Annotated in this window: 52 protein-coding genes and 1 rRNA gene (1 of these 53 running past the window's edge); 24 read left to right on the top strand and 29 right to left on the bottom strand. The window is 68.1% G+C overall.

All coding sequences use genetic code 11. The annotated features are described in order from the left end of the window. The first annotated feature begins 107 nt into the window (after window positions 1–107). A 5S ribosomal RNA gene (gene rrf / locus BM198_RS02580) occupies window positions 108–223 on the top strand. 245 nt (window positions 224–468) lie between these two features. On the opposite strand, the gene queD is transcribed toward rrf, so the two are convergent. Both queD and norR read right to left on the bottom strand, forming a co-directional pair. Further along, window positions 469–825: a 6-carboxytetrahydropterin synthase QueD gene (gene queD / locus BM198_RS02585; RefSeq protein ID WP_044408942.1), complete on the bottom strand. Its 357-nt coding sequence runs from the start codon at window positions 823–825 to the stop codon at window positions 469–471. A gap of 88 nt (window positions 826–913) precedes the next feature. Further along, entirely contained in the window at window positions 914–2470 is a 1557-nt protein-coding gene (gene norR / locus BM198_RS02590; protein WP_074967568.1) for a nitric oxide reductase transcriptional regulator NorR, read from the bottom strand. Between the two features lie 148 nt (window positions 2471–2618). On the opposite strand from norR, the gene hmpA reads away from it, so the two are divergent. Genes hmpA through BM198_RS02605 form a run of 3 tightly spaced genes read left to right on the top strand, consistent with a single transcriptional unit; the run spans window position 2619 to window position 5271 of the window. Next, window positions 2619–3800, top strand: coding sequence for an NO-inducible flavohemoprotein (gene hmpA, locus BM198_RS02595; RefSeq protein ID WP_074967570.1), 1182 nt, complete (start codon window positions 2619–2621; stop codon window positions 3798–3800). 48 nt (window positions 3801–3848) lie between these two features. After that, window positions 3849–4094 (top strand): hypothetical protein, encoded by a 246-nt coding sequence (locus BM198_RS02600; protein WP_044408950.1) that lies wholly within the window; start codon window positions 3849–3851, stop codon window positions 4092–4094. After that, window positions 4081–5271, top strand: a complete 1191-nt coding sequence (locus tag BM198_RS02605) for an NnrS family protein (RefSeq protein WP_074967572.1) — start codon at window positions 4081–4083, stop codon at window positions 5269–5271. The genes BM198_RS02600 and BM198_RS02605 overlap by 14 nt, the downstream gene beginning before the upstream one ends. Window positions 5272–5281: 10 nt before the next feature. Here the strand turns inward: BM198_RS02605 and BM198_RS02610 are convergent, their stop codons facing one another. From BM198_RS02610 to BM198_RS02620, 3 genes are read right to left on the bottom strand one after another with little or no spacing between them, the layout of a single operon-like run. Beyond that, complete coding sequence (locus BM198_RS02610; RefSeq protein ID WP_244165663.1) at window positions 5282–5539, bottom strand: DUF5329 family protein; 258 nt, start codon at window positions 5537–5539, stop codon at window positions 5282–5284. Next, window positions 5499–6425 (bottom strand): hypothetical protein, encoded by a 927-nt coding sequence (locus BM198_RS02615; protein WP_044408956.1) that lies wholly within the window; start codon window positions 6423–6425, stop codon window positions 5499–5501. Before BM198_RS02615 ends, BM198_RS02610 begins: the two co-directional genes overlap by 41 nt. Window positions 6426–6450: 25 nt before the next feature. Further along, on the bottom strand, window positions 6451–7530 hold the full coding sequence (locus BM198_RS02620) for a hypothetical protein (protein WP_074967574.1): 1080 nt from the start codon (window positions 7528–7530) through the stop codon (window positions 6451–6453). Window positions 7531–7731: 201 nt separating this feature from the next. Here BM198_RS02620 and BM198_RS02625 point away from each other — a divergent pair, with 201 nt between their 5' ends. The 5 genes from BM198_RS02625 (at window position 7732) to BM198_RS02645 (ending at window position 10880) form a co-directional block, all read left to right on the top strand. Further along, window positions 7732–8040: a PepSY domain-containing protein gene (locus BM198_RS02625; RefSeq protein ID WP_074967576.1), complete on the top strand. Its 309-nt coding sequence runs from the start codon at window positions 7732–7734 to the stop codon at window positions 8038–8040. Further along, on the top strand, window positions 8040–8354 hold the full coding sequence (locus BM198_RS02630; RefSeq protein WP_044408964.1) for a PepSY domain-containing protein: 315 nt from the start codon (window positions 8040–8042) through the stop codon (window positions 8352–8354). Before BM198_RS02625 ends, BM198_RS02630 begins: the two co-directional genes overlap by 1 nt. Further along, on the top strand, window positions 8354–9022 hold the full coding sequence (locus BM198_RS02635; RefSeq protein ID WP_044408967.1) for a response regulator transcription factor: 669 nt from the start codon (window positions 8354–8356) through the stop codon (window positions 9020–9022). Before BM198_RS02630 ends, BM198_RS02635 begins: the two co-directional genes overlap by 1 nt. Then, on the top strand, window positions 9019–10338 hold the full coding sequence (locus BM198_RS02640; protein ID WP_074967578.1) for a sensor histidine kinase: 1320 nt from the start codon (window positions 9019–9021) through the stop codon (window positions 10336–10338). Before BM198_RS02635 ends, BM198_RS02640 begins: the two co-directional genes overlap by 4 nt. 65 nt (window positions 10339–10403) lie before the next feature. After that, entirely contained in the window at window positions 10404–10880 is a 477-nt protein-coding gene (locus BM198_RS02645) for a DUF3429 domain-containing protein (RefSeq protein WP_044408976.1), read from the top strand. On the opposite strand, the gene BM198_RS02650 is transcribed toward BM198_RS02645, so the two are convergent. The 3 genes from BM198_RS02650 to BM198_RS02660 form a co-directional block, all read right to left on the bottom strand. After that, window positions 10860–11384 (bottom strand): AAA family ATPase, encoded by a 525-nt coding sequence (locus BM198_RS02650; RefSeq protein WP_074967580.1) that lies wholly within the window; start codon window positions 11382–11384, stop codon window positions 10860–10862. The two genes, BM198_RS02645 and BM198_RS02650, sit on opposite strands and share 21 nt — an antisense overlap. After that, on the bottom strand, window positions 11381–11944 hold the full coding sequence (pnuC, locus tag BM198_RS02655) for a nicotinamide riboside transporter PnuC (RefSeq protein ID WP_044408981.1): 564 nt from the start codon (window positions 11942–11944) through the stop codon (window positions 11381–11383). Before pnuC ends, BM198_RS02650 begins: the two co-directional genes overlap by 4 nt. 82 nt (window positions 11945–12026) lie before the next feature. Continuing rightward, the gene (locus BM198_RS02660; RefSeq protein WP_074967582.1) at window positions 12027–13658 is read right to left on the bottom strand and encodes a methyl-accepting chemotaxis protein; all 1632 of its coding nucleotides are present in this window, start codon (window positions 13656–13658) and stop codon (window positions 12027–12029) included. A 234-nt stretch (window positions 13659–13892) separates the two neighbouring features. Here BM198_RS02660 and BM198_RS02665 point away from each other — a divergent pair, with 234 nt between their 5' ends. Both BM198_RS02665 and BM198_RS02670 read left to right on the top strand, forming a co-directional pair. After that, the gene (locus BM198_RS02665) at window positions 13893–14723 is read left to right on the top strand and encodes an undecaprenyl-diphosphate phosphatase (protein ID WP_074967584.1); all 831 of its coding nucleotides are present in this window, start codon (window positions 13893–13895) and stop codon (window positions 14721–14723) included. An 89-nt stretch (window positions 14724–14812) separates the two neighbouring features. Further along, on the top strand, window positions 14813–15778 hold the full coding sequence (locus BM198_RS02670) for an alpha/beta fold hydrolase (RefSeq protein ID WP_074967586.1): 966 nt from the start codon (window positions 14813–14815) through the stop codon (window positions 15776–15778). On the opposite strand, the gene BM198_RS02675 is transcribed toward BM198_RS02670, so the two are convergent. From BM198_RS02675 to BM198_RS02690, 4 genes are all read right to left on the bottom strand, one after another. Then, complete coding sequence (locus tag BM198_RS02675; RefSeq protein ID WP_074967588.1) at window positions 15769–16077, bottom strand: DUF2834 domain-containing protein; 309 nt, start codon at window positions 16075–16077, stop codon at window positions 15769–15771. The two genes, BM198_RS02670 and BM198_RS02675, sit on opposite strands and share 10 nt — an antisense overlap. 86 nt (window positions 16078–16163) lie before the next feature. After that, a complete protein-coding gene (locus BM198_RS02680; RefSeq protein WP_074967590.1) occupies window positions 16164–16511 on the bottom strand; it encodes an MmcQ/YjbR family DNA-binding protein in 348 nt (115 codons plus the stop codon). A gap of 18 nt (window positions 16512–16529) precedes the next feature. Next, entirely contained in the window at window positions 16530–17717 is a 1188-nt protein-coding gene (locus BM198_RS02685; RefSeq protein ID WP_074967592.1) for an MFS transporter, read from the bottom strand. Between the two features lie 82 nt (window positions 17718–17799). Then, on the bottom strand, window positions 17800–18708 hold the full coding sequence (locus BM198_RS02690; RefSeq protein WP_074967594.1) for a LysR substrate-binding domain-containing protein: 909 nt from the start codon (window positions 18706–18708) through the stop codon (window positions 17800–17802). A 272-nt stretch (window positions 18709–18980) separates the two neighbouring features. Here BM198_RS02690 and BM198_RS02695 point away from each other — a divergent pair, with 272 nt between their 5' ends. The 3 genes from BM198_RS02695 (at window position 18981) to BM198_RS02705 (ending at window position 22499) form a co-directional block, all read left to right on the top strand. Next, a complete protein-coding gene (locus BM198_RS02695) occupies window positions 18981–19994 on the top strand; it encodes an alpha/beta hydrolase family protein (RefSeq protein WP_074968024.1) in 1014 nt (337 codons plus the stop codon). Window positions 19995–20115: 121 nt separating this feature from the next. Then, window positions 20116–20724, top strand: coding sequence for an FMN-dependent NADH-azoreductase (locus tag BM198_RS02700; protein WP_074967596.1), 609 nt, complete (start codon window positions 20116–20118; stop codon window positions 20722–20724). Between the two features lie 185 nt (window positions 20725–20909). Continuing rightward, the gene (locus BM198_RS02705) at window positions 20910–22499 is read left to right on the top strand and encodes an ABC-F family ATPase (RefSeq protein WP_044409009.1); all 1590 of its coding nucleotides are present in this window, start codon (window positions 20910–20912) and stop codon (window positions 22497–22499) included. A gap of 63 nt (window positions 22500–22562) precedes the next feature. Here the strand turns inward: BM198_RS02705 and BM198_RS02710 are convergent, their stop codons facing one another. Next, complete coding sequence (locus BM198_RS02710) at window positions 22563–23570, bottom strand: sodium-dependent bicarbonate transport family permease (protein WP_074967598.1); 1008 nt, start codon at window positions 23568–23570, stop codon at window positions 22563–22565. Window positions 23571–23666: 96 nt separating this feature from the next. Between BM198_RS02710 and BM198_RS02715 the strand changes: the two genes are divergently transcribed. Both BM198_RS02715 and BM198_RS02720 read left to right on the top strand, forming a co-directional pair. After that, window positions 23667–24581, top strand: a complete 915-nt coding sequence (locus tag BM198_RS02715; RefSeq protein WP_044409016.1) for a LysR family transcriptional regulator — start codon at window positions 23667–23669, stop codon at window positions 24579–24581. Between the two features lie 161 nt (window positions 24582–24742). Beyond that, the gene (locus tag BM198_RS02720) at window positions 24743–26254 is read left to right on the top strand and encodes a GGDEF domain-containing protein (RefSeq protein ID WP_074967600.1); all 1512 of its coding nucleotides are present in this window, start codon (window positions 24743–24745) and stop codon (window positions 26252–26254) included. 14 nt (window positions 26255–26268) lie between these two features. Here BM198_RS02720 and BM198_RS02725 read toward each other — a convergent pair whose 3' ends face one another. After that, the gene (locus BM198_RS02725; protein ID WP_083422306.1) at window positions 26269–29193 is read right to left on the bottom strand and encodes a TonB-dependent receptor; all 2925 of its coding nucleotides are present in this window, start codon (window positions 29191–29193) and stop codon (window positions 26269–26271) included. A gap of 177 nt (window positions 29194–29370) precedes the next feature. Between BM198_RS02725 and BM198_RS02730 the strand changes: the two genes are divergently transcribed. Together BM198_RS02730 and BM198_RS02735 are read left to right on the top strand one after the other, a co-directional pair. Next, entirely contained in the window at window positions 29371–29910 is a 540-nt protein-coding gene (locus BM198_RS02730; protein WP_074967602.1) for a sigma-70 family RNA polymerase sigma factor, read from the top strand. Continuing rightward, window positions 29903–30868 (top strand): FecR domain-containing protein, encoded by a 966-nt coding sequence (locus BM198_RS02735; RefSeq protein ID WP_074967603.1) that lies wholly within the window; start codon window positions 29903–29905, stop codon window positions 30866–30868. The genes BM198_RS02730 and BM198_RS02735 overlap by 8 nt, the downstream gene beginning before the upstream one ends. Window positions 30869–30877: 9 nt before the next feature. Here BM198_RS02735 and BM198_RS02740 read toward each other — a convergent pair whose 3' ends face one another. The 6 genes from BM198_RS02740 to BM198_RS02765 all read right to left on the bottom strand — a co-directional run bounded on the left by BM198_RS02740 (window position 30878) and on the right by BM198_RS02765 (window position 36401). Next, complete coding sequence (locus BM198_RS02740; RefSeq protein WP_074967605.1) at window positions 30878–31687, bottom strand: ChbG/HpnK family deacetylase; 810 nt, start codon at window positions 31685–31687, stop codon at window positions 30878–30880. After that, complete coding sequence (locus BM198_RS02745; protein WP_044409036.1) at window positions 31684–32073, bottom strand: GtrA family protein; 390 nt, start codon at window positions 32071–32073, stop codon at window positions 31684–31686. Before BM198_RS02745 ends, BM198_RS02740 begins: the two co-directional genes overlap by 4 nt. Next, window positions 32070–33071, bottom strand: coding sequence for a glycosyltransferase family 2 protein (locus BM198_RS02750; protein WP_074967607.1), 1002 nt, complete (start codon window positions 33069–33071; stop codon window positions 32070–32072). Before BM198_RS02750 ends, BM198_RS02745 begins: the two co-directional genes overlap by 4 nt. Further along, window positions 33064–34557 carry an ArnT family glycosyltransferase gene (locus BM198_RS02755; RefSeq protein ID WP_074967609.1) on the bottom strand — a complete coding sequence of 498 codons (1494 nt, stop codon included), beginning with the start codon at window positions 34555–34557 and terminating at the stop codon, window positions 33064–33066. The genes BM198_RS02750 and BM198_RS02755 overlap by 8 nt, the downstream gene beginning before the upstream one ends. A 142-nt stretch (window positions 34558–34699) precedes the next feature. After that, entirely contained in the window at window positions 34700–36004 is a 1305-nt protein-coding gene (locus BM198_RS30605; RefSeq protein WP_044409045.1) for a methyl-accepting chemotaxis protein, read from the bottom strand. Between the two features lie 118 nt (window positions 36005–36122). Next, complete coding sequence (locus BM198_RS02765) at window positions 36123–36401, bottom strand: peptidylprolyl isomerase (protein WP_044409048.1); 279 nt, start codon at window positions 36399–36401, stop codon at window positions 36123–36125. A 143-nt stretch (window positions 36402–36544) separates the two neighbouring features. Between BM198_RS02765 and BM198_RS02770 the strand changes: the two genes are divergently transcribed. Then, complete coding sequence (locus tag BM198_RS02770) at window positions 36545–37759, top strand: PilT/PilU family type 4a pilus ATPase (protein ID WP_174244726.1); 1215 nt, start codon at window positions 36545–36547, stop codon at window positions 37757–37759. 28 nt (window positions 37760–37787) lie between these two features. Here the strand turns inward: BM198_RS02770 and BM198_RS02775 are convergent, their stop codons facing one another. The 3 genes from BM198_RS02775 to BM198_RS02785 all read right to left on the bottom strand — a co-directional run bounded on the left by BM198_RS02775 (window position 37788) and on the right by BM198_RS02785 (window position 40105). Continuing rightward, window positions 37788–38522, bottom strand: a complete 735-nt coding sequence (locus BM198_RS02775) for a substrate-binding periplasmic protein (RefSeq protein ID WP_244165664.1) — start codon at window positions 38520–38522, stop codon at window positions 37788–37790. 85 nt (window positions 38523–38607) lie between these two features. Next, window positions 38608–39417 (bottom strand): alpha/beta fold hydrolase, encoded by an 810-nt coding sequence (locus tag BM198_RS02780; RefSeq protein ID WP_083422308.1) that lies wholly within the window; start codon window positions 39415–39417, stop codon window positions 38608–38610. Further along, the gene (locus BM198_RS02785) at window positions 39314–40105 is read right to left on the bottom strand and encodes a crotonase/enoyl-CoA hydratase family protein (RefSeq protein ID WP_074967613.1); all 792 of its coding nucleotides are present in this window, start codon (window positions 40103–40105) and stop codon (window positions 39314–39316) included. Before BM198_RS02785 ends, BM198_RS02780 begins: the two co-directional genes overlap by 104 nt. 351 nt (window positions 40106–40456) lie before the next feature. Between BM198_RS02785 and BM198_RS02790 the strand changes: the two genes are divergently transcribed. Then, window positions 40457–42133, top strand: coding sequence for a DEAD/DEAH box helicase (locus BM198_RS02790; RefSeq protein WP_044409057.1), 1677 nt, complete (start codon window positions 40457–40459; stop codon window positions 42131–42133). Between the two features lie 67 nt (window positions 42134–42200). Here BM198_RS02790 and guaD read toward each other — a convergent pair whose 3' ends face one another. From guaD to BM198_RS02815, 6 genes are all read right to left on the bottom strand, one after another. Further along, complete coding sequence (gene guaD, locus BM198_RS02795; RefSeq protein ID WP_074967615.1) at window positions 42201–43502, bottom strand: guanine deaminase; 1302 nt, start codon at window positions 43500–43502, stop codon at window positions 42201–42203. Window positions 43503–43604: 102 nt separating this feature from the next. Then, entirely contained in the window at window positions 43605–44453 is an 849-nt protein-coding gene (gene xdhC, locus BM198_RS02800; RefSeq protein WP_074967617.1) for a xanthine dehydrogenase accessory protein XdhC, read from the bottom strand. Then, window positions 44450–44587 (bottom strand): hypothetical protein, encoded by a 138-nt coding sequence (locus tag BM198_RS30075; protein WP_160158591.1) that lies wholly within the window; start codon window positions 44585–44587, stop codon window positions 44450–44452. Before BM198_RS30075 ends, xdhC begins: the two co-directional genes overlap by 4 nt. A 20-nt stretch (window positions 44588–44607) precedes the next feature. Continuing rightward, on the bottom strand, window positions 44608–47001 hold the full coding sequence (gene xdhB, locus BM198_RS02805; RefSeq protein ID WP_074967619.1) for a xanthine dehydrogenase molybdopterin binding subunit: 2394 nt from the start codon (window positions 46999–47001) through the stop codon (window positions 44608–44610). Then, window positions 46994–48448: a xanthine dehydrogenase small subunit gene (gene xdhA / locus BM198_RS02810; RefSeq protein WP_074967621.1), complete on the bottom strand. Its 1455-nt coding sequence runs from the start codon at window positions 48446–48448 to the stop codon at window positions 46994–46996. Before xdhA ends, xdhB begins: the two co-directional genes overlap by 8 nt. Window positions 48449–48672: 224 nt before the next feature. Further along, window positions 48673–49809, bottom strand: a complete 1137-nt coding sequence (locus BM198_RS02815; RefSeq protein ID WP_044412809.1) for an alkane 1-monooxygenase — start codon at window positions 49807–49809, stop codon at window positions 48673–48675. Between the two features lie 259 nt (window positions 49810–50068). Here BM198_RS02815 and BM198_RS02820 point away from each other — a divergent pair, with 259 nt between their 5' ends. The 4 genes from BM198_RS02820 to ligA all read left to right on the top strand — a co-directional run. Then, on the top strand, window positions 50069–50728 hold the full coding sequence (locus BM198_RS02820; protein ID WP_074967623.1) for a GntR family transcriptional regulator: 660 nt from the start codon (window positions 50069–50071) through the stop codon (window positions 50726–50728). 24 nt (window positions 50729–50752) lie between these two features. Continuing rightward, window positions 50753–54241 (top strand): chromosome segregation protein SMC, encoded by a 3489-nt coding sequence (gene smc / locus BM198_RS02825; RefSeq protein WP_074967625.1) that lies wholly within the window; start codon window positions 50753–50755, stop codon window positions 54239–54241. 212 nt (window positions 54242–54453) lie between these two features. Then, window positions 54454–55263, top strand: a complete 810-nt coding sequence (gene zipA / locus BM198_RS02830) for a cell division protein ZipA (protein WP_074967626.1) — start codon at window positions 54454–54456, stop codon at window positions 55261–55263. Between the two features lie 70 nt (window positions 55264–55333). Continuing rightward, window positions 55334–56330, top strand: the beginning of a protein-coding gene (gene ligA / locus BM198_RS02835; RefSeq protein ID WP_074967628.1) for an NAD-dependent DNA ligase LigA. It continues 1376 nt past the right edge of the window; only the first 997 of its 2373 coding nucleotides appear in the window; it begins with the start codon at window positions 55334–55336; its stop codon lies off the right edge, out of view.

Raw genomic sequence — 56330 nt, forward strand, 5'->3', positions numbered from 1 at the left:
TCTGGTGTTGTTGGTGAAGTCGACAAACCGAAAATTCGATTGAACCGCAAAGTACTGTCACATACCCGAATTCGGGTGAGCGTCTCGACGATCACCCTAAAGAATTGCTTGACGACCATAGAGCGTTGGAACCACCTGATCCCATCCCGAACTCAGTAGTGAAACGATGCATCGCCGATGGTAGTGTGGGGTTTCCCCATGTGAGAGTAGGTCATCGTCAAGCACCTATACCAAACCCCCGATCATCGAAAGGTGATCGGGGGTTTGACTTTGCGCGAAAGAAAAATCCAACTCGGTCATTCGAGTCTGCGAGCTTTCCGCTGAGTCTTGTTCGTCCCTGTGAAAGGCTACCCGTCAAAGCTGCGTGTCGGTCTTCCGCTGCTATCCGTCGACCGCTCACCTCCTGGCGTTCGCCATTTCGCAGACACAAAAAAGCCGCCTATTGGCGGCTTTCGCTGGGGTGGCGAGTTAATCCCCCCGGTATTCGCAACCGCTTGTGCACGTCTCGTGTATGCGTACTCGGCTCAGTTCCGGGATCAGCGGCTTGACCTGCTGCCAGATCCACTTGGCCAGCACTTCACTGGTGGGGTTTTCCAGACCGGGGATGTCGTTCAGGTAGTTGTGGTCCAACTGCTCATAGATGGGCCTGAACAGTGCCTTGATCTCCGAGAAGTCCCGAATCCAGCCGGTATGGGGGTCAACGTCCCCTTCGATATACAGGGCGACTCGGAACGAATGGCCATGAAGACGACCGCACTTGTGCCCGGCCGGTACGTGGGGGAGGCGGTGGGCTGCCTCGAAGATGAATTCCTTGAAGATTTCCAACTGCTGCGCCCTGGCTGAAAGGGATTTCGGGGGCGCGAGTGTATCAGGTGCGCTGTGTGTTTTCGTGCCGTCCGGCGCTAGCCTGGCTTCAGCGAAGGCCCAGGCGCTTCGCCAGGCGCAGAAGGTTGGCGCGATCCAGTCCCAGATCGCGTGCCGCAGCTGCCCAGTTGCCCTGATGATGCTGCAGCCCCATCTCGATCAGGCGTCGCTGGTAATCATCGACGGCTTCCCTCAGGTCACGGACCTCACTAGCACCTGCTTCGGTTGCACCGGATGTCGCAATCACGCCCTCCTGGAGCATAGGCAGCGCCAGGTAGGAGGCGTCGATCGTCAGGATACGTGGTCGCTGGGGGCGTACAGCAGCCAGCGCCTTGAGTCCCGCCCTACCGATCAGGTGCTCCAGCTCCCGCACGTTCCCTGGCCAGTCATAGCGGAGAAGGGCGGCCTGTGCGTCTGCCGCCAGGCGCAGGCTGCGTAGCCCGAGCTGGGCCCGGTTGCGTTCGAGGAAGAAGCCCGCCAGCAGCAGTACATCCCGCCCACGCTCCCGCAATGGCGGGACCAGCAGCGGATACACGCTCAGCCGGTGGTACAGATCGGCGCGAAAACGGCCTTGCCTGACCTCCTCGGCCAAGTCCCGGTTGGTGGCTGCGATGACCCGTACATCCACCCGGTGCTCCCGATCCGAACCGACGCGCTGCAGTTGCCCGCTCTGCAGCACCCGCAGGAGCTTCGCCTGGACGGCCATGGGCAGCTCGCCCACTTCATCGAGGAACAGCGTTCCCCCGTCGGCCAGCTCGAACTTGCCTCGACGATCATTCACCGCGCCCGAGAACGCCCCACGTACGTGACCGAACAGCTCGCTCTCCACCAGCGTGTCCGGGAGCGCCGCGCAGTTCAGGCTGACCATCGGCATCCCGGGCCGGGGCGAGCGGGCATGGATCGCCTGGGCCACCAGCTCCTTGCCAACCCCCGTTTCCCCGGTCACCAGCACCGTCAGCTCGCTGTTCGCCACCGTTGCGATCTCCGCCAGCAGCGCCTTGTGCGCAGCACTCTGGCCGATCAGTTCACGAGGCGCCGGCTCGCCGGCGGCCTGGCGGTAAGCATCTGCCCGTTGCCGTTCGTCCTGTGCGCGACGCTCCAGATCATGCATGCGCTCCGCAGCCTTCACCGTGGCGGAAGCCAGGCTGGCGAATTGTTCCAGTGTCTGCAGGTCCTGCTGCGAAAAGCGCGATGGATCCAGGGCGTCCAGCGTCAGCAAACCCCATGGGCGCTCATCGAGGTAGAGCGGGCACCCCAGGCAGTCATGCACCTCCAGGTGCGCGTGATGGCCCTCCACCAATCCGTCGTAGGGATCGGGCAGGTCGCAGTCTGCAGGAAAGTGCGTGGGGGATCGCTGTTCCAGCAAGGCCGCGAGACGGGGGTGATCGGCCACGCGGAAGCGCCTGCCCAGGGTGTCGACGCTCAGCCCATCCACTGCCAGCGGCATCAGGTGTTCATCCTCCAGGCGAAGAAGTGCCGTGGCATCGCACGGCAGCAACCCGCGGAGGGCTTCCAGCAAGCGACGATAGCGCTCGCGTTCGGGCAGGTCGCGGGAGAGGTCGCTGACCAGGGGAAGCAAGGTCTGCAGCAAGGAGGGCGCAGTCATAATGACTCCATTCGTGTCGTTAAGACATGGTGCCAAGTGTAGTCAAATTAACCCGAATAAATACAACTCACTGAATATAAAGGGAAAATTTTCTGGCACGAAAACTGGAATAGCCAAGGTGAACCATCACACCACAAGGGAAACCCCCATGCTGTCCAGCCAAGCCCGTGCAATCGTCACTTCCACCATCCCGCTGCTGGAAACCGGCGGAGAAGCGCTGACCACCCACTTCTACCGCATCATGCTGACCGAGTATCCCGAGGTCCGCCCACTCTTCAACCAGGCTCACCAGGCCAGTGGCGACCAGGCGCGTGCCCTGGCCAACGGCATCCTCATGTATGCCCGCCACCTCGATCGCCTCGACGCCCTGGGACCGATGGTCGGGCGCATCGTCGCCAAGCACGTTGCTCTGCAGATCCTGCCTGAGCACTACCCCATCGTCGGCGCCTGCCTGCTGCGGGCGATTCGCGAGGTGCTGGGCGAGGAGATTGCCACCGACGAGGTGATCGCCGCCTGGGCCGACGCCTACCAGCAGCTTTCCAGCCTGCTAATCGCTGCCGAGGAAGAGGTGTACGCCGCCAACGCCGAATCCGAAGGCGGGTGGCGGGGTGGTCGTCGCTTTGTGGTCCGGCAGAAGGTGGTGGAGAGCGAAGAGATCACCTCGTTCTACCTGGCTCCCGCCGATGGCGGCCCCGTCCAGGCGTTCATCCCCGGGCAGTTCATCGGCCTGCGGTTGGACATCGATGGGCAGGAGGTGCGCCGCAACTATTCCCTGTCCGCCGCACCCAATGGCCGCGACTACCGCATCAGCGTCAAGCGTGAGCCGAACGGCAAGGTTTCCAACCACCTGCACGACCGGGTCGGGGAGGGCGACGCCCTCGAACTGTTCGCCCCCGCCGGCGACTTCATCCTGCGCCCTGGCCGCAAGCCCCTGGTGCTGATCAGCGCCGGCGTCGGTATCACCCCCGCCCTGACCATGCTCGAAGCCGCCCACGGAAGCGGTCGACCGATCCACTTCATCCACTGCGCCCGCAATGCATCCGTGCAGGCTTTCCGCCCCTGGCTGGAAGAGATGGCCGCGCGCACGCCCAACCTGCGACTCCACACCTGCCTCAGCGAACCGAACGCCGGTGACCGGGCCGACGCCACCGGCCTGCTGAGCCGCGATCAACTCGCCCAGTGGCTGCCCGCCTCCCGTGATGTCGAGGCGTACTTCCTCGGTCCCAAGCCCTTCATGGCCATGGTCAAGAAACACCTCGCCGCATTGGGCGTGCCGGCCGCACAGTGCCACTACGAGTTCTTCGGTCCGGCTGCCGAACTGGATGCCTGAACCGCCGCCCGGCACCCCGGTGCCGGGCCTTTCCTGGAGGAGTTCGCCATGCGCCCTGTCCCTTGCCGTTGCCCCTTGCTGAGCCTGGCCCACCGCCTGCTGGCTGCCGGCCTCGCGCTGCTGCTGGTCGGCGTCGTTGGCGCCTATGGGCTGGATCGTTACCTCGCGCTGCCCGCCCAGGTGCTGGCCCATGGACTGGTCATCCTGGGTCCCACGCTGATCAAGGTCGGCTATGTCATCCGCCTTACCGCCCTGCAGCGGCTGCATCGGGAGGCCTGCCATGCAACTGCGTGACCGTCGCCGCGAACTGGCCATTGCACCGCTCTGGCGCCTGGGGTTCCGCCCCTTCTTCCTGGCGGGCAGTGCCTTTGCGTTGCTCGCGGTAGCGGCCTGGCTGGGCGTGCTGAGCGGGCTGCTTCAGGGGTGGCAGCCCACCGGAGGCTGGCTCGCCTGGCATCGTCACGAGATGCCCTTTGGCTTCGCCGTGGCAATCATTGCCGGTTTCCTGCTCACCGCCGTGCAGAACTGGACCGGCCAGCCGGGCCTTGCCGGCCGCCCCCTGGTCGGCCTGTTCGTGGTGTGGCTGCTGGCGCGCCTGGCCTGGCTGGCCGGTGTGCCCCTGGTGATGGCGGCGCCCCTGCAACTGGTCTTCCTGCCCTTGCTGGCCTGGGTGATCGGCCGTCGCCTGTGGCGGGTGCGACAGCGCAACAACTACCCGGTGGTGCTGATGCTTCTGCTGTTGGCAGTGGCCGATGGGCTCGTGGTGCTGGACATGCTCGCGGGCAACGACGCCTGGCAGCGCCAGGGTGTGCAGGGTGCGCTCTGGCTGGTGGCCGCGCTGATGAGCTTGATCGGCGGGCGGGTGATCCCGTTCTTCACCCAGCGCGGGCTTGGCCTGCCCAGCCAGGTCAAGGCCTGGCCCTGGCTGGAGTGGGGCACCCTGGGGCTATCGCTGGGCGTGGCGCTGTCGACGCTCATGGGCGCCGCCAACCGGCCTGTTCCGTTCCTGGCGCTGCCGTTCGCCGTGCTCGGGGCGGGGCACCTGCTGCGTCTGGTGCGCTGGTATCACCGGGGCATCTGGCGGGTGCCACTGCTCTGGTCACTGCACCTGGCATTCGCCTGGCTGGTGGTGGCGCCGTTCGGCCTGGCGGCCTGGCACCTGGGTTGGCTGGCGGGCAGCAGTCCGGCCCTCCACGCCCTGGCGGTGGGGGCCATGGGTGGGTTGATCCTGGGGATGCTGGCGAGGGTCAGCCTGGGGCACACCGGGCGCGCGCTGGTGGCACCAGCGGCGATGGGCTGGGCCTTCGGCCTGCTCAACCTGGGGGCGGTGCTGCGAGTCTTCGGCATCGGGATTTGGCCACTGGCCAGCCTGCTGCTGGCCGGGGCCTGCTGGATCCTGGCCTTCGCCCTGTTCCTCGGGCACTACGGGCCGATGTTCTGGCGGGCCCGGGTGGATGGCCAGCCGGGCTGAAGGCAGGGATTCAGGGACGGGCGGCGCGCAGGCGGGTCAGTTCCTGTTTCAGCCAGTCCGCGGAGAGCTGCTCCTGGCCGGCGCAGCTTACCTTGTAGGGCTTGCCGCTCATGCTGCTTTCCGTGGCGGCCCGGGCGATGAAGTCCTCGGCGTTGTCCACCAGGCCCTTGTTTTCCAGGTAGTCCAGCTTCTTCTGCAGGTGCTGCCGTGCCTCGGCGGCGGGGTATTCACTGCCGTTGCGGATGAACAGGCAGCCACTGCTCTCCACGAACCCCAGCAGGGCGTTGATCTCCTGCTGGCTCCGCGCGTCCAGCTGGGCCTGGCTCGGGGTGGTCGCAAGCAGCAAGCAGCTGGCGCAGATGGCCCGCCAGGTAACGGTGGAAGCGCGCATCGTTCCAATACTCCATGTGGCTCAAAGGGGTGTGGCGTTTGTACCAGGGGCCGACCGGCAGGGCGACGTCCTCCGTCACGACTTCGGCATAGTTCTGCAGCGGTCGCAGCGGATAGCCCAGCGGATCGGCCGGCGCATACACGTTCAGCCAGCGCGCAGCGTGCTCAAGGCCCGCCGGCAGGCAATGGCCGGGAAAGCGGATCGGCCGCACCGGGTCGTAGGCGAAGGTGAAGAGCGGGATGTTGCAGCCGAAGGTCACCAGGCCCGCCAGGGTTTCCAGCGCGAGGAAGGGATCGCGCGGGCAACTGGGCGTGGTGTTCAGCTTCTGCTGGTCCCAGACGAAGTTGGAGAAGATGTGCCCGCCCAGCGAGTGGGCCAGCACCACCAGTGGCGTGGTCGGTGCCACCTTGGCCCGCAGGGCGGTGAGGCCGTTGCGCAGGCACTGGTGCACTTCTTCATAGGTGGTGTCGTAGGCCTGGCTCACCTTGCGGTAGCCGCTGGCATCACCGAGGAACAGCGTCACTGCTTCGCGCAGCCAGCGCCAGGTCACCGGTTCGTGCTCCAGGCGGTCGAGGTAAGCCCGCTCGCGGCGATCCAGCACGCTGGCCCAGTACAGGCTCTGGAAGGCGATGGCGTCGGCCTCCACACCCAGCTCCCGGCGCAACCCGCCGATAAGACCCTGGGCATAGCTGTACTGACCCTCGGCATCGCGCTGGTCGGGCTGGCTGCCAATGCCATGCAGGATGGCGACGGCGAGTTTCATGAATCCTTCCTTGGAACAGATGGGGTCAGAGGGGCAGCAGGCGCTCGGCGAGGCGGCCGCTGTCGGCCAGTTCGAGGAACTCGTCGCCCAGCCGCTGGCTTTCCGCCATGGCCTTGCGCCAATAGCGCTCGCGGCCGTCGTCGTCGCCCAGGTAGCGGGTGAAGTCCTTGCGGTCCGGCAGCTTGCCGTGGGGCAGGGTGGCCAGGTAGTCCCTCGACGGTGCCAGCAGCAGCACGTCCTGCAGGCGCTCGGCATCGCCACGGCGCCAGGGCAGGCCCTTGTCGAACCAGCCGGGGATGACCTTGTCGGTGAAGTGCGGGTAGAGCACCACCCCGTCGCCCTGGTAGGGCAGGTCCAGGTGGTAGTCCAGCAGGCCGCCGTCGCGGTAGGTGCCGGGGCCGACGCCGGGGATGTCGCGCACCCCCTCCATCACCATGGGAATGGAGCCGGAGGCCAGCAGCGCATGGCGCAGGTTTGCGCCGTCCAGGGGCAGGCAGCGCGAGGGGAAGTCATTCAGCGGCGCCAGCGGCGGTGCCAGGCGGCTGTCATGCAGGATCACCCGCTCGAAGTGGCGTGCCAGGCGCGGGCGGCCCAGCAGGTTGGCGCCGATCACCGAAGACAATCCCAGGCCCAGTGCCCCCCGACGGTCGTGGGCGAGCAGGCCGTGGCTCTTCACCACGACCACGTTCAGGCGGTAATGCGGGTTGCTCAGCACCTGCTGGTCCTGGCCGTCGAGCAACTGGTCCAGCATCGCCGTGCAGCGGCGGCTCACGTCCGCCATGCTCACGCCCTTGGGGAAGCGCTGCGAGGTGTACAGCTCGCCGAGGCGACGAAGGCCTTCCGCGGCGTCCGGCAGGCAGGCACTGGCGAAGCGCCAGGAGCCGATCGAGGCGCCGATCAGCGAGCGCTCCTGGGGCGCACGGGGCAGCCATTCGCCGAACAGCGCCAGATCCAGGCCCTGGATGCCCAGCGCCTTCGGCCCGCCCGCCGCGCCCGGGAGGATCTTCACATCCGCCGGTTGCAGGCCACGCTCGCGGATACGGGCCAGGGCCCGCTTGCCGGCGCGCAGGGTAAGGGCGGGCGACTTGATGTGAATGGCGCTCATGGGGGCCTCCGAAAAAAGCGAGGCAGCGATTATAGTGGCCCGCGCCTGCGGACCAAGTGCTTTCAGCGCGTGAATGATGCCTCCGCCTGTAGCACGATGCCGCCCCGGCAGCGGGGAGCCCGGCGAATTCAGCTTGAATTAATGGCGACTGGCTACAGTGGACCCATCTCAAGACAGCGACCCCCACAAGGAGAAGCCACGATGAAAACCCTTACCGCTCTGTTCGCCACTGCCGTTCTCGCCACCACCTCCAGCCTCGCCCTGGCCCGCGACCTGGGTCCGGACGAAGCGCTCCGTCTGCGTGACGCCGGCACCATCCAGTCCTTCGAGAAGCTCAACGCCGCCGCCCTGGCTCAGCACCCCGGTGGCACCATCCACGAGACCGAACTGGAAGAAGAGTACGGCCGCTACGTCTACCAGGTGGAACTGCGTGACGCCAAGGGCGTGCAGTGGGACCTGGAGCTGGACGCCACCAACGGCCAGGTTCTGAAGAACCACCAGGACGACTGATGCGCCTGATCATTCGCTACAGCGGCATCGTCGCCCTGGTCCTGGCCACCTGCACCCTGCAGGCCATGGCCCGCGACCTGGACCAGGACGAAGCCCTCAAGCTCCGCGAGCGAGGGGTGATCATGCCCCTCGAACAACTCCTCGACCGCGCCCTGGGGCTCTACCCCGGGGCGCGCCTGCTGGAAGCGGAGCTGGAGGAAGAGGACGATATCTACGTGTACGAAGTGGAACTGCTGACCACCGATGGCGTGGTCCGCGAGCTGGAACTGGATGCCCGCGACGGTCGCATCCTGAAGGACGAGGAAGACGACTGATGCGCCTGTTGTTGGTGGAGGACCATGTCCCCCTGGCCGATGAACTCCTGGCTGGCCTGACCCGCCAGGGCTATGCCGTGGACTGGCTGGCCGACGGCCGCGACGCCGCCTACCAGGGCGCCAGCGAACCCTACGACCTGATCGTGCTGGACCTCGGCCTGCCGGGCCGCCCCGGCCTCGAAGTGCTGCAGGAGTGGCGCGCCAATGGCCTCGCCACCCCCGTGCTGGTGCTCACCGCGCGGGACTCCTGGGCCGAGCGCATCGAAGGCCTCAAGGCCGGTGCCGATGACTACCTGACCAAGCCGTTCCACCCCGAGGAACTGGCCCTGCGCATCCAGTCCCTCCTTCGCCGCGCCAAGGGCCTGGCCAACCAGCCGCACCTGGAGGCCGCAGGCCTGCAACTGGACGAAGCCCGCCAGTGCGTGCTGCGTGACGGCGAAGAGGTGACCCTGACCGCCGCCGAGTTCCGCCTGCTGCGCTACTTCATGCTCCACCCCGGACAGCTGCTCTCCAAGAGCCACCTGGCCGAGCACCTCTACGACGGCGAGACCGAGCGCGACTCCAACGTCATCGAAGTCCACGTCAACCACCTGCGCCGCAAGCTCGGCCGCAGCGTCATCGAGACCCGGCGTGGCCAGGGCTACCGCTTCACCGGAGTCACCGGGTGAGGTCCATCCAGCGCCAGCTTTCCCTCGGCCTGGTCGCCCTGCTGCTGGTGGTCGGGCTGCCCCTGGCCCAACTCAGCCTGTGGTTGTTCGACGACGGCCTGCGCCGTTACCTGGAGAACAACCTGCGCAGCGAAGCGGAAGGCCTGCTCGCCGCCCTGGTGCGCGGTCCCAATGGTATCCAGCTGGACGAGCAGAAGCTCAACCCCGCCCACCAGCAGCCCTTCTCCGGGCGCTACTTCGTGATCCGCATCGACGACCGCCCCTGGCGCTCCCGCTCGCTCTGGGACAGCGAGCTGCAACTGCCCGAGCGCGCCGGCCTGGCCGCCGACCTGCTGCCCGGCCCCCGCGAGCAGCGCCTGCTCACCTACCGGGGCGACTACCGGCGCTTTGGCCGCCAGGTGGTCATCGTCGTCGCCCAGGACTACACCCCCGTGCTGGAAGACTTCCGTCGCGTGCAATGGACCGGCGTCGCCCTTGGCCTGGCCGCGCTGCTGCTGATCCTCGGGCTGCAGCGCTACACCGTCCGCCGCGCCCTGCAGCCCCTGGAGCGGGTGCGGCAGCAGATCGCCCAGTTGCAGCAGGGCCAGCGCAGCGACCTGGACACCCGGGTGCCCCAGGAGCTGGAGCCGCTGGTGGGCCAGGTCAACCACCTGCTGGCCCACACCGAAGACACCCTGCGCCGCTCGCGCAATGCCCTGGGCAACCTTGGCCACGCCCTGAAGACCCCGCTTGCCGTGCTGGTCAACCTGCAGAACCGGGAGGAGCTGCGCGAGCATCCCGAACTGCGCGCCACCCTCACCGAGCAGCTGGAGCAGATCCAGCAACGCCTCGCCCGCGAACTAGGACGCGCCCGGCTGGCCGGCGATGTGCTGCCCGGCGCGCACTTCGATTGCGACGCGGAGCTGCCGACCCTGTTCAACACCCTGGCCATGATCCACGACAGCGCACTCGACCTCGACTGGAGCGTCGAGCCCGGCCTGCGCCTGCCCTGGGACCGGGAAGACCTGCTGGAACTGCTGGGCAACCTGCTGGACAACGCCTGCAAGTGGGCCGAGACCCAGGTCCTGCTGGGCATTGCCCGAGAGGGCGACGGCTACCGGCTGTGCATCGACGACGACGGCCCCGGCATCGCCGAGGACCAGCGCCAGGCCGTGCTCGAGCGCGGCACCCGCCTCGACGAACAGGTGGCCGGGCATGGGCTCGGCCTGGGCATCGTGCGTGACATCATCGACGCCTGGGGCGGCCGCCTCGCCCTGGACAGCAGCCCCCTCGGCGGCCTGCGGGTGCGCATCGACCTGCCCGCGCCTCGCCGTTGACGGCACGCAGTGCGGTTGGTATCAGGCCTGTCTAGTCTGTAGGCAACCCAACAAGGACCCGCCCCATGCATGCATTCGATGCTCCCCATCCGCCGCAACTGGCCCGGCTGCTCGGTTTTGCCGGGCTGGTGCCCTTCGTCACGGGCGCACTCGGCATCTGGCTGACCCCGATCGGCTGGCGCCCCCTGGTGCTGGCGGCGTTGCTGGACTACGCCGCCGTCATCCTCGCGTTCATGGGGGCCATTCACTGGGGGCTGGCCATGCGTGCCGGCCAGGAGGACACCCGCGCGCGCCTGCAGCTGGGCTTCTCGGTGATTCCCGCATTGTTCGGTTGGGTCGCCATCTCCGCCGGGCTGCCCGCCGGCCTTGCGGTGGCCGTGTTCATTCCGGCCTTCATCGGCCTTTACCTGGCCGACCTGCGTGCCGTGCGCCTGGGCCTGGCACCGGGCTGGTACCCGGCGCTGCGCCGTCCGCTGACCATCGGCGTGGTCACCAGCCTGCTGGTGGCCTGGGGCGGCCTGCTACTCGGCCAGCCAGGCTGACACCGTGGTCAGCGCCGCCTCGCGGCGCTCGGCCCAATCCCCCTCAAGCACCACGTAGCGCTGCCCCCGGGCCTTCAGCCACGCCTCGCTGGCGTGGAAGAACGCCAGGCGCTCGGCCAGTGCCGGCTGGCAGCGCTGCCCATCGCCCACCCAGGGCACGCCTTCCGGGCTCAGCAGCAGATGCAGGTCGTAGCGGCGCTCGTCCAGGGCCGTCTCCAGCCAGGCCGGGCAGTCGCCGAACAGCGTGCGGCTCCAGAGGATGTTGCTCAGCAGGTGGGTATCCAGCACCAGCAGCGCCGGGCGCTCGGCCCGTGCCGCGTCCTCGCGCTGCAACTGCCCCCGGGCGATCAGGGGAATGTCGGCGTAGCAGGTGTCGCGCTGCTGCTCGTCGATGAACTCGCGCACGTACTCGCCCACCACCCGGCCGCCGAAGCGTGCGGCGATCTCGCCGGCCAACCAGCTCTTGCCGCTGGACTCGGGGCCGGCCAGTACCAGCACCTTCATGCCGAGGCCGCCAGGGGTTGGCGCCACTGCCGCCAGCCGTGCACCGCCAGCAGGGTGAACAGCGCATAGAGCGCGGCGGTGAGGTAGAGCCCCTTGTAGGTGAACAGCCCGACGAAGATCACATCCACCACGATCCACAGCGCCCAGCACTCCAGGCGCTTCTGCGCCATCCACACCTGGGCCACCAGGCTGAACCCGGTCAGCGCCGCGTCCAGCCAGGGGGCGGCGGCATCGGTGTGGGTGGCCATCACGTAGCCCAGCGCCAGGCTGCCGGCGGCCCCCAGGCCCAGGCCCGTCGCCAGCTGCGCCGGCGCCAGGCGGCTGACCTCGCGGCCGTCATGGCGGGCGCCGCCCCGGGTCCATTGCCACCAGCCGTAGCCTTGCAGCACGGCGTAGATGCCCTGCAGCAGCATGTCGGAATAGAGCTTCACCTCGAAGAAGATCCAGACGTAGATCAGCACCATCACCAGGCCGATGGGCCAGCACCAGATGTTCTGCCGGGCGGTGAGCCAGACGGCCAGCACGCCGAGCGCGGCGGCGAAGAGTTCAAGCGGTGACACGGGCGACCCTCGTTCGATGGAGGGGCGATTGTAGCGGCTCCCACCTGCCGCGCCAGCGGCGGCAGGTGGGGCAGGGGAGGGCTCAGATGCGGAACTGGCGCAGCAGGTGGCCGAGGCGTTCGGCCAGCTCGTTCAGCTGGTGGCTGGCGCTGCGGGTCTGCTCGGCGGCCATGGCCGTGTCGTGGGCCAGGCTGGCGGCCTGAGTGACGTTCTGGTTGACGTCCTCCACCACGTGGGACTGCTCCAGGGTGGCGCTGGCGATGGAGGCATTGAGGCCCGTGAGGTTGCGCAGCGACTGGCCGATCTGCCCCAGGCTCTCGCCGGCCTGGCTGGCGCGTTCCACCGTGGCCTGGGTGGCCCGGCTGCTCTCGTCGATGACCTTCACCGCCGCCTCGGAGTTGGCCTGCAGGCGCTCGATCATGCTCTGGATCTCCGCCGTGGATTTCTGCGTCCGCTGGGCCAGCAGGCGCACCTCGTCGGCCACCACGGCGAAGCCACGGCCCTGCTCCCCGGCACGGGCGGCCTCGATGGCTGCGTTGAGCGCCAGCAGGTTGGTCTGCTCGGCGATGGAGCGGATCACCTCCAGCACGCTGCCGATCTGCGAACTTTCCGCTGCCAGGGAACGGATCACCTCCACCGCCTGGCCGATGGTGCTCGCCAGGTCGCTGATCTGCTGGATGCTGGCATCGATGCTGGTCTGGGCCAGGCGCGCCTGGTCCTCGGCGGTGCGCACCTCCTCGGCGGCGTGTTCGGCGTTCTTGGCCACGTCCTGCACGCCGTAGGTCACCTGGTTGATGGCGGTGGCGACCAGTTCCATGCGCTGGGACTGCTGCTCGCTGTGGGCGTGGCCGTCCTGGGCGATCCCGCCCAGGGCGCTGGCCGACTGGTCCAGCGCACCGGCGGCCTCCAGGGACTGGCGGATCACCCCGCGCAGCTTGCCGGTGAAGGCGTTGAAGTGGCTGGCCAGCGCGGTCACTTCATCCCGGCCGTGGGTGTCCAGCTGGCTGGTGAGGTCCCCCTCGCCGCTGGCGATGTCGGCCATGGCACCCACCACGTCCTTCAACGGGCGGGTGATGCTGCGGGCGATGAGCGTCACCAGCGCGGCCATCAGCAGGGCGATGACCAGGCCGATGGCCGAGGCTTCGAGCGCCTGGTTGCGGAACTCGCCCTCCATGTCGTCGATGTAGATGCCCGAGCCGAGCACCCAGCCCCAGGGCTGGAACAGCTGCACGTAGGACACCTTCGGCACCGGGTCGGAGGCGCCCGGCTTGGGCCAGCGGTAGTGGACGAAGCCGGCGCCCTTGGCCTTGGCCACCTCCACCATCAGGTTGAACAGCGGCTTGCCGTCCGGGTCCTTGTAGCCGGAGAGGTCCTGGCCCTCCAGCTTCGGGTTGGTCGGGTGCATGACCATGCGCGGGCCCAGGTCGTTGATCCAGAAGTAGTCGGCCTTGTCGTAGCGCATGCCGCGGATGGTCTCCATCGCCTGCTTCTGCGCCGCCTCGCGGGTCAGCGTGCCCGCGGCTTCCAGGCCCTGGAAGTACTGCAGGGTGCCCATGGCGGTCTGCACCACGTGCTGGGTCTTCAATTCCTTGCCGACGAGCAAGTCCTCATGGATCTGGCGGAGCATCAGCACCCCGAGGATCAGAAGCATTGAAACGGCAACGATGAGGATCAGCCAGAGTCGCTGGCTGATGGGCAGGCTGCGCAGATTCATGAATGACGTACTCCCGCGACATTGTTGTTTTTCCCTAAGGCGTCAGAGGCGCGCTGCAGGCGTGTTGTCTGATAGCATTTCGGCCTTTTCGCCTGAAACCTGAGCATGACGGTCGGGGCCTCGGGAACCCAGTCGACCAAGGTCGGTCATAGGGCCGCTCGGCAGCCCAGCCGCAGCAACACCAACGCACTTAATTTAGTCGGGCCACGACCGCGTGTGCCCTGAGGAGATTCGATGGATTTGTGGACCGCCTTCCAGGCCTTGTTGCTGGGCATCGTCGAGGGCCTGACGGAGTTCCTGCCGATCTCCAGTACCGGTCACCAGATCATCGTCGCGGATCTGATCGGCTTCGGCGGCGAGCGCTTCGAAGCCTTCAACATCATCATCCAGCTCGGCGCCATCCTCGCGGTGGTCTGGGAATACCGGCGCAAGGTCTTCGACATCGTGGTTGGCCTGCCGCGCCAGCGCAGCGCCCAGCGCTTCACCCTCAACCTGCTGGTGGCCTTCCTCCCTGCCGTGGTGCTGGGGGTGGCCTTCGCTGATGTCATTCACCACTACTTGTTCAACCCCATCACCGTGGCCACCGCCCTGGTGATCGGCGGCGTGATCATGCTTTGGGCCGAGCGCCGGCAGCACCGCACCGAGGTTGACACGGTGGACGAGATGACCTGGAAGCACGCCCTCAAGGTCGGCTGTGCCCAGTGCCTGGCGCTGATTCCTGGCACCTCCCGTTCCGGCGCCACCATCATCGGCGGGCTGGTCTTCGGCCTCTCGCGCAAGGCTGCCACCGAGTTCTCCTTCTTCCTCGCCATGCCCACCATGGTCGGCGCGGCCGTCTACTCGGGCTACAAGTACCGCCACCTGTTCCAGTCCGCCGACCTGCCCGTATTCGCCCTGGGCTTCGTGGTGTCGTTTATCTTCGCCATGCTCGCGGTGCGAGCGCTGCTGAAGTTCATCGCCAGCCACAGCTATGCCGTGTTCGCCTGGTACCGAATCGGCTTCGGCCTGTTGATCCTCGCCAGCTGGGTCTTCGGCGTGGTGGACTGGAGCACCGCCCAGGCCTGACGAGGCCGAGGTATTCGCCGCATCGATGAAGGCGCGCCACGGGCGCGCCTTTGTCATAGTGGGCCCCCGCCATTGCCCGGAGGCCCACCATGCTCCCGCTCGAACACCGCCTGCTGGCCGTCAACGGCATCCAGCTCGCCCTGCACCTGGCCGGGCCGGAGGACGGCCCGCCGGTCTGGCTGCTGCACGGCTTCCCCGAGTGCTGGCTGGCCTGGCGCCACCAGATCGAACCCCTGGCCCGTGCCGGCTACCGCGTGCTGGTGCCCGACATGCGCGGCTATGGCGCCAGCAGCGCCCCAGTCGACCCGGCCGCCTACGACCTGCTGACCCTCTGCGCCGACATCCGCGCCGCCATGGACGCCCTCGGGCAGGCCCGCGTCTGCGTCGTCGGGCACGACTGGGGCGCGCCCATCGCCTGGCACCTCGCACTGCTGGAACCCCAGCGCGTCCAGGCGGTGGTGGGCATGGCCGTGCCCTTTGGCGGCCGGCCCCGGCAGCCGGCCACCGAGGCCATGCGCCGCCACTTCGCCGATCGCTTCAACTACATCCTCTACTTCCAGCAGGTCGGCCTGGCCGAGCAGGAGCTGGATGCCGACATCCCCCGCACTCTGCGCATGATGCTGCACCACTGTTCCGCTGCCGTGCCGCTGGGGCATTTCCTCCAGGAGCGCCCCGCCGGCTCGCGGCTCTTCGATGGGCTCGAAGACCCCGGCCAGCCGCCGGTGTGGTGCGAGCCGGAAGCCTTCGCCGGCTACTGCAAGGCCTTCGAGCGCCACGGCTTTCGCGGTGCGCTCAACTGGTACCGCAACTTCGAGCGCAACTGGGCGCTGACCAAGCCCTTGCAAGGGCAGCGGGTGCTGCAACCGACGCTGTTCCTCATCGGTGACCACGACCCGGTGGGCTTGCTGGAAGCCCATACGCTGAAGCAGATGCCGGAGGTGGTGCCAGCCCTGGAGGCCCATCGGATCGAGGCCTGCGGGCATTGGCTGCAGAGCGAGCAGCCCGAGGCGGTGAATGAGCGCCTGCTGGGGTTCCTGGGGCGGCACTACCGCTGAGGGGCTGGGCGGCGCAGCACCAGGTAACGCAACGGGCCGATGGAGGCGAAAACCGCCGTCAGCAAGTAGAAGGGCAGCAGGTAGGCCAGGCTCCGGCCCTGGCGGCGGTTGTCCTGGTACATCCAGACCGCGATCAGGGCGCAGGCCAGGTACAGGTCGATCACCACCTGGGCGGTGTCCGGCCGGCTCATCAATTGAGCACCGAAGGCCAGCAGCGACTGTTCGCTGATGGCCATCACATAGAGGGTGTAGCCACCAACGGCGAGGAGAGCGGCGAGGCCGAGGGGGCGGGCAGGCATGGCAACGTCCTTGTTATGGGTATGGACGCCGAATCTGCCGCAGTGCCCCCGCGCCGGCAATGAGGCATTGGGCCGCCCCAGGCGGTTCAGTCCAGCAGTAACCCCACCCGCTTGTACTTCGGCAGGCGCGCCACCACCAGTTGGTGGGAGCGGGTCAGCAGGGCCTTCAGCTCGGCGTCGCCGAGGGCCGGCGGCATCGCCACGCTGACCCAGAAGGCTCGGGCCAGGTAGGGCGCCGGGCGGATGCCGAGGCGGTCGACGTAGCCGAGGAACAGGTCGGGGTCGACCTTGAAGGCCAGGTCCTCGCCGAGGAAGTCGACGATGGCGAACATCTTGTTCCCGGCCACCGAGAACACCCGGTTCGAGCCCCACTTGAGGTCTTCCCGGGCGCCGGGCAATTGCAGGCAGAACGCGGCGATCTCGTCAGCGCTCATAGGCAGCTCCTTGCAGGTCTAGAGAGGTCGCTGGCGCGCATCGCTGCGCAACAGCACGAAACCCAGCAGCATGCCGGCCAGGGCCAGCCCGGCGGCCACCAGGAAGATCGCGGCAAAGCCCTGGGCGTTGGCCACCAGGCCCATCAACGGGCCGGCCAGGCCCAGGGCCAGGTCGAAGAACACCGCGTAGGCCCCCAGCGCCGAGCTGCGGCTGGAGGCGGGAATGCGCGAGATGGCCTCCACGCCGAGGGCCGGGTACACCAGCGACAGGCCGAAGCCGGTCAGCGCGGCGCCGCACAGGGTCAGCCAGGGCTGCGGTGCCAGCCACAGCAGGAGCAGGCCCAGGCTCTCGATGCCCAGGCAGGCGATGGCCACCCGGTAACCGCCGAGCCGGTTGATGGTGCCGGCGAACAGCAGGCGCGCGCCGATGAAGGCGCAGCCGAAGGCCGTCAGGCACCAGGCCGCGCCGCTCCAGCCACGGCTGGCGTAGTACAGCGTGACGAAGGTGGCCAGGGTGCCGAAGCCGATGGAGCCCAGGGCCAGTGCCACGCCGTTGGGGGCGATGCGCAGGAACACGTTGCGAAACGGCAGGCGCACGCCGGCGACGATGGGTGCCGGCGCCTTGCCCCGCGCCACCAGCAGCGCTCCGGCGCCCAGCAGGGCGATCAGCGCGCCCATGCTCCACAGCCCCAGGCCGCCCACCAGCAGCACCCCCAGGGGCGCGCCGATGGCCACCGCGCCATAGGAGGCGATGCCGTTCCAGGAGATCACCCGCGCGGTGTTTTCCGCACCGACCCGGCCGATGCCCCAACTGATCGAGCCGGTGCCCACCAGCCCCTGGGACACCCCCAGCGCCACACGGCCGGCCAGCAGCAGGCCCAGGCTCAGGCTCGGCAGGCCCTGCAGGGAGGTGGAGGCCAGCGTCAGCAGGCCGCTCAGCGCGCAGCCCGCCAGGCCCAGCAGCACCGCGTGCTTGGCACCGCGGCGGTCGGCCACCGCGCCGGAGAAGGGGCGCGAGAGTAGGGTGGCGGCGTACTGGGTGCTGATCACTACGCCGGCCAGCACCGAGCCGTAACCCAGGTCGTTGTGCACGTAGCCGGGCAGGACCGCCAGCGGCAGGCCGATGCAGAGGAAGCTGATGAAGGTGAAGAAGACGATGGAGACGATCTGCAGGGTGATGGAGGCAGACTGCTCGACGCTGCTCATGGATGGACCTGGTTCGGCTCGGTGCGGGAGGCGCCCATCATCCTCCAGCCGGCGGGCCGAAGGAAAGCCAGCTAACGATTGCTCATAGGGGCTCCAGCGCTTCGCCGCGACAGGCGTCGACGAGGTGGTCGATCCACGCCCGCACCGCGGGCAGCAGGCCGCGCCGGTGGGTGTAGACCACCTGCAGGTGGCCACCCGGCAGCTCCCAGTCCGGCAGGACCCGTACCAGGCGGCCGTCTTCCAGCTCCCGATTGCAATGCATCGCCGGCAGCATGGTGATGCCCAGGCCACGCAGGGCCGCCTGCTTGCGCACCTCGAAATCCTCGATGGCCAGCCGGGGCTCCAGCACGATGTCGCGGCGGTTGCCCTGGGCGTCGCGCAGCAGGTAGTGCAGCTTGCGGTCCCGCTCCAGCGCGCCGAGTACCGGCAACCGGGCCAGGTCGTCCGGGGTTTGAGGGGCGCCGGCCTGGAGCAGGGCCGGGGCCGCCACCAGGTAGGCGCGGGCGGGCGCCAGGCGGCGGCAGATCAGCGAGGGCTCCTCGTCCTCCTGGTCGCGTACCCGCAGGGCCACGTCCACCCCCTCCGCCAGCAGGTCGACCCGGTGGTTCACCAGCACCACGTCCAGTTGCACCAGCGGGTAGCGTTCGAGGAAATCGCTGAACACGCCGCGCAGCCGGGTGCGGGCGACCTCGGTGGGGCAGGTGACGCGAATGCGCCCGCGCGGTTCGCTGGTCAGGCTGGCCACCGCTTCCTCGGCCTGTTCCGCCTCCAGCAGCATCGCCTGGCAATGCCGCAGGAAGCGCTCGCCCACGTCGGTCAGGGCCAGCTTGCGGGTGGTGCGCTGCAGCAGGCGCGCACCGAGGCGCGTCTCCAGCTCGGCGATGCGCCGCGACAGGCGGGACTTGGGAATGCCCAGCAGGCGCCCGGCCGCCGCAAAGCCGCCGTGCTCCACCACCTTGGCGAAATAGAAGAGGTCGTTGAGGTCCTGCATGCTGCGCTACCGCTCGGAAGAGGGCGCACTATGGCACTCGGTGGTGGATTTCGTCGACTTGATGAATCCTTTGCCTACGCAGTTGTCGGAGCGGTGTATCTTGAATGCTCCGCGTATCGGTGAATGCCGGGTCAAGACTGGCGCGATACCTGCAACACCTCAGGCTCACTGCCGGTCCATCGGCGGTGGCGCCGGCTCAGGGAGGCGAGCCTGGCCCGAACGCGGGGCGGAGCGCCCGATCCCTGAACCCGGAACGGAAGGTGAGCACCATGTTGGTTCGTCTTTCAGCCATTCTCGGCCTGGCCCTGCTGGCCGCCCTGGCTCCCCTCGATGCCCTGGCCGCCCAGGCCGTCGGCGTGCACCGTCTGGTGCTCAGCGACCCCCTCGACGACAGCGCCAGCCTCAGCGCCGTGGCCTTCTACCCGGCCCGGGGCGAGCCGCAGAGCAGCGACCTGGGCTTCTACCACGTCGCCGCCGGTGAGGATGCGCCGATGTCCGCCGGGCGCTTCCCGCTGGTGCTGCTCTCCCACGGCAACGGCGGGTCGCCGCTGGCCCACCATGACCTCGCCACCGCCCTGGCCCGGCGCGGCTTCGTGGTGCTCGCCGTGCTGCACACCGGCGACAACTACAAGGACCAGAGCCGCACCGGCACCCTGAGCAACCTCTATGGCCGCCCGTTGCAGCTGTCCGCCGCCATCGACGCGGCGGAGTCCGATGCGCTGTTGGCCGGCGGCCTCGACACCGAGCGGGTCGGCGTCATCGGTTATTCCGCCGGCAGCGAGACCGCACTGATCCTGGCCGGCGCCCAACCCGACCCGGATCGCCTGCGTGCCTACTGCCAGCAGCAGCCGGCCGACCACGACACCTGCGGCACCCAGGGCGAGCTGGTGCCCGACCGCGACGACCTCGACCCCTTCGCCGACGAGCGTGTCAGCGCCGTGATGCTGATGGCGCCCCCTGGCGTGCTGTTCGGGCGCAAGGGGCTGGAGCCGGTGCAGGTGCCGGTGCTGCTCTACAGCGGGGACGAGGACCGCGTGGTGCCGCTGGAGCAGAACGCCCGCGCGCTGCTGCGCAAGCTGCCCAACCCGCCGGACTTCCGCCTGGTGCCGGGCGCCGGCCATTTCGTGTTCATGGCGCCCTGTTCCGAGGAGATGGACGCCCTGGTGCCCCAGGTCTGCGAGGATGCCGACGGGGTCGACCGGGTGGAGGTGCACCGCGAGCTCGACGCCGAGGCCGTGCGCTTCTTCACCCGCACCCTGGCGGACCTGCAAACATCGCTGCGCTGATTCGCCTCATGGGTGGGACGCTGCATCGCAAATGCACCGACTAATCGTCGTTTGGCTGCATGGGTAGGATGGCCACCATTCCGATCGCACTCCGCCGATCGCCAGACACAGGGGCCTTCCCATGAAACTTCTGCACCTCGACTCCAGCATCCTCGGTGACGCGTCCGCCTCCCGCCAACTCAGCCGCGCCGTGGTTGAAGCCTGGCAGGCCGCCGAGCCGGCCGTGCAGGTCACCTACCGTGACCTTGCCCAGGACGCCTACGCCCACCTCTCCGCCACCAGCCTGATGGCCGGTGCCACCCCCGCCGAGCTGCGCGACGCCGCGCAGAAGGCCGAGGTCGCCCTGTCCGAAGCCTCGCTGGACGAATTCCTCGGTGCCGACGCTATCGTCATCGGCGCGCCGATGTACAACTTCACCGTGCCCACCCAGCTCAAGGCCTGGATCGACCGCATCGCCGTCGCCGGCAAGACCTTCAAGTACACCGAAGCCGGTCCCCAGGGCCTGGCCGGTGGCAAGAAGGTGGTGATCGTCTCCACCGCCGGTGGCATCCACGCCGGCCAGCCCAGCGGCCAGGCCCACGAGGCCTACCTGGTGCAGGTGCTGAACTTCCTCGGCATCACCGACATCGAGATCGTCCGTGCCGAAGGCCTGGCCTACGGCGAGGAACCCCGCGCCAACGCCTTCAAGGCCGCCCAGTCGCGCATCGGCGAGCTGTTCGTGGCTGCCTGATCGGCAGGCAGGATGAACGAGCCCCGCTTCGGCGGGGCTTTTTCATGGCGGTGCTCGGCCTTCTGAAGGGGCAATGTCGCGGCCTCACCCGTCCTGCTCGCCAGGCGGCTCCCCGCTGGGGGCCCTAAACGGCTACAATCGCGCCCTTTTTTGCGTGCCAGCACGCCCAGCCCAGGATTCCGCCCGTGATCTCCACCGCCAACATCACCATGCAGTTCGGCCCCAAGCCGCTGTTCGAAAACGTTTCCGTCAAGTTCGGCAACGGCAACCGCTACGGCCTGATCGGTGCCAACGGCTGCGGCAAGTCGACCTTCATGAAGATCCTCGGCGGCGAGCTGGAGCCGTCCGGCGGGCAGGTGATGCTCGAACCCAATACCCGCCTGGGCAAGCTGCGCCAGGACCAGTTCGCCTACGAGGACTTCACCGTCATCGACACGGTGATCATGGGCCACGCCGAGCTGTGGAAGGTGAAGGCCGAGCGCGACCGCATCTACAGCCTGCCGGAGATGAGCGAGGACGACGGCATGGCCGTGGCCGAGCTGGAAGTGCTGTTCGCCGAGATGGACGGCTACACCGCCGAATCCCGCGCCGGTGAACTGCTGCTGGGCCTGGGCATTCCCCTGGACCAGCACTTCGGCCCGATGAGCGCCGTGGCCCCGGGCTGGAAGCTGCGCGTGCTGCTGGCCCAGGCGCTGTTCTCCGATCCGGACGTGCTGCTGCTGGACGAACCGACCAACCACCTGGACATCAACACCATCCGCTGGCTGGAAGGCGTGCTCACCGCGCGCAACAGCACCATGATCATCATTTCCCACGACCGTCACTTCCTGAACAGCGTCTGCACCCACATGGCCGACCTGGACTACGGTGAGCTGCGCCTGTTCCCGGGCAACTACGACGAGTACATGACCGCCGCCGAGCAGGCCCGCGAGCGCCTGCTCTCGGACAACGCCAAGAAGAAGGCGCAGATCGCCGAACTGCAGCAGTTCGTCAGCCGCTTCTCGGCTAACGCCTCCAAGGCCAAGCAGGCCACCAGCCGTGCCCGCCAGATCGACAAGATCCAGCTGGAAGAGGTCAAGCCGTCCAGCCGCGTCAGCCCCTTCATCCGCTTCGAGCAGTACAAGAAGCTGCACCGCCAGGCGGTGACCCTGGAGCGGGTCAGCCAGGGCTTCGACGGCACGCCGCTGTTCAAGAACCTGTCCATGCAGATCGAGGCCGGCGAGCGCGTTGCCATCATCGGCCCCAACGGCATCGGCAAGACCACCCTGCTGCGCACCCTGGTGGGCGAGATGGCGCCGATGGCCGGCGAGGTGAAATGGACCGAGAGCGCCGACGTGGGCTACTTCGCCCAGGACCACGCCGAGGACTTCGAGGACGACATGACCCTGTTCGACTGGATGGCCCAGTGGACCCAGGGCGGCGAGCAGCTGGTGCGCGGCACCCTCGGCCGCATGCTGTTCTCCAACGACGACATCAAGAAGTCGGTCAAGGTCATCTCCGGGGGCGAGCAGGGCCGCATGCTGTTCGGCAAGCTGATCCTGAAGAAGCCCAACGTGCTGGTGATGGACGAACCCACCAACCACCTGGACATGGAATCCATCGAGGCGCTCAACCTGGCGCTGGAGAACTACCCGGGCACGCTGATCTTCGTCAGCCATGACCGTGAGTTCGTCGGCTCCCTGGCCACCCGCATCATCGAGCTGTCGGAGAACGGCGTGACCGACTTCAGCGGCACCTACGACGACTACCTGCGCAGCCAGGGCGTGATCGTCTGATCACGACCGGACAGGAAAAACCCCGCTCAGGCGGGGTTTTTCGTTTTCAGAGGCGGGCCGGCTTCAGCCCAGCACCCGGTGGGCCAGGCCGACGTACAGCGGGATGCCCAGCAGGATATTGAAGGGGAAGGTGATCCCCAGGGACATGCCGAAGTACAGCGAGGGGCTCGCCTCGGGGATGGCGAAACGCAGGGCCGCCGGCACGGCAATGTAGGAGGCGCTGGCCGCCAGCACCATCAGCAGCGCGGCGTTGCCAGCCTCGACCCCGACCAGCACGCACAGGCCCAGGGCCAGGCAGGCGTGCACCGGCGGGGCGGCCAGCGCATAGAGCAGCAGCCAGGGCGAACGGCCCTTGAGGTCCCCCAGGTTGCGTGCGGCCAGCAGGCCCATGTCCAGCAGGAAGAAGGCGAGCATGCCCTTGAACAGGTCCACCGAGAACGGCGCGAGGGCGGCCTGGCCCTTGGCGCCGGTCACCAGGCCCACCAGCATGGCGCCGAGCAGCAGCAACTGGGCCCCGTCGGTGAGGGACTCGTGCAGCACCTTGCCCAGGCCGACGCCGCCGCTCGGGGCCCCGCCCACCGCCAGGGTGCCCGAAGGCGTGGCCAGCGCCGCCGGGGCGGGCGCACGGTGGCGCAGGGTGTTGGCCAGCACCACGGCGATGATGATCGCCGGCGACTCCATCAGCGCCATGGCTGCAGCCATGTGCCCGCCATAGGGCAGGCCCTGGTTCTCCAGGTACTGGATGGCGGTGATGAAGGTCACCGCGCTGACCGAGCCGTAGGTGGCGGCCAGGGCCGCGGCGTCGAAGCCGTTGAGCAGGCGGCGCAGCAGCTGGTAGGCCAGCGCCGGCACCAGCAGCGCGAGCACCACGGCCAGGCCCAGGGAGCGCGCCACTTCCGGGGTGAAGCCGGAGGCGGCGAGGGCGAAGCCGCCTTTCAGGCCCAGGGCCATCAGCAGGTAGAGCGAGAGGAAGCGGGAGATCGGTGCGGGGATCTCCAGGTTGGACTTCAGCAGGCCGGCGAAGATGCCGAAGAGGAAGAAGAGGATCGCGGGGTCGAGGAAGTTGGCCATCGTCGGTTTCCAGGGGAGCAGGGATGGCCATAGGCTAGTGCGCAAGATGCATAATCAAAAATCAATAATTACGATGCAAAGGTTAGAGGAAAGGTTATGAATGCGACGTTCCGGCAATTGCGCCTGTTCCTCGCCCTGGCCGAGCACCGCAGCATCACCGCTGCCGCCCGGGCCTGCCACGTGACGCAGCCCACCGTGTCGATGCAGCTCAAGGAGCTGTCCGAGGCGGTGGGCATGCCGCTGTACGAGCAGATCGGCCGGCGCCTGTACCTCACCGAGGCCGGCGAGGCGCTGGCCGAGACGGCCCAGGCGATGGTGGAGGAGTGGGGCTCGTTCGAGCAGCGCATCGACGGCATGCGCGGGTTGACCCGGGGGCGCCTGCGCCTGGCGGTGGCGAGCACCGCGCAATACTTCGTGCCCAGCCTGCTCGGGCGCTTCTGCGCCAGCCACCCGCAGATCGACATCGCCCTGGAGCTGCTCAACCGCGATGCGGTGCTGGCGCGCCTGCGGGACAACCGCGACGACCTCTACATCCTCTCCATGCCGCCGGCCGACCTGGAGCTGGAGACCCACGCCTTCCTGCCCAACCCGCTGGTGGTGATCGCCAGCCAGTCGCACCCCCTGGCTGGCCGGCAGGGGCTGACCCTGGCAGACCTGGCGGAGCAGCGCTTCATCCTCCGCGAGCGTGGTTCCGGTACGCGGCTGGCCTGCGATGCGCATTTCCAGCAGGTCGGCTTCGTGCCCCAGGTCTGGGTGGAGCTGGGTAGCAACGAGGCGATCAAGCAGACGGTGGCGTCTGAAATGGGGCTGTCGGTCATTTCCCGCCATGCCCTGGCGCCCATCGTCGAGCACGAGCAACTGGCCGTGCTGGATGTGCAGGGATTCCCGTTGCAATCGAACTGGTGGACGCTCTACCCCCGTGGCAAGCGCCTGTCGCCCCTGGCGACGGTGTTCCTCACCCACCTCGATGACATGGCCCAGGCCTGGTACCGGCAGCGCCAGTCGCAGTAGGGCGCCTCCAGGCCCCCCGATGCTGTCATCGGTTCGGGTGTTTGATACGGGGCGAGCGGGTGGCCGGTCGTCTGTTTTTCCATGTTGTCAGGGGTGCGATGCGACTTGCCGAGGGTTTGCAGCGTCGCATCGCCTGAAATGGAAGTCTGCGTGGTGCATTTGTGAAACGTGATATCCGTCTTACCGCTCTGCTCCTGGCCATCATCGTGGTCTCGCTCATCGCCCTGGTCGGCTGGAAGGTCTGGGCCTCGCGCGAGCGCACCCTGCATGAAGCCTACGTGCACAGCCTAAACCTGACCCAGGCGCTGGACACCTACGCCGAAGGCATCGTCCGGCAGAGTTCGACGCTGCTGCTGGGTTTCATGGAGCGTCTGGAGGCGGAGGGCACCGGGCCGGAGCAGATGAAGCGCCTGCATGCCCTGGCGGACCAGCAGCAGCTGCTGATGAGCCAGCTCAACGGCATCGTCATCTACGACGCGGCGGGCAACTGGCTGATGTCCTCCAATGGCGAGGTCCCGGCCAATGCCAACAGTGGTGACCGGGCCTTCTTCCGCTTCCACCGCGACAACCCGACCCGCGAGGTGCACATCGGCCCGCCGATCCGCAGCCGCGCCACCGGGGCCTGGGTGATCACCGTCAGCCGGCGCTTCGAGGACGCCCCCGGCCATTTCGCCGGCGTGGTGGCGGTCACGCTGGGGGTGGAGAACTTCCTCCGGCTGTTCGGCAAGATCGACGTGGGCACCGAGGGGGCCATCGCGCTCACCTTCACCAACGGGCAGATGCTGGTGCGCTACCCGTTCCGCGAGCAGGACATGACCCACGATTTCTCCGGGTCGCCCATCTACACCCAGTACCTGGTGGGGCACTCGGTGGGCACGGCGGCGCTCACGTCGAGCCTGGACGGGGTGGACCGCCTGTATGCCTTCCGCAAGAACGAACACCTGCCCCTGGTCACCACCGTGGCCGTCGGCAAGGGCGAGACCCTGCAGGCCTGGCGCACCGAAACGCAGTTCACCGTGGGTGTGGCTATGGCAATGCTGGGGGGCATCGGCATCGTTGGGCACCTGCTGATCCGCGACATCCGCCGGCGCATTCGCACCGAGCGGCTGCTCATGGCGACCCGCGAGGACCTGCTGCTGAGCAATGCCCGGCTGGAGGCCCTGGCCTCCCGCGACCCGCTCACCGGGCTGGCCAACCGGCGCGGCTTCGACATGACCCTCACCACCGAGGCCCGGCGTGCCTACCGGGAACGGACGCCGCTGTCGTTGCTGTTGCTGGACATCGATCACTTCAAGCGCTTCAACGACGCCTACGGGCACATCGCCGGGGACGAGTGCCTGAAGGCGGTGGGCGAGGCCCTGCAGGGGTGCGTGCGGCGCCCGAGCGACCAGGCCGCCCGCTACGGCGGGGAGGAAATGGCGGTGATCCTGCCCGGCACCGACCTGGCCGGCGCACAGGCCGTGGGCGAGGCGATCCTGCAGCGCCTGGCGGAGCTGGCGATTCCCCACAGTGCCAGCCCGCTGGGCCGGGTCAGCGCCAGCATCGGCGTGGCGACCCTGCAGGGTCCGGCGTTGCTGGGGGGCGAGCTGGCACTGGTGGAGGCGGCCGACCAGGCGCTGTACCGGGCCAAGGACGCTGGCCGCAACCGCGTGGAGCTGGCCGGGCCGGCCTAGCATCGGACCGCGTGTCAGAACCGCGCCTGCACGCCGAGCCGCCAGGTGCGCCCCGGGGCCGGCATGAAGCTCTGCGCCAGCGGGTCCAGGTAGTAGCGGTCGGTGAGGTTCTGCACCGACAGGTTCAGTTCGGCGTGCTCCAGCACCTTGTAGGTGAGGAACAGGTCGTACAGCGTCACGGCGCGGTAGTCGATCTGCGGCGTTGTGGCGCCGGTCTGCCAGGGCTTGTCCAGCTGTGCGGTGGGGCCGGAGGTGTGGGTCATGCGACCGCCCAGGGTCAGTGTCTCGTCGAAGAAGCGCAGGCCGGCCAGCAGGTTGGTGGAGAACCTGGGCGGGTTCTGGGTGTTGGTGTACGAGCCCATGTAGCTGCCCGGGGTGCAGTCCGGCGTGTCCTGGGTGCGCTGGTAGGGGCTGGCGGCGGCGCGCAGCTTGGCGGCGAAGGCGGCGTCGCAGGTTTCGGTCTTCAAATAGTAGGTGGCCGAGAGGTCGGCGAACACGCGCCCGGCGTCATAGTGCGACTGCAGTTCCAGGCCACGGGTGCTGAAGCGGTCGGTGTTGCTGAAGGTCATCTGCCCCCAGAGGCCCGGGCTCGGGTCGTAGTAGCGGGTGATGTAGTGGCGGATCTCGTTGTCGAAGAACGCCAGCTTGGCGGACGCGGTGTCGCCTGATGCCAGCAGGTCGCTGCGCAGGGCGCTCAGGCCCAGCTCCCAGCTGCGCGAGCGCTCGGGCTTGAGGTGCTTGCCCGGGGTGACCTGCTGGGTGCCCTGGCTGGTCTCGAACAGCGAGGGCTGGCGCAGGCCTTCGGTGTAGGTGAGGTAGGCGAAGGTGTCCGGCAGGAACTCGACGTTGATGCCGAAGGCCGGGGCGAAGCCGCCGCCGTGGCTGTCGCGCTGCGGGGCGTAGGCGTAGCCGGTGACGACGTTGCTGACCTCCTCGGGGGAGACCGTCACCTGGGTGGCGCCGAAGCTGTCGAAGGGCACGCCGTTGAACGGCTCGTTGCTGTTGCCGAAGACGATGCCGTTGTTCAGGCGCGGGTCGGTGGCGGCGGTGTACTGCCCGTTCTGGTCGGGGAACCACATCATGCTGCCCCAGCCCGTGGGGCTTTCCACCGTGATCCAGCGCATCGCGCGGTCCGCCCGGCGGGCCTCGGCGAGCACGGTGTTGTCGCGGGTGCGGTAGTGGCTGTAGCGGCCGCCGCCCCACAGGGTGACTTCCTCGATGGGCTGGTACTCCAGCTTGCCGTTGAAGCTGAACTCCTGGCGCGAGGCGTCCCGCAGCATGCGGTTGGCGTTGATGTCGTGCTGGGTGACGACCACGCTTTTCTGCGGCTTCAGGTCCTCCACCTGGAAGGCGCCACCCAGCTCCAGGGTGAAGTCGCCATGGTCGGTGCTGAAGCGCGACACGTTGCTCAGGTCGCCGCCGATGCGCCGGTCGTCCTGCCGGGTCCATGCGCGGTCGGTGCGGTATAGCTGGGAGGCGGGCGCCATCCAGGCGGCGCTGAGGGAGCTGGTCTGCGAGTCGGTCAGCCACAGGCCGGCGTTGAGGTCCAGCAGCGGGTTGTCGGCGGGCAGGTAGTGGTAGCGCGCGGTGTAGGTGTCGATTGCCACGTCGCTGGTGGGGTACTGGTAGATGCCGGCGGTGCCGAAACGGAAGATGTCCGAGGGCATGATCTCGCCCATGTGCCCGTCGAAGCGGCGGTAGCCCAGGTCCAGGGTCTGTTCGTCGTCCAGCCGCCAGGTGGTCTTGAGCAGGTAGGACTCGGTCTCTGCCGAGGAGTTGAGCACCTCTTCACCGGCGTTGTAGGTGCTGGCCACGCTGGGCTGCTCGTCGCCATCGCGGTCGAACAGGCGGTAGCGGTCCTGGCCGTGCTTGCCGGCGAAGTAGTTGCCCTGGTTGCGGTGGGCGTAGGCGGCCACCAGGTCCACCCGCTCGTGGTGGAAGGCGAAGGCCGCGCTGCCGGATTCGGCCGCCGAGTTGAACAGGTTGCCGCGCTGTGTGCGGGGGACGGCGCTGAGGTCCTCGGTCCGCGAGTGGGCGTCGCGGTCGGCGGGCTCGACGCCGTTGTTCCAGAGGTTGCCGGTCACGCGCAGGCCCACGTCCTGGCCGTCGACGAGGATGTCGTCGACGCCGAGGGTGGTCATCTCCACTGCGCCGCCGATGGCCCCGGAGCGCAGGCTGGGGCCCTTGTTCACGGTCACGCTGCTGAGCAGGTCCGGGTCGATGTAGCTGCGCTGCTGGGTGCCGCCGTAGCCGCGGTAGACATCCAGCGCCTGCTCCGAGCCGTCCACCCGCACCGCGATCCGGCTCTGCCCCTGGATGCCGCGGATGTTCACGTCCAGCGCGCCGCCGTTGCGGCTGTCGCCCACCTGCACGCCGGCCACGCCTTTGAGCATGTCGCCCACCGAGACGGTGCCGAAGCGGTCCAGGTCCTCCCGCGTCAGGTGCACGGAGGAACGTGGTGCGCGATAGGCCTCCTGCGGGTCGTCGAGCAGGGCGGTGGCGCCGACCATCGTCGGGTTCAGTTCGAGCCCGGCCTCGGGCGGCGTGCTCCGGGGCAGCAGGACATAGGTGCCGGCGGCTCCGGGCAGCAGGTCCAGCTCCGTGCCGGCCAGCAGGCGCCGTGCGGCGTCCGCCAGGCTGTAGCGCCCCTTGAGTGCGGGAGCGGTGCGGCCCCGCGTCAGGTCGGCATCGTAGGACAGCAGCAGCCCGGACTGGCTGGCGAACAGACCCAGCGCGGCACCCAGCGGCCCGCGCGGGATGTCGTAGTCGTGGGCGCTGTCCGGCCGGTCGTGGGGCGCGGTCGTCTCCGTGGCCTGCACGGCCGGGGCGGCGACACCGGCCAGCAGGCAGCCGATCAACGCCCAGCCGACGGCCAGGCTGATCGGGGAGAGGCGGATGGGCATGGGCGAAGCGGCGGGGTGCCGGTGGACTGCAGGCATGGTTCTCTCGCTCGTAGGGTGTGTGGCCCGCCACTCGCTGCGGGCTGTCACTCCCTCTGTCGCACGAGATTGGAAAAGGTATATGCGGATCGTTCTTGTTTTCATCCGTGCTTGTGGCGGCCCGGATTTTAGTGATAATTGTTTTCATTTGCGACCTGCCGTGCCGATCCCTCCGCGATGACTTCCCCCGAATCCCCGACCCTGCCCGCCGAGCGCTGCCCCGTGACCACGCTGTACACCGAGCACCACGGCTGGCTGCGCAACTGGCTGAGCTACCGGTTGCGCTCCTGGGGCCGGGGTGTCGCCGATGACCTGGCCCAGGACGTGTTCCTGCGGGTGCTGGTGAGCCGCGATGCCAGCCAGGGTGGGGCCATCCAGCAGCCCCGCGCCTACCTGACCCGCATCGCCCAGTGCGTGCTGGTCAGCTGGCGGCGGCGCCATTCCCTGGAGCAGGCCTGGCTGGAGGCGCTGTCGCAGCTGCCGGAGCCGGAGCACCCTTCGCCGGAGCAGCGGAGCGTCATCCTGGAAACGCTGCATGAGGTGGACGCGCTGCTCGACACCTTGCGGCCGCCCGTGCGCCAGGCGTTCCTCATGGCGACCCTGGACGGCATGAAGCAGAAGGCCATCGCCGAGGCCCTGAACATCGCCCTGCCCACCGTGAAGAAGTACATCCACCAGGGCTACCTGGTCTGCCTGAGCCGGATGCCCGATGCCTGACCTGCGCGCCCCTGGCGACCCCATCGCTGCCACCGTGCTGGAACAGGCCGCGTCCTGGCTGCTGCTGATGCAGGAGCGGCCGCTGACACCTGCCGAACAGGCCGAGCTGGTGCGCTGGCAGCACGCCGGTCCCGAGCACGCGCGCGCCTGGCAGCGTGCCCAGCGGCTGCTGGATTGCCTGGGCACGTTGCCGCCGGGGTTGGCCCGGCAGGCCCTGTCCCGCCCGCTTGGCAGCAGCCGCCGCACGGTGCTGCGCAGCCTGCTGCTGGCCACCTGCTCGGCGCCGCTGGGGTGGTGGCTGTGGCAGCGCAGCCGGGCGGGCGTCGACTACCTCACGGCCCGGGGTGAGCGCCGCGAGCTGTGGCTGGAGGACGGCACCCAGGTGGCGCTGAACAGCGACACGGCCCTGCAGGTGCGCTTCAGCGCCGACCAGCGCCTGCTGCACCTGCAGCGCGGCGAGTTGTACGTGACCACGGCGGTGGACCGGCAGGTGCCGCCCCGGCCGCTGCGGGTACGCACCGGGCAGGGGCTGATGCAGGCGCTGGGCACGCGCTTCAGCGTCCGCACCTTCCCGGACGCGACCCTGCTCGCCGTCTACCAGGGGGCGGTGAAGGTGACCCTCGACCACCCGGGTGCCGTGCCGCACGAGGCGGTTCTGCAGGCCGGGCAGCAGGTGCGCTTCAGTCGTGAGCGGTTCGGTGCCGTGGAGGCCGCGCGCGAGTCCACCCTGGCCTGGCGCAAGGGGCTGCTGGTGGCGGAGGACATGCCGCTGGCGCAATGGGCGCAGGAGCTGATGCGCTACAGCGACCGGCCCCTGGCCTGGTCACCCGCCGTGGCGAGCCTGCGGGTGTCCGGCACCTTCCCCGTCGACGACCTGCCCCTGGCGCTGGCCATGCTGGCGCAGAGCCACGGGGTACGGGTCGAAGCCGTTGGCGAGGGGATGCGCATCCAGCGCTGAGCGGCTGGATCAGCCGAAGCGTGTGAGGAGAATGTCCCGCTGAGCGCAGGCCTCCATGAAGGCGTCGCTGGCGAGGAAGGCGTATTCCCGTTCCCGGGCGTCTGCAATCGGGTCATCAGCGGCGCGCGGGCCGTGGCCGGGGTGGCACATCAGCAGGCCACGGTCGGGGCAGGCGTCCAGCCAGGCCTGCATGAGCCCCGGGAAGTCGGCCTCCGCTGTCAGGGCATAGAGGCCGGCGAACCAGGGCGGCGTGCGCAGCCCCTGGGCCTTGGCCCGCTGCTGGAAACCCCGGCAGGCGCTGGCCAGCACCCGCGCCTTGAGCCCGCTGTCGCCGGGGTGGGCGAGCCGGTCCGGCGCGCGCAGGTAGGGCGGTGCGATGGTTTCCCAGCGCTGTTCGATGGCCGCCAGCAGCGCCTCGCGGATCACCGGGAAGGCGTGCACGTGCTGGTGCCCGTCGATGAAGTCCGGCAGGCGGCCGAAGTGCTCGGCGAAGCGGTCGATCTGCGCCAGTGCCAGGTCCTGCAACCGTGCACGGGGCAAGGCGCGGAGCTGGCTCAGCAGCAGCCAGTAGGGCAGCGAACGGGTTCCGTGCTCGAACGGATGGGTCAGGTTGAAGTGCAGGCCGATGTCCGCCTGGCCGTCGAAGGCCTTGAGTGCTCGGGCGTGCTCGGGCCACAGCGGCGACTGGCTCATCACGCTGGTGGCCGACAGGCGCCCGGCGCCCAGCAGCGCGAGGATGGCGCCGCTGGTGGCGTCGGTCTGGGCGAAGTCGTCGGCGCACAGGGTCAGCCGGCGGGGTGGGCGGGCGTGGCTGTTCATCCGGCACTCCCCGGCAGGCGGAAGGCCCAGAGCTTGCCGAGCACGAAGGTCATCCCGGCCACCAGGACAAGTACCAGCAGCAGGGCCGGGCGGTAGCCGAGGGCCGTATGCTGCAGCAGCAGGGCGTAGAGCCCTTCGTTGACCGCGAAGCTCAGGCAGGCGACGGCGAAGAAGCGTGGCAGGGCCTGGCGATGGGGCACGCCGGTGGCGCGGAAGGTCTGCACCCGGTGCCCCCAGTAGCTGACCTGAAAGGCCAGCAGGAAGCCCAGCACGTTGGCCAGCAGCGGCGCCAGCCCCAGGGGCACCAGCACCCAGGCCACGCTGGCGAAGTGCACCAGCAGGGCACTGATGCCGACCACGCCGAACCAGAACAGCTCGCGGCTCAAGGGCGGGGCTCCCGGTCGCGGCTGCTGATGCGGCTGATCAGGTAGTTGGGGCGCTGCTTGACCTCGTCGAAGATGCGCCCAACGTATTCGCCGAGGATGCCGATGGACAGCAGCTGGACCCCGCCGAGGAAGCACACTGCCACGGCCAGGGTCGGCCAGCCCCGCAGCGGGTTACCGAACAGCAGGGTGTGGATCAGCTCCCAGAAGGCGTAGCCGATGGCGAGCAGGGAGATCGTGCAGCCCACCAGAGTCCAGATGCGCAGGGGCAGGTTGGAGAAGGCGGTGAGCCCGGTGATGCCCAGGTCCAGCAGGCGCCGGTAGTTGAAGCTGCTGTGGCCGGCGCGGCGTTCGTCCACGCGGGTGATCATCGGCCGCTGGGTGAAGCCGACCCAGTGGTACAGGCCCTTCATGAAGCGGTTGCGCTCGGGCATTTGGCGCAGGGCCTCCAGCACGCAGCGGTCGAGCACGCGGAAGTCCTGGGTGTCCGGCGGCATTTTGTGCCGGCAGCCGCTGTTGGTCAGGCGGTAGAAGGCGTGGGTGCACAGGCGCTTGATCCAGGGCTCGCCACGGCGGTGTTCGCGCACGCTGTAGACCATGTCGTAGCCCTGGCGCCATTGTTCGAGGAAGTCCGGGACGCGCTCCGGCGGGTGCTGGAAGTCGCAGTCGATCAGTACCGCCACGTCGCCCCGGGCCTGGTCGATGCCGGCACTCAGGGCGATCTCCTTGCCGAAGTTGCGCGACAGCTGGATCAGCGTCACGGGCAGCGCCTCCAGCTGGCCGAGTACCTGCTGCACGGTGTCGTCGCGGCTGCCGTCGTCCACCACCACCAGTTCGTGGCGGTAGCCGGCGGCGTCGAGCAGGGCATGCAGGGTCTGCAGCATCGGCACGATGTTGGCCGCCTCGTTGTAGGCCGGCAGGATGCAGCTGACCAGCGGATCGGCCGGCCGCTCCTGGGCACGCAGCGACAGCAGGTAGGGGGGCACCTGGTAATCAGTCATGGCGATGGTCCTCGGCGTCCGGGATGGGGGCGGCTTCGCCCAGCAGCAGGAAGGTGTTGCCGACGTTGCGCACCTGCGCCACGGGTTCGAAGCGGACGCGGATGTCCGCCGGCAGCTGGCGCAGGTCCTTGTCCTCGCAGACGATGAAGCTGCCGGGGCGGCCGCTCAGCCAGGCGCGCAGCTGCTCCGGGTCTGCGGTGGTGCGGGCGCGACCGTGGGAATAGAACTCGGCGGAGAAGGCGCGGCTGTCGCTCCAGTACACCAGCGCACTGGCCGGCGACGGATGCTGGGTACGCCAGGCGGCGATCACGTCCTTCTGGGTGCGCAGGTAGCGGTCCCCCTGGAAGTGGTTGACGGCCAGCACACCGGCCAGCAGCAGGGCGCCGATGGCGGCGATCAGGGGCAGGGCGCTGCCACTGTCGGGGTTGCGCCGGGCCCGCAGCCAGAGCTCGGCGAACAGCAGGGCGCAGCCCGGCAGCATGGGCATGGGGTAGGGGAAGATGATGTTGCCGGAGAGGGTGAAGAACAGCGGCGTCATCAGCGTCCAGAGCGCCAGGTAGAGCACCCAGCCGTCCTCGTCGCGCACCAGGCGTGGCAACTGGCGGCCGTGGCGGGCCAGCCAGGCCAGCATGACCAGCGACCAGGGCAGCAGGGCGGCGAAGGTGTAGGGCCAGATCATGCCGCGCGGGGTGGCATGGGCGAAGCCGTACTTGTCGCCCTTCCAGCCGGCATCGAGGAAGCGGTTGAGGTGCTCGCCGACGATGAAGTAGTTCAGGAAGCCCGGGGTGCGGTGTTCCGCCAGCAGGTACCAGGGCAGTGCGATGGCCAGCATCAGGGGGATGCCGTTGAGCCAGGGCAGGCGCTGCCAGAGGGCACGCCAGCGGTTGCCCAGCAGCACCCAGAAGAACACCGGCATGCCCACCAGCACGCCGGCGAGCGGGCCCTTGGCCAGCAGGCCGAGCCCCAGCCCAACGAACAGCAGGTAGCCCCAGGTCCGGCTGCCGAGGACCACGGCACGCCAGATGGCCACCAGGCTGAAGGTGACGCAGAACAGCAGGGCGGAATCGGTCATCACCGTGCCGGCGGTGCCGAGGAACAGCAGCCCGCTGCCGAGGATCAGCGCGCAGGCGAGGGCGGCGTCACGGCCGCTGCGCTGGCGGATCAGGCTGCATGCCAGCAGCAGGGTGGCCACGGCCAGCAGCAGCGAAGGCAGCCGTGCCGCCAGCTCCGTGGCGCCGAGCAGGTCCATGCTGCCGGCGGAGAGCCAGGTGGACAGCGGCGGTTTGGCCCAGAAGGGCACGCCGTAGTCGTGCCACAGGGTGACCCAGTCGCCGGTCTCCCACATCTTGCGGGCGATCTCGCCATAGCGGGCTTCGGTCTTGTCGGTGAGGGGGAGTGCCCAGGCGGCGATGAGACGCAGGAGCAGCAGGAGAAGAAGGACGGGGATCGCGAGTCGCTGCCAGCGCATGGTCGGAGAGGTCTGCATGAGGGTCGATACGCTCCCTGTGGTGCCGTTGGAGCCGCCCAGGCTCGGTGCAAAGCGTAAGTGAGGCTGGCTGTACGGCGGCTGTACGAATGATCAGAGTCCCCCGGTGACACGCGTCGGCCGGGGGGCACCGCAGGCTGGATCAGTCGGTGTAGGAGAGGGCGATCTGGGCCACGGCGTCGACCACGCGCTGGGCTTCGGAGCGGATTTCATTGATTACCGTGCCGGCCTGGTTGGCCAGCTCCACGCCACGCTGTGCGCGGCTCTGGGTGGTGGCCATGCCGGTCACTGCATCGTGCGCCAGGCTCTGGTTCTGCTGCACCACGGCCTTGATCTCCACCGTGGCCTGGCTGGTGCGGAAGGCCAGTTGGCGGACCTCGTCGGCCACCACCGCGAAGCCGCGCCCCTGGTCGCCGGCGCGAGCGGCCTCGATGGCGGCGTTGAGCGCCAGCAGGTTGGTCTGGTCGGCAATGGAGCGGATCACCTGGACGATGTTGGTGATCTGCTCCGACTGCTGGTTGAGGCCTTCGATCTGCCCGGCCACGGCGGCCAGGTCGTCGGCGATCTCGGTGACCACCTGGACCGTCTCGGCGACGGTGCGGGTGCCCCGGTCGGCGGTGATGTCGGTTTCCCGGGCGATGTCCTGGGCCAGCTGCGCGGCGGCGGCCTCGGTGTCGCGCCGCAGCATCTGCGGGGTGATGTCGGTGGCGAACTTGACCACGCCGTAGGGGCGCCCGGTGGAGTCGTACAGCGGGCTGTAGGTGGCGCGCAGCCAGATGGTGCTGCCGGAGCGGGTGAGCCGGCGGAAACGGTCGGAGATGTACTCGCCGTGGCGCAGGCGGTCCCAGAAGTGCTGGTAGTCGCTGCCGCTGGCTTCGTCCGGGCAGCAGAACAGGCTGTGGTGCTTGCCCTGCACCTCGTCGAGGCTGTAGCCCATCAGGCCGAGGAAGTTGGCGTTGGCGCCCACCACCCTGCCTTCGAGGTCGAACTCGATGGCCGCCATCGCGTGGTTGATGGCGTTTACGTAGCTCTCGTGGACGTGCTCGGCTTCCAGTTGGCGGGTGATGTCGGTGGCGACCTTGAGGATGCGGATGGTCTGGCCGGCTTCATCCAGCACCGGCATGTAGGTGGCCTCCAGCCATACCTGGCGACCGCTGCGGGTCAGGCGCATGAAGCGGTCGCTGAAGTGCTCGCCGGCCCGCAGGCGGCGCCAGAACTCCTCGTAGGCCGGGCTGCGCACCAGTTCCGGGGTGCAGAACAGGCTGTGATTGCGCCCCAGTACGTTGTCCAGCTGGTAGTCCACGACGCCCAGGAACGCGGCGTTGGCATCGAGGATGGTGCCGTCCGGGCTGAACTCGATCATCGCCATGGCGTTGCGGATGGCCCGCAGCTCGAGCTCTCCCAGCGATACGGGCGGCGCGGCCGGCTTCTTCCTGGCAAACCACATGGTCGGCTTCCTCTATCAGATTCGAAAGCCGCCCACGGTAGCGGAAGGCCATCGGTGCTTCCGGAGGGGCTGGCCGATGGAGGAGGGGGAATGCCTCGACGGTGCGCGTAGGACTGTTTCAGTCCCTGAAGAACACCTGCACCAGGTGATAGCCGAACTGGCTCTTCACCGGGCCGTGGATGGTGCGCACCGGCTTTTTGAAGATCACCTGGTCGATCACCCGCACCATCTGTCCGGGGCGCACTTCGCCCAGGTCGCCGCCGCGCTTGCCGGACGGGCAGATGGAGTGCTTCTTCGCCAGCACGGCGAAGTCCTCGCCCTTGGCCAGGCGCTGCTTGATCTGTTCGGCTTCCGCCTCGGTCTTGACCAGGATGTGGCGGGCAAGGGCCTTGGCCATGGGATTTCCTCTTGGTTTGTGGAGCCGTTCATTGTGCCAGCCACAGGCCGGGCCATACAGTTCGTCGCCTTCACGGCACATGCCGTGCCCACTGGCGAAATTCGCCTACCGTTACCTTGTCCCGCCCCACGGATACACGCCCCATGGATCTCCCTTCGATGCTGAAGGTCCTTGCCTCCCAGGATGGCTCGGACCTCTACCTGTCCACCGGCGCGCCGCCCTGCGCCAAGTTCAACGGCGTGCTCAAGCCGCTGAGCGCCGACCCGCTGAAGCCGGGGGATGTGGCGCGTATCGCCGAGTCGATCATGGACCCGGAGCAACGCGTCGAATTCAACCATGAGCTGGAGATGAACCTGGCGATCTCGGTGCCCAACGTGGGGCGCTTCCGCATCAACATCTTCAAGCAGCGCAACGAGGTCTCCATCGTTGCGCGCAACATCAAGCTGGACATCCCCCGCTTCGAGGACCTCAAGCTGCCCGAGGTGCTGCTCAAGGTAGTGATGGAGAAGCGCGGCCTGGTGCTCTTCGTCGGCGGCACCGGCTCCGGCAAGTCCACCTCCCTGGCGGCGCTGATCGACTACCGCAACCGCAACAGCGGCGGGCACATCATCACCATCGAGGACCCGGTGGAGTACGTGCACCGGCACAAGAAATCCATCATCAACCAGCGCGAGGTGGGGGTGGACACCCGCAGCTTCCACGCCGCCCTGAAGAACACCCTGCGCCAGGCGCCGGACGTGATCCTCATCGGCGAGATCCGCGACCGCGAAACCATGGAGCACGCCCTGGCCTTCGCCGACACCGGCCACCTGGCCATTTCCACCCTGCATGCGAACAACGCCAACCAGGCGCTGGACCGCATCATCAACTTCTTCCCCGAGGAGCGCCGGCCGCAGTTGCTCAACGACCTGGGCAACAACCTCAAGGCCTTCGTCTCCCAGCGCCTGGTGCGCACTTCCGACGGCAAGCGTCGCGCGGCGGTGGAGGTGCTGCTGGGCACTTCCACCATCAGCGACCTGATCAAGCGCGGTGACTTCAGCTCCATCAAGGAGATCATGGAGAAGTCCAAGGCCCTGGGCATGCAGACCTTCGACCAGGCGCTGTTCGACCTGGTGGTGGAAGGTGCCATCAGCGAGGACGAGGCGATCAAGAACGCCGACTCCGCCAACAACCTGCGCCTCAAGCTGAAGCTCTACCGCGACGGCCCGGCTCCCGCACCGACGCCCGCTCCCGCCGCCGCACCCACCCCGCCACCGGCCGCGACCCGTACCCAGGACGCAGCCAGCTGGGGGCTGGAGCTGAAGCTGGAGGAACTGCCCGAGGAAACGCCACCGGAAGATCCGGGCAAGCATTTCTGACACCTGCGCGCGGGCAGGGCGTTCCCGTTCACTGCCCCCCTGGCAGGTAGTGCTTCTGGATGCGCTGCACCCGGCCTTCGTCGCGCAGGGCCTGCATGGCGTGGGCGACGGCGTCGGTCAGCTGCGGGTCGCACTGGCGCGAGCAGGCGATGTAGAGGTCGGTGGTGGCCAGGGGCGGGCTCATGTGCAGCTTGCGGTCGGTGACCTGGGGCCAGATGTAGAGCCCTTCGGTCACGCCGGTGAACCAGGCGTCGATGCGCCCCATCAGCAACAGCTGGGCGGGCTTGTCGCCCAGCACCAGGTGGCGGATCTGTTCGTCTGCGAAGCCTTCGCGGTGGAGGATGTCGCTCTGGGCGGTGCCCAGCCCCACACCGATCTGCCGGTAGCGCTGGCGCGCTTCCTCGAAGCTCTTCACCGGCTCGTCGAGGCTGAAGAACACCCGGTCCAGCGCCATGACCGGGGCCACCCAGGTGTAATGGGCTTCGCGCTCGGGGGTACGGGAGAGGGGAATGATCAGCAGGTCGCGGCCGTCCATGACGGTTTTCTGCGCCCGGGCCCAGGGCTCGACGCGGATGCGCACCCGGTAGCCGGCGCGCTTGAGCGCGAGGAGCGCGGCGTCGCCGACGATGCCGTGGCCCTTGGCGTCCTGGACCAGGGTCAGCGGTGGTGCATCGGGCAGGTACAGGTCCACCTGGCGTGGTTGTGCCTGGAGGCCGAATGCGAGGCAGAGCAGGGCGATGATCCAGATCGCTTTGGCGGGCACGTGGCAGTCCAGTCCAAGGTGGTGCAGCGAGTATAGAAAAGCTCCGGGAGGGTGCAGGGTGACGGCGGTCATCTCTTCCCAGCGATCAGTTCACACCCAGGTGCAGCCGGGAGAACGCCACGATGGCTTCCGCCGAGGCCAGGGGGTGGGCCTGCAGCAGCGCATGGGGGCCGTCCAGGCGGACCAGGCTGAAGGCTCGGGTGCGCTGGGCCACTGCCCGTGCGGCCCGTGCCGGCACCAACCGGTCCTGCCGGGCCTGCAGGTACAGCAGCGGAACCTGCAGCTCGCCCAGGCGCGCACGCAGGTCCACCGTGGCGACCGCGCGCAGGCGCGAGGCAATGCAGGCCGGCGGTGCCAGGGACAGGCTGTGGCGCAGGGCCGCCAGGGTCGATGCGGGCGCGTTGCCACCCAGCAGGGCGAAGCGCAGCAGCCAACCCGGCACGGCGTCGAGGGGCATCCGGCGGATCAGCGGCTCAAGAAGCGCGATGCCCGGGCGCGGGCGATGGGCGAAGCTGCAGGCCAGCACCAGAGCCCTCAGGCCGGGTGGGCGGCGCAGGGCCAGCTTCAACGCGACGGGGCCGGAGAAGGACTCCCCGAGCAGGATGAAGGGCCGGTCTTTCGGCAGTTGCTGTTCTGCCCATTCGACGAGGCTGTCGTAGTCCTGGGGCGCCACCGTCGGGTAGCCGAGCACCTCGCAGTCCAGGCGCCCGTCGAGGGCCTGGAGCAGGGGCTCGAACAGCAGGCCGCTGCCGTCCAGGCCCGGCAGCAGGATCAGCAGTGGTGCGATGGCCTTAGCGTCCCTTGAAGGCGCCGGGGCGCCGTTCCAGCATGGCCTGCAGGCCTTCCTGGGCGTCCTCCGAGGCCAGCAGGCGCTGGGCGACTGCCGGCAGGGCACGGGCGGCGGCGAGTTCGCCCTCGTTCACCACCTGTCGTGCGGAGGCGAGGGTGGCGCGGATGCCCAGCGGCGCCTGTGCGGCTATCCGCTCGGCCAGCCAGAGGGCACGGGGCATCAGCTCTTCGCTGGCCAGCACCTCCTGCACCAGGCCCAGGCGCAAGGCTTCGTGGGCGTCGAATTCGTCGCCGGTGAGCAGCCAGCGCATGGCGTTGCCCCAGCCGGCCACCTGGGGCAGGCGCAGGGTGGCACCGGCGAAGGGAAAGATACCGCGCTGGACCTCCATCTGGGCGAAGCGGGTGTTGCTGGCGCAGAGGTTGATGTCGGCGGCGAGCATCAGTTCGATGCCGATGGTGAAGCAGTAGCCCTGCACGGCCACCAGCAGCGGCTTGCTCAGGCGCGGGCCGCCGAAGGTGCCCCAGGGGTCGACGGCGCCCTCGGGCAGTTGCCAACCGTTGCGGAAGGTCTCGGCCACGTTGGCCAGGTCGAGGCCGGCGGTGAAGTGCTCGCCGTGGGCGAACACCAGCGCGCAGCGCGCCTCGTCGTCCCGCTCGTAGTCCCCCAGGGCCAGCACCAGGTCGTTGAGCATCGCCTGGTCGAAGGCGTTGCGCTTGGCGGGGCGGTCGAGGCCGAGCAGCAGGATGTGGCCGCGCTGTTCGCGGGTCACGCGGCCGGTTTGGGCGTGGGACATGGAGGCGGTCCTCGGAGGGAAGGGGCGGGGGCTCGGAGGATATAGCCGCTGCGTGTGGCGTTGTCCATGCGACCAGAGCCGTCTGGCGCTTTGCGTGAGAAAAACGCTGCGCGCTTGTCAGTTTTTCCTGTATGATGCGCGCCGGCCCTAACTGGGCCCCGTTCAGGAACTGCATCTTTCGGGGCATTCGCCTTCAGCTGCACCGTCCGCATCGCGGACTACCCTAGACGTAACACTCCAACCAATAAGCAACTCGCAAATTCTCTCCCAGGCTGCCAGGGTGACCCACAAGGTCTTTCGGCATATGCAGCTTTGGGTTTGGGTCTTTGCGGATGCACATGAGGCATACCCATGACCCAGGATATCGGCGGATTCGCCGCGCTCGGCCTTCACCCCAATGTTCTCGCTGCTATCGCTGCAGTGGGCTACGAAGAGCCTTCCCCCATCCAGGCCCAGTCGATTCCGGTGATCCTCGCCGGGCACGACATGATCGGCCAGGCCCAGACCGGTACCGGCAAGACTGCAGCCTTCGCGCTGCCGATCCTTTCCCGTATCGATCCGGCCAAACGTGAGCCGCAGGCGCTGATCCTGGCACCGACCCGCGAGCTCGCACTGCAAGTCGCCACCGCTTTCGAAACCTACGCCAAGCAGATGCCCGGCCTGAACGTCGTGGCCGTCTACGGCGGCGCGCCCATGGGCCCGCAGCTCAAGGCCCTGCGCCAGGGCGCCCAGGTGATCGTGGCCACCCCCGGCCGCCTGTGCGACCACCTGCGCCGTGACGAGAAGATGCTCGCCACCGTGCAGCAGATGGTGCTGGACGAAGCGGACGAGATGCTCAAGCTCGGCTTCATGGAAGACCTCGAAGTGATCTTCGAGGCCCTGCCGGAAAGCCGTCAGAGCGTGCTGTTCTCCGCCACCCTGCCGCCGTCGATCCGTTCGATCGCCGAGCGTCACCTGAAAGAGCCGCAGCACGTCAAGATCGCTGCCAAGACCCAGACCGTGGCCCGCATCGAGCAGGCCCACCTGATGGTCCACGCCGACCAGAAGGTCGGTGCCGTGCTGCGCCTGCTGGAAGTCGAGGAGTTCGACGCACTGATCGCCTTCGTGCGCACCAAGCAGGCCACCCTGGACCTGGCCTCCGCCCTGGAAGCCAAGGGCTACAAGGCCGCTGCGCTGAACGGCGACATCGCCCAGAACCAGCGTGAGCGCGTGATCGAGTCCCTCAAGGACGGTCGCCTGGACATCGTCGTCGCCACCGACGTCGCCGCCCGCGGCATCGACGTACCGCGCATCACCCACGTGGTGAACGTGGACATGCCGTACGACCCCGAGTCCTACGTGCACCGTATCGGCCGTACCGGCCGTGCCGGTCGTGAAGGCCGTGCCCTGCTGCTGGTCACCCCGCGCGAGCGCCGCATGCTGCAGGTGATCGAGCGCGTGACCAACCAGAAGGTCGCCGAAGTCCGCCTACCCACCGCGCCCCAGGTACTGGATGCACGGATCCGGAAGCTGACCAACAGCCTGGCCCCCCTGGTGGCCGACGCCGAGGCCAGCCATGGCGAACTGCTCGACCGCCTGATCGCCGACATCGGTTGCAGCCCGCGTGCCCTGGCCGCTGCGCTGCTGCGCAAGGCCACCAACGGCCAGTCGCTGAACCTGGCGGATGTGGAGCGCGAGCAGCCGCTGGTGCCGGGTGCTCCCCAGCCCCGCGAGCGCCGTGAGCGTGACGGTGAGCGTGGCGAGCGCGGTGAATACCGCGAGCGTCGTGCGCCGCTGCCGGTCGGCGAAGGCCGCGTGCGTTGCCGCACCGCCCTGGGGACCCGCGACGGCATCGCCGCGAAGAACCTGCTGGGCGCCATCCTCAACGAGGGTGGCCTGGCGCGCGAAGCCATCGGTCGTATCCAGATCCGCGAGACCTTCAGCCTGATCGAGCTGCCCGAAGAGGGCCTGGATCGCCTGCTGGGCAAGCTGAAGGACACCCGCGTGGCGGGCAAGTCGCTGAAGCTGCGTCGCTACCGCGAAGACTGATCCGCACTGCTGCAACGCAACGGGGGGCCATTTGGCCCCCCGTTGCGTTTCTGCGTGTGCGAAAACCTCAGGCGCGCTGGTGCACCGAGCGGCCGGCGGCGAAGGTTTCCTTCACGGTGCGGTCGTCGCCGAGGATGGTCAGCGCGAACAGCTTCTCCGCCAGGCTGCGGGCCTGCTGCATGCGGTAGGCCATGAGCGGGGTGGCCTGGTAGTCGAGGACGACGAAGTCGGCGTCCTTGCCGACCTGGAAGTTGCCGATGTGGTCGTCCAGATACAGCGCGCGGGCGCCGCCCAGGGTGGCGAGGTAGAGGGATTTGAACGGGTCGAGCTTCTTGCCCTGCAGCTGCATGACCTTGTAGGCCTCGTTCAGCGACTGCAGCTGGGAGAAGCTGGTGCCGGCGCCGACGTCCGTGCCCAGGCCCACGCGCACGCCATGCTGCTCCAGCTTCTGCAGGTCGAACAGGCCGCTGCCGAGGAACAGGTTGGAGGTGGGGCAGAAGGCCACGGCAGAGCCGGTTTCGGCCAGGCGCTGGCACTCTTCGTCGCACAGGTGCACGCCGTGGGCGAACACCGAGCGCTCGCCGATCAGCCGGTAGTGGTCGTAGACGTCCAGGTAGCCCTTGCGCTCGGGGAACAGCGACTTGACCCATTCGATCTCCGCCTTGTTCTCGGAGAGGTGGGTGTGCATGTACAAACCGGGGTATTCGCCGTAGAGCTTGCCGGCCAGCTCCAGTTGCTCGGGGGTGCTGGTGGGGGCGAAGCGCGGGGTCACCGCGTAGTGCAGGCGGCCCTTGCCGTGCCAGCGCTCGATCAGCGCCTTGCTGTCGGCATAGCCGGATTCGGCGGTGTCGGTGAGGTAGTCCGGGGCGTTGCGGTCCATCAGCACCTTGCCGGCGATCATGCGCAGGTCCAGCGCCTGGGCGGCTTCGAAGAAGGCGTCCACGGAGGTGGCGTGCACGGTGCCGAACACCAGGGCGGTGGTGGTGCCGTTGCGCAGCAGCTCGCCGAGGAACAGGTCGGCCACTTCGCGGGCGTGGGCCGGGTCGGCGAAGGCGCGTTCGGTGGGGAAGGTGTAGGTGTTCAGCCAGTCCAGCAGCTGCTCGCCGTAGGAGGCGATCATGCCGGTCTGCGGGTAGTGGATGTGGGTGTCGATGAAGCCGGGGGTGATTAGCGCGTTGGGGTATTCGCGGATCTCCACGCCGTCGAGCTCGGGCAGCAGGTCGCGGGCGTGGCCGATGCGGGCGATGCGGCCATCCTCCACCAGCAGGATGCCGTCCTCGAAGTATTCATAGGAGGCCTCGACGCCCACCTCGGCGGGGTCGGCGATGCTGTGGAGGAGGGCGGAGCGGTAGGCGGTCAAGCGGGTCATGGCAGTCTCGTCGGTCAATGCGGTACTTGAGGGCCCGCGTTTCGCGCGGGCGTGGAAAAGCGGGCGCCGGGGTGGCCGCCCGCTTTCCGTTGTGTCGTCTGGTCAGGCCTGTTCGCGGCGGGAGCTGGGCACCAGCCGGGCGACCGTTTCTCCCTTCTTCACGTCCTGGCCATTGTCCTTCTGTCCGAAGGTGGCGTTGTAGGTGGCGATGATCTCACCGGCGATGGAGATGGCAATCTCCACCGGCAGCTTGCCCTTGACCTCGGCCAGCCCCATGGGACAGCGCATGCGCTGCACGGTTTCGCTGGCGAAGCCGCGCTCGCGCAGGCGGTGCTCGAACTTGACCCGCTTGGTGCGCGAGCCGATGAGGCCGAAGTAGGCGAAGTCGTTGCGCTTGAGGATGGCGGCGGTCAGCTCCAGGTCCAGCTGGTGGTTGTGGGTCATGACGATGAAGTAGCTGCCGGAGGGCAGGGCGTCGACTTCGTCGACCACCTCGTCGTTCACCACCTTCTCCACGCCGGTGGGAATCTGCTCGGGGAATTCGCTTTCCCGCGAGTCGATCCAGCGCACCTTGCACGGCAGGCTGGCGAGCAGTGGGGCCAGGGCGCGGCCGACGTGGCCGGCGCCGAACAGGGCGATCTGCGCCTGGGGCTGGTCCATCGGCTCGAACAGCAGCACGGTGGCGCCGCCGCAGCACTGGCCGAGGCTGGCACCCAGGCTGAAGCGCTCCAGACGGGTGTCGCGGCTGCCGCTTGCGAGCATCTCCCGGGCGATGGCCATGGCCTTGAACTCCAGGTGGCCGCCGCCGATGGTTTCGTAGATGCGCTCGGCGGTGACCACCATCTTCGAGCCGGCGTTGCGGGGCGTGGAGCCCCGCTCTTCGATGATGGTCACCAGCACGCTGGGTTCGCCGCGCTGCTGCAGCTCGGCAAGGGCGTTGATCCAGCTCATCGGCTTAGCCTCCAGTTGCGCAGCGGGCGGCGCGAGCGAGACAGGCGCCAGTCGTCACGCTCGCCGGGGCGAGGCGTGTCGGTGGCGGCTGCCGGCCGGGCCGGGGTGTCGTGCAGGGTCGGACGTGGGTTCATCGGTCGCCTCCCGGCTGCCCTCAGGCAGGCTCCACGTGGGCGTTGCTGGGGACCTCGGCCTTGCGTTGCAGCGCCTTCATCTGCTCGACGCCCCAGAGCACGCGCTCGGGGGTGGCCGGTGCATCGATCTGCGGGTGGGCCCTGTAGTCGGCGAGGCTGGCCACGGCGTCCTTGATGGCGCACCAGGCGGCGATGCCGAGCATGAAGGGCGGCTCGCCCACGGCCTTGGAGTGGAACACCGTCTGCTCGGGGTTCTTGCGGTTCTCCACCAGCTTCACCCGCAGGTCGATGGGCATGTCGGCGATGGCCGGGATCTTGTAGCTGGCCGGGCCGCTGGTCATCAGCTTGCCCTTGGCGTTCCACACCAGCTCCTCGGTGGTCAGCCAGCCCATGCCCTGGACGAAGGCGCCTTCCACCTGGCCGATGTCGATGGCCGGGTTCAGCGAGGCGCCGACATCGTGGAGGATGTCGGTGCGCAGCATCTTGTACTCGCCGGTGAGGGTGTCCACCAGCACTTCGCAGCAGGCCATGCCGTAGGCGAAGTAGTAGAAGGGGCGGCCGGCGGCCTTGTCGCGGTCGTAGTAGATCTTCGGCGTGCGGTAGAAGCCGGTGCTGGAGAGCGAGACCTGGTTGAAGTAGGCCAGCTGGATGACTTCTTCGAAGGCGAGGTACTGGTCGCGCACGCGCACCTGGCTGTTCTTGAACTCCACGTCCTCGGGGGTGACCTTGAAGTGCCCGACGAGGAAGTCCACCAGGCGCCCCTTGATGGTCTCGGCGGCGTTCTGCGCGGCCTTGCCGTTCAGGTCGGTGCCGCTGGAGGCGGCCGTCGGCGAGGTGTTGGGCACCTTGTCGGTGTTGGTGGCGGTGATCTGGATGCGCGAGATGTCCACCTGGAACACTTCGGCCACCACCTGGGCGACCTTGGTGTTGAGGCCCTGGCCCATCTCTGTGCCGCCGTGGTTCAGGTGGATGCTGCCGTCGGTGTAGACGTGGATCAGCGCGCCGGCCTGGTTGAGGAAGGTGGCGGTGAAGCTGATGCCGAACTTCACCGGCGTCATCGCCAGGCCTTTTTTCAGCACCGGGCTCTGGGCGTTGAAGGCGCGGATGGCGTCGCGGCGCTGGGCGTACTCGGCGCTGGCTTCCAGCTCGGCGGTCATTTCGGCGAGCAGGTTGTGCTCGACGGTCTGGTAGTAGTGGGTGACGTTGCGCTCGTCCTTGCCGTAGTAGTTGAGCTTGCGCACCGCCAGCGGGTCCTTGCCCAGGTGGTGGGCGATGACGTCCATGATCTCTTCGATGGCGACCATCCCCTGGGGGCCGCCGAAGCCGCGGTAGGCGGTGTTGGAGGCGGTGTTGGTCTTGCAGCGCAGGCCGTTGATGGTGGCGTGTTCGAGGAAGTAGGCGTTGTCCGAGTGGAACATCGCGCGGTCGACGATGGAGCCGGAGAGGTCCGGCGAGTAGCCGCAGTTGCCCGCCAGCTGCAGTTCGATGCCGGTGAGCAGGCCCTGGTCGTCGAAGCCGATGTCGTACTCGACGTAGAAGGGGTGGCGCTTGCCGGTGATGCTCATGTCCTCCATGCGCGGCAGGCGCATCTTGGTGGGCCGGCCGGTGAGGTGGGCGATCACCGCGCAGAGGCAGGCCGGGCCGGCGGCCTGGGTTTCCTTGCCGCCGAAGCCGCCGCCCATGCGGCGCATGTCGATGACGATCTTGTTCATCGGCACGCCCAGCACTTCGGCCACCAGCTTCTGCACTTCGGTGGGGTTCTGGGTGGAGGTGTAGACGATCATGCCGCCGTCTTCGCTGGGCATCACCGAGGAGATCTGGGTCTCCAGGTAGAAGTGCTCCTGCCCGCCGATGTGCAGGTGGCCCTGCAGGCGGTGTTTCGAAGCGGCCAGGGCGGTGGCGGAGTCGCCGCGCTTGTGCTGGTGCGGGTCGAGCACGTAGTGCTTCTTCCGGTAGGCATCGACCACGTCGAGCACGGGCTCCAGGTCTTCGTACTCGATGAGGGCGGCCATGGCGGCCTTGCGCGCGGTTTCCAGGCTGTCGGCAGCCACGGCGAGCACCACCTGGCCGACGTATTCCACCTTGCCGTCCGCCAGCAGCGGGTCACCGGCCACCACCGGGCCGATGTCCAGTTGCCCGGGCACGTCCTCGGCGGTGATGGCGATGGCCACGCCGGGGATTGCGTAGCAGGGGCGGGTGTCGATGCGAACGATGCGCGCGTGGGCGCGGTCGCTCATGCGGGCATAGACGTGCAGCTGGTTGGGGAACTCCAGGCGGTCGTCGACGTACACCGCTTCGCCGGTGACGTGCTTGGGCGCGCTCTCGTGCTTGACGCTCTTGCCGACGCCGGTGGCGATGTCGGCACGGAACAGCGCCGCCAGTTCTTCCTGGGTCTTGAAATGGTGCTTAGACATAGGCGGTCACCCGGGTTTCGACGGCTGGGGATTGCTGTTCGAGGAAGCACTTGCGCAGCAGGTTCTGGGCCGCCAGCAGGCGGTATTCCTTGCTGGCGCGGAAGTCGGTGAGGGGGCTGAAGTCCTGGGCCAGGGCTTCACAGGCGCGCTCGACGGTGCCCGGGTACCAGGCGGAGCCGACCAGGGCCTGCTCGCAGGCGCTGGCGCGCTTGGGGATGCCGGCCATGCCGCCGAAGGCGACGCGGGCGTTGCGCACCACGCCGTCCTCGATCACCAGGTTGAAGGCGGCGCAGACGGCAGAGATGTCGTCGTCCAGGCGCTTGGAGACCTTGTAGGCGCGGAACACCTGGTTCTTGCGGGCGCGGGGCACGCGCACCTTCTCGATGAACTCGGACTCCTGGCGGGCGGTGACCTTGTAGTCCAGGAAGTATTCGTCCAGCGGCAGGGTGCGGGTCTGGTTGCCCTTGCGCAGGACGATCTCGGCGCCGAGGGCGATCAGCAGCGGCGGCGCGTCGCCGATGGGCGAGGCGTTGCCGATATTGCCGCCCAGGGTGCCCTGGTTGCGGATCTGCAGGGAGGCGAAGCGGTGCAGCAGTTCGCCGAAATCCGGGTACTCGCGGGACAGGGTCTCGTAGCAGTCGGACAGCGGGGTGGCGGCGCCGATCTCGATGAAGTCGGCATCCGTCTCGATGCGCTTCATGGCGTCGATGTGGCCGACGTAGATCATCACCGGCAGCTCGCGGTGGAACTGGGTGACTTCCAGGGCCAGGTCGGTGCCGCCGGCCAGCAGGCGGGCCTGCGGGTTGGAAACGTAGAGCTCGGCCAGGTCGCCGATGGTCAGCGGCACAAGGCAGCGCTTGTCGCCGCTGTTCAGCTCGGCGGTGTCGCGCGGGGCAATCGCCTTGAGCTGGGCGAGGGTCTCGGCTTCGGCGGCGTCGAACTGGTCGGGCTGCGCCTGGCAGCAGGCCTGCTCGGCGGCATCGAGGATCGGGCGGTAGCCGGTGCAGCGGCACAGGTTGCCGGCCAGGGCTTCCAAGGTCTGTGCCTTGTCGTAGCCGGTGCTGCCGGAGGCGGCCCGGCTCTTCTGCAGGGCGAACAGCGACATGACGAAGCCGGGTGTGCAGAAGCCGCACTGGGAGCCATGGCAGTCCACCATGGCCTGCTGGACGCTGTGCAGCTGGCCCTTGTGCTTGAGGTCTTCGACGGTGATGAGCTGCTTGCCGTGCAGCGAGGAGACGAACGTCAGGCAGGCATTGAGGGTGCGGTAGCGGATGCGGTCGTCGACCACCTCGCCCACCACCACGGTGCAGGCGCCGCAATCACCGGAGGCGCAGCCCTCCTTGGTTCCTGTCTTGCCCAGGTGCTCACGCAAGTAGTTCAGCACCGTGACGTTGGGGTCGAGCGCATGTTCGGTGCGCAGCTCCCGGTTGAGTAGAAACTGGATCAAGGAAGACCTCCAGGCACTTTATTGTTGTTTACGTGGGCTCGTATGGCCGCGAATTTAGAGTCCGTTGACTTTTCGGTCAATATTTTTTCTGACCTGAAAGTCAGAAAATCATGCGGGCTGTGCTGCAAGTGCCGTGCCGGGGCGCTGGAACAAGGGTAGACCGGAATGCAAACGCCCCGCTCTGGGGCGGGGCGCTTGGGGGTGACGAGGGGGTAAGGGCGGGGTCAGGCGACCTGTTGCTGGTCGGTCAGCTGATGTTCTTCACCGGCGTAATAGGCGCGCACCCGCTTGTCCATCACGGCGCGCCACAGCGGCGGGAACAGCGCCAGGACGATCATCCCGGCATAGCCGTTGGGCAGCTGCGGGCTGTCGTCGAAATGGCGCAGCACCTGGTAGCGGCGCTTGGCGTAGGCGTGGTGGTCCGAGTGGCGCTGCAGGTGGAAGAGGAACAGGTTGGTGAGCAGGAAGTTGCTGTTCCAGGAGTGCGCCGGACTGGTGCGTTCATAGCGGCCGTTGTCCAGTTTGCGGCGGTGCAGGCCGTAGTGCTCCACGTAGTTGACGATCTCCAGCAGGGTGAAGGCCATCGCCGCCTGCACCAGGAAGAACACCCCGCCCAGCCAACCCAGGGCGAGGGTGAAACCCACCAGCATCGCGGCGCTCAGGGCGTACCACCACACCAGCTCGTTGCGCCAGTGCAGCGCCGGCAGCCCCTTGCGCTTGAGGCGCTGGGCCTCCAGGTTCCAGGCGTTGAGGAAGTTGTGCTTATAGGCGTGGGGCAGGAACTGGTAGAGGCTCTGGCCGAAGCGGGCGGAGGAGGCATCCTCCGGGGTGGAGACGTTCACGTGGTGGCCGCGCACGTGCTCCACCTTGAAACCGGCGTAGCACACCGCCGCCAGCAGGATGCCGCCGGCGCTCTGCTCCAGCAGAGGGTCCTTGTGGATCAGTTCGTGGGAGACGGTGATGCCGATGGCGCCCATCACCGTGCCCACCGAGAGCACCCAGCCGAGCTTGCCCACCCAGTTCCAGTCCGGGTGGTGGACGAACACCCAGCCGCTCCAGGCCAGCATCAGCAGCAGCAGCGGCAGGGTCATCAGGCTGAGGAAGCGGTAGTAGCCCTGGCCCTCCATGAACGGCACGTCGTCCGACTCGTCGGGGTTGGCCGGGTCGCGGCCGACGATGAAGTCGAGGAACGGAATCACCCCGAAGACGATGGTGATCACCAGCCAGGGCCAGGCATTGGGGTGGTCGCTGCCCAGCGACCAGTAGTAGCTCATGGGAATGCCGGCCACGGGGATCAGCCAGATCCAGTAGCCGACCTTCTTCAGGGCGATCATCCAGTTGGAGGGCAGGCGTTCGAACATGGTGGGCTCCGTCCGTGCAGGTGGGTGGGTTATTCCAGGATTGTCAGACAATCCTGCGCCCCAACCCGGTGCAGAGCGACCGACCTTTAGGTCTGAATGCCCGCCGTCTGTCACCTTCGACGGGTAACACCCTGTGTTACACTTCGCCCCCTGCCGCGTCCTGCGCAGATCCCTCGTGCATGATCCCTGCCGACCAGCCCGCTGCGCCGGACCCCGAGGGCGCCTGATCGACCCCCACAGCCAAGACCGAAGGAAAACCATGACGTTCAAGGCACCGGACAGCCTCGCCGAACAGATCGCCCACCACCTCGCCGAACGCATCATCCGAGGGGACCTGAAGGCCCGCGAACGCATCCAGGAGCAGAAGGTTACCCAGGCCCTCAACGTCAGCCGCGGGTCGGTGCGCGAAGCGCTGCTGATCCTCCAGCGCCGCCACCTGATCACCATCCTCCCGCACCGTGGCGCCCAGGTGTCCGAGCTCACCCCGCACCATGTGCAGAGCCTCTACGCACTGATGATGGAGATGTACATCCTGCTGGGCTGTGCCGTTGCCCAGCGCTGGAAGAGCGAAGAGGACCTCGCGCCTTTCCTGGCCATCCAGCAGCGCCTGGAACAGAACCTGCAGGACCACGACATCAGCGGCTTCGTCGATTCCAGCTTCAGCATCATGCGTGCGGCCTATGCCTTCGCCGACAACCCCTACCTGGAGGAGACGGTGGAGAATCTGCTGCCGGCCATCAGCCGCACCTACCACCTGGCGCTGGAGCAGCGCAAAGGCGAGATGGCGCAGTTCATGGCCGCCTTCGCCGAGCTGCTCAAGGCAGTGATCGGCCGCGACCTGGCGCGCATCCGCGAAGTGCTGGTGGGCTACGGCCAGCACAACTGCCAGCTGGTGCTCGCCGCCCTGGCCGGCCACTGACGCCACTGACCGGGAGAGGCGCCCATGCGGCTCAAGTGCATCAAGCTGGCCGGGTTCAAGTCCTTCGTCGACCCCACCACGGTCAACTTCCCCAGCAACATGTCGGCGGTGGTGGGCCCCAACGGCTGCGGCAAGTCCAACATCATCGACGCCGTGCGCTGGGTGATGGGCGAGAGCTCGGCCAAGAACCTGCGCGGCGAGTCGATGACCGACGTCATCTTCAACGGCTCCAATACCCGCAAGCCGGTGGCCCAGGCCAGCATCGAGCTGATCTTCGACAACTCGGACAACTCCCTGGTGGGCGAATACGCCGCCTTCGCCGAGATTTCCATTCGCCGCCGCGTCAGCCGTGACGGCCAGAACACCTACTTCCTCAACGGCACCAAGTGCCGCCGCCGGGACATCACCGACATCTTCCTCGGCACCGGCCTGGGGCCGCGCAGCTACTCCATCATCGAGCAGGGGATGATCTCCAAGCTCATCGAGGCCAAGCCCGAGGACCTGCGCAACTTCATTGAGGAAGCCGCCGGCATCTCCAAGTACAAGGAGCGCCGCCGCGAGACCGAGAACCGCATCCGCCGCACCCACGAGAACCTGGCGCGCCTGACCGACCTGCGCGAAGAGCTGGAGCGCCAGCTCGACCGCCTGCACCGGCAGGCCCAGGCGGCTGAGAAGTACCAGGAATACAAGGCCGAGGAGCGCCAGCTCAAGGCCCAGCTGTCCGCACTCAAGTGGCAGGCGCTGAACGAGCAGGTGGGCCAGCGCGAGGGCGTGATCGGCAGCCAGGAGGTGGCCTTCGAGGCACTGGTGGCCGAGCAGCGCAACGCCGACGCCGCCATCGAGCGCCTGCGTGACGGCCACCACGAGCTGTCCGAGCGCTTCAACCTGGTGCAGGGCCGCTTCTATTCCGTGGGGGGTGACATCGCCCGGGTCGAGCAGAGCATCCAGCACGGCCAGCAGCGCCAGCGGCAACTGCAGGACGACCTGCGCGACGCCGAGCGTGCCCGCCAGGAGACCGAGTCCCACCTGGGGCATGACCGCACCCTGCTGGCGACCCTCGGCGAAGAGATGGACATGCTCATCCCCGAGCAGGAACTCAGCGCCGCCGCCGCCGAAGAGGCCAGCGCCCAGCTGGAAGAGGCCGAGGCCGGCATGCAGGGCTGGCAGGAGCGCTGGGACGGTTTCAACCAGCGTAGCGCCGAGCCCCGGCGCCAGGCCGAAGTGCAGCAGGCGCGCATCCAGCAGCTGGAACAGAGCCTCGAACGCGTGCTGGAACGCGAACGTCGCCTGGCGGATGAGCGTACCCAGCTGGCCGCCGACCCCGAGAGCGCGGCCATCCTCGAATTGAATGAACAGGCCGCCGCTGGCGAGCTGGAGCTGGAAACCCTGCAGGCCGCCGAAGAGGCCCTGGTGGAGCGCCTGGAGCAGCTGCGTGATGAACTGCAGCGCGCCAGCCAGGCCCAGCAGCAGGCCCAGGGCGAGCTGCAGCGCCTCAACGGCCGCATCGCCTCGCTGGAAGCCCTGCAGCAGGCCGCCCTCGACCCCGGCGCCGGCACGGCGGACTGGCTGCGTGAGCATGGGCTCGACCAGCGCCCGCGCCTGGCCGAAGGCCTGCGGGTGGAGGCGGGCTGGGAACTGGCGGTGGAGACCGTCCTCGGGGCCGACCTGCAGGCCGTGCAACTGGATGACTTCCAGGGGCTCGACCTGGCCGGCTTCAGCCAGGGCGACCTGCGCCTGGTGGCCGCCGGCCAAGGCGGTGCACGAATCGCTGGTAGCCTGCTGGACAAGGTGGAGTCACGGCTCGACCTGGCCCCCTGGCTCGGCCGTGTGCGCCCGGTGGAGAGCCTGGACGAGGCCCTGGCCGGCCGCGCCGCGCTGGCCGCCGACGAAAGCCTGATCAGCCGCGATGGCTACTGGGTCGGGCGCAACTTCCTCCGCGTCCGTCGCGCCAGCGAAGCGGAAAGCGGCCTGCTGGCCCGTGGCCAGGAGCTGGAGCGCCTGCACGCCGAGCGTGACGAGCGCGAAGCCACCCTGGAGCGCCTCGACGAGGCCCTGCAAACCCTGCGGGACCAGCAGCGCCAGCAGGAAGAAACCCGTGAACAGCAACGCCGCCAGGTGCAGGACGAGGCGCGTCGCCTGTCCGAGGTGAAGGCCCGCCTGTCCGCCCAGCAGGCGCGGGTCGAGCAGCTCAACCTGCGTCGCCAGCGCCTGGAAGCGGAGCTGGCCGAGCTCGATGAACAGCGCGCCCTGGAGCATGAGCAACTGGGCGAAGCCCGCCTGGTGCTGCAGGACGCCCTGGACGCCATGGCCACCGACACCGAGCAGCGCGAACGCCTGCTGGCCGAGCGCGATGACCTGCGCGAACGCCTCGACCGCATCCGCCAGGAGGCACGCCAGCACAAGGACCAGGCCCACCAGTTGGCCGTGCGCCTGGGCTCCCTGCGGGCCCAGCACGACTCGACACGCCAGGCCCTAGAGCGCCTCAGCCAGCAGTTCGAACGCCTCGAAGAGCGTCGCGAGCAGCTCAGCCTCAACCTGGAGGAGGGTGCCGCCCCGCTGGAAGAGCTGCGCATGAAGCTGGAAGAGCTGCTGGAACGGCGCATGGCGGTGGAAGACGAACTCAAGCTCGCCCGGCTCGCCCTCGAGGATGCCGACCGCGAACTGCGCGACGCCGAGAAGCGCCGCACCCAGGCCGAGCAGCAATCGCAACTGCTGCGCGGCCAGCTGGAGCAGCAACGCATGGAGTGGCAGGCCCTGACCGTGCGCCGCAAGGCGCTGCAGGACCAGTTGCTGGAGGACGGCTACGACCTGCATGGCGTGCTCGCCACGCTGCCCGAGGGCGCCAGCGAGCCCGCCTGGGACGAGGAGCTGGAGCGACTGGCCGCGCGCATCCAGCGCCTGGGCCCGATCAACCTGGCGGCTATCGACGAATACCAGCAGCAGTCCGAGCGCAAACGCTACCTGGACGCACAGAACGATGACCTGGTGGAGGCGCTGGACACGCTGGAGAACGTCATCCGCAAGATCGACAAGGAGACCCGCAACCGCTTCAAGGAAACCTTCGACCAGATCAACGCCGGCCTCCAGGCGCTGTTCCCGAAGGTCTTCGGGGGTGGCCACGCCTACCTGGAGCTGACCGGCGAAGACCTGCTGGACACCGGGGTCGCCATCATGGCGCGCCCGCCAGGCAAGAAGAACAGCACCATCCACCTGCTGTCCGGTGGCGAGAAGGCCCTTACCGCGCTGGCGCTGGTGTTCGCCATCTTCCAGCTCAACCCCGCGCCGTTCTGCATGCTCGACGAGGTGGATGCGCCGCTGGACGACGCGAACGTCGGCCGTTATGCACGATTGGTCAAGGAAATGTCGGAGAAGGTCCAGTTCATCTATATCACCCACAACAAGATCGCCATGGAGATGGCCGACCAGTTGATGGGCGTGACCATGCACGAGCCGGGATGCTCACGGTTGGTCGCCGTGGATGTCGAGGAGGCGCTTTCCCTCGTAGAGGCCTGACACGCCCGGCCGGCAATGCCGCCCGGGTTGCCCTGCAGGCCTCGTGATCAGAGGTTTCTCTGCTGGGCTGGCCGTGCTAGCTTAATGCCCAATTTTTTTGACACGTGGAAAACGCCATTGGGAACATGGAGTTGGGCGCCACGTTTTCAGAGGACCGGATGTCCTTTCTTCATCACTATCAGAATATTTTTTGACCAGGGGACACAGGATTAATGGAAATCGGTCTGCGCGAGTGGCTGATCGTCATCGGCGTCATCGTAATCGCCGGCATTTTGTTCGATGGCTGGCGCCGCATGAGTGGCGGCAAAGGCAAGCTCAAGTTCAAGCTCGACCGCAGCTTCTCCAACCTTCCCGATGACGGGGAGGACCCCAACCTCCTCGGACCGGCCCGCGTTCGCGAACGTGGGGAGCCCTTGCTGGACGAGGAAGACCTGCCCAGCATGAGCGCCAAGGAACTGAACAAGCGCCGCAACGAGCCACGCCAGGGCGACCTGGCGCTGGACGAGCCGGTGCCGACCCTGCTGACCCCCGTCGAGGAGGCCGCAGCGGCCAAGGCGGCGCGCCCGGCCAAGGTCCAGGACCTGCCGCCGGTGGAAGAGGTGCTGGTGATCAACGTGGTCGCCCGCGACGAAGGCGGCTTCAAGGGGCCCGCCCTGCTGCAGAACATCCTCGAGAGCGGCCTGCGTTTCGGTGAGATGGACATCTTCCATCGCCACGAGAGCATGGCCGGCAATGGCGAGGTGCTGTTCTCCATGGCCAACGGCGTCAAGCCCGGCACCTTCGATCTGGACGACATCGACCTGTTCAGCACCCGTGCGGTGAGCTTCTTCCTCGGCCTGCCCGGCCCGCGTCACCCGAAGCAGGCCTTCGACGTGATGGTGGCCGCAGCCCGCAAGCTCTCCCAGGAACTGAACGGCGAGCTGAAGGACGACCAGCGCAGCGTGCTGACCGCCCAGACCATCGAGCATTACCGCCAGCGCATCGTCGAGTTCGAGCGTCGCAGCCTGACCCAGAAACGCTGAACCGGAAGATCCACCGAAACAGAGCAGCCCAGGCTGCTCTTTTCGTTTGCACGGAAAAGAGCCCCGCATCATGAACGACACCTCAGGCAATGCCGCCCAGCGCATCCAGGCACTGCGTGCCGAACTGGATGAGCACAACTACCGCTACTACGTCCTCGACGAGCCCAGCGTGCCCGACGCCGAGTACGACCGCCTGTTCCGTGAGCTGCAGGCCCTGGAGGCCGAGCACCCGGAACTGGTCACCCCCGATTCGCCTACCCAGCGTGTCGGCGGCGAGGCCCTCAGCGCCTTCGGCGAGGTGCGCCACGAAGTGCCCATGCTCAGCCTGGGCAACGCCTTCGAGGAGGAGGACCTGCTGGCCTTCGATCGCAGCGTCCAGAGCGGCCTCGGCCTGTCCGGCGGCGACCTCTTCGGCGGTGGCGCAGCCGTGGAATACAGCTGCGAACCGAAGCTCGACGGCCTGGCCGTCAGCCTGCTGTACCGCAACGGCGTGCTGGAGCGTGGCGCGACGCGCGGCGATGGCACCACCGGCGAGGACATCAGCACCAACGTGCGCACCATCCGCAACGTACCGCTCAAGCTGAAGGGCGAGGGCTGGCCGCAGGTGCTGGAGGTACGCGGCGAGGTGTACATGCCCAAGGCCGGCTTCGAGGAACTCAACGCCCGCCAGGCCGAGAGCGGCGGCAAGACCTTCGCCAACCCGCGCAACGCCGCCGCTGGCAGCCTGCGCCAGCTGGACCCGAAGATCACCGCCAGCCGTCCGCTGGAGTTCTGCTGCTACGGCATCGGCCAGGTCAGCGCCGAACTGGCCCCCACCCAGGTGGGCATGCTGGAGCGCCTCAAGGGCTGGGGCATTCCCATCAGCCGCGAGCTGCGCCTGGCCAAGGGCGTCGAGGCCTGCCTGGACTACTACCGCGACATCGGCCAGCGGCGCATGGCGCTGCCCTACGACATCGACGGCGTGGTGTTCAAGGTCAACACCCTGGAGGACCAGCAGCAGCTGGGCTTCCGCGCCCGCACCCCGCACTGGGCCATCGCCCACAAGTTCCCCGCCCAGGAGGAGCTGA

The organism is Metapseudomonas otitidis, from assembly GCF_900111835.1.
Taxonomy (GTDB): domain Bacteria; phylum Pseudomonadota; class Gammaproteobacteria; order Pseudomonadales; family Pseudomonadaceae; genus Metapseudomonas; species Metapseudomonas otitidis.

Coding starts and splice junctions, on each gene's coding strand:
- norR (WP_074967568.1), bottom strand. CDS start 2,470: ATGACTGCGCCCTCCTTGCTGCAGACCTTGCTTCCCCTGGTCAGCGAC.
- hmpA (WP_074967570.1), top strand. CDS start 2,619: ATGCTGTCCAGCCAAGCCCGTGCAATCGTCACTTCCACCATCCCGCTG.
- BM198_RS02600 (WP_044408950.1), top strand. CDS start 3,849: ATGCGCCCTGTCCCTTGCCGTTGCCCCTTGCTGAGCCTGGCCCACCGC.
- BM198_RS02605 (WP_074967572.1), top strand. CDS start 4,081: ATGCAACTGCGTGACCGTCGCCGCGAACTGGCCATTGCACCGCTCTGG.
- BM198_RS02615 (WP_044408956.1), bottom strand. CDS start 6,425: ATGAAACTCGCCGTCGCCATCCTGCATGGCATTGGCAGCCAGCCCGAC.
- BM198_RS02620 (WP_074967574.1), bottom strand. CDS start 7,530: ATGAGCGCCATTCACATCAAGTCGCCCGCCCTTACCCTGCGCGCCGGC.
- BM198_RS02625 (WP_074967576.1), top strand. CDS start 7,732: ATGAAAACCCTTACCGCTCTGTTCGCCACTGCCGTTCTCGCCACCACC.
- BM198_RS02630 (WP_044408964.1), top strand. CDS start 8,040: ATGCGCCTGATCATTCGCTACAGCGGCATCGTCGCCCTGGTCCTGGCC.
- BM198_RS02635 (WP_044408967.1), top strand. CDS start 8,354: ATGCGCCTGTTGTTGGTGGAGGACCATGTCCCCCTGGCCGATGAACTC.
- BM198_RS02645 (WP_044408976.1), top strand. CDS start 10,404: ATGCATGCATTCGATGCTCCCCATCCGCCGCAACTGGCCCGGCTGCTC.
- BM198_RS02650 (WP_074967580.1), bottom strand. CDS start 11,384: ATGAAGGTGCTGGTACTGGCCGGCCCCGAGTCCAGCGGCAAGAGCTGG.
- BM198_RS02660 (WP_074967582.1), bottom strand. CDS start 13,658: ATGAATCTGCGCAGCCTGCCCATCAGCCAGCGACTCTGGCTGATCCTC.
- BM198_RS02665 (WP_074967584.1), top strand. CDS start 13,893: ATGGATTTGTGGACCGCCTTCCAGGCCTTGTTGCTGGGCATCGTCGAG.
- BM198_RS02670 (WP_074967586.1), top strand. CDS start 14,813: ATGCTCCCGCTCGAACACCGCCTGCTGGCCGTCAACGGCATCCAGCTC.
- BM198_RS02675 (WP_074967588.1), bottom strand. CDS start 16,077: ATGCCTGCCCGCCCCCTCGGCCTCGCCGCTCTCCTCGCCGTTGGTGGC.
- BM198_RS02680 (WP_074967590.1), bottom strand. CDS start 16,511: ATGAGCGCTGACGAGATCGCCGCGTTCTGCCTGCAATTGCCCGGCGCC.
- BM198_RS02685 (WP_074967592.1), bottom strand. CDS start 17,717: ATGAGCAGCGTCGAGCAGTCTGCCTCCATCACCCTGCAGATCGTCTCC.
- BM198_RS02690 (WP_074967594.1), bottom strand. CDS start 18,708: ATGCAGGACCTCAACGACCTCTTCTATTTCGCCAAGGTGGTGGAGCAC.
- BM198_RS02700 (WP_074967596.1), top strand. CDS start 20,116: ATGAAACTTCTGCACCTCGACTCCAGCATCCTCGGTGACGCGTCCGCC.
- BM198_RS02710 (WP_074967598.1), bottom strand. CDS start 23,570: ATGGCCAACTTCCTCGACCCCGCGATCCTCTTCTTCCTCTTCGGCATC.
- BM198_RS02715 (WP_044409016.1), top strand. CDS start 23,667: ATGAATGCGACGTTCCGGCAATTGCGCCTGTTCCTCGCCCTGGCCGAG.
- BM198_RS02725 (WP_083422306.1), bottom strand. CDS start 29,193: ATGCCTGCAGTCCACCGGCACCCCGCCGCTTCGCCCATGCCCATCCGC.
- BM198_RS02730 (WP_074967602.1), top strand. CDS start 29,371: ATGACTTCCCCCGAATCCCCGACCCTGCCCGCCGAGCGCTGCCCCGTG.
- BM198_RS02735 (WP_074967603.1), top strand. CDS start 29,903: ATGCCTGACCTGCGCGCCCCTGGCGACCCCATCGCTGCCACCGTGCTG.
- BM198_RS02740 (WP_074967605.1), bottom strand. CDS start 31,687: ATGAACAGCCACGCCCGCCCACCCCGCCGGCTGACCCTGTGCGCCGAC.
- BM198_RS02750 (WP_074967607.1), bottom strand. CDS start 33,071: ATGACTGATTACCAGGTGCCCCCCTACCTGCTGTCGCTGCGTGCCCAG.
- BM198_RS02755 (WP_074967609.1), bottom strand. CDS start 34,557: ATGCAGACCTCTCCGACCATGCGCTGGCAGCGACTCGCGATCCCCGTC.
- BM198_RS30605 (WP_044409045.1), bottom strand. CDS start 36,004: ATGTGGTTTGCCAGGAAGAAGCCGGCCGCGCCGCCCGTATCGCTGGGA.
- BM198_RS02765 (WP_044409048.1), bottom strand. CDS start 36,401: ATGGCCAAGGCCCTTGCCCGCCACATCCTGGTCAAGACCGAGGCGGAA.
- BM198_RS02770 (WP_174244726.1), top strand. CDS start 36,545: ATGGATCTCCCTTCGATGCTGAAGGTCCTTGCCTCCCAGGATGGCTCG.
- BM198_RS02785 (WP_074967613.1), bottom strand. CDS start 40,105: ATGTCCCACGCCCAAACCGGCCGCGTGACCCGCGAACAGCGCGGCCAC.
- BM198_RS02790 (WP_044409057.1), top strand. CDS start 40,457: ATGACCCAGGATATCGGCGGATTCGCCGCGCTCGGCCTTCACCCCAAT.
- guaD (WP_074967615.1), bottom strand. CDS start 43,502: ATGACCCGCTTGACCGCCTACCGCTCCGCCCTCCTCCACAGCATCGCC.
- xdhC (WP_074967617.1), bottom strand. CDS start 44,453: ATGAGCTGGATCAACGCCCTTGCCGAGCTGCAGCAGCGCGGCGAACCC.
- BM198_RS30075 (WP_160158591.1), bottom strand. CDS start 44,587: ATGAACCCACGTCCGACCCTGCACGACACCCCGGCCCGGCCGGCAGCC.
- xdhB (WP_074967619.1), bottom strand. CDS start 47,001: ATGTCTAAGCACCATTTCAAGACCCAGGAAGAACTGGCGGCGCTGTTC.
- BM198_RS02815 (WP_044412809.1), bottom strand. CDS start 49,809: ATGTTCGAACGCCTGCCCTCCAACTGGATGATCGCCCTGAAGAAGGTC.
- BM198_RS02820 (WP_074967623.1), top strand. CDS start 50,069: ATGACGTTCAAGGCACCGGACAGCCTCGCCGAACAGATCGCCCACCAC.
- smc (WP_074967625.1), top strand. CDS start 50,753: ATGCGGCTCAAGTGCATCAAGCTGGCCGGGTTCAAGTCCTTCGTCGAC.
- zipA (WP_074967626.1), top strand. CDS start 54,454: ATGGAAATCGGTCTGCGCGAGTGGCTGATCGTCATCGGCGTCATCGTA.